This window comes from Rhodococcus sp. A14 (assembly GCF_011603105.1).
Lineage (GTDB): Bacteria > Actinomycetota > Actinomycetes > Mycobacteriales > Mycobacteriaceae > Rhodococcus_F > Rhodococcus_F opacus.
This window is the reverse complement of the sequence record NZ_JAAOQS010000065.1, coordinates 1-52,559: the sequence shown is the minus strand read 5'-3', so window position 1 is coordinate 52,559 and position 52,559 is coordinate 1. Positions and strand designations below refer to the sequence as shown.

At 67.2% G+C, this 52,559-nt stretch carries 59 protein-coding genes and 1 pseudogene; 36 read left to right on the top strand and 24 right to left on the bottom strand.

The genetic code is table 11. From position 1 onward, the window contains the following. Positions 1–1,135: wax ester/triacylglycerol synthase domain-containing protein (locus G9373_RS28475; protein ID WP_167117885.1), on the bottom strand; the 1,135-nt coding region annotated here is incomplete at its 3' end. Positions 1,136–1,381: 246 nt separating this feature from the next. Between G9373_RS28475 and G9373_RS28470 the strand changes: the two genes are divergently transcribed. The 5 genes from G9373_RS28470 (at position 1,382) to G9373_RS28450 (ending at position 6,847) form a co-directional block, all read left to right on the top strand. Beyond that, positions 1,382–2,377 carry a hypothetical protein gene (locus tag G9373_RS28470; RefSeq protein ID WP_054245553.1) on the top strand — a complete coding sequence of 332 codons (996 nt, stop codon included), beginning with the start codon at positions 1,382–1,384 and terminating at the stop codon, positions 2,375–2,377. A gap of 518 nt (positions 2,378–2,895) precedes the next feature. After that, the gene (locus G9373_RS28465) at positions 2,896–3,444 is read left to right on the top strand and encodes a PAS domain-containing protein (RefSeq protein ID WP_065491110.1); all 549 of its coding nucleotides are present in this window, start codon (positions 2,896–2,898) and stop codon (positions 3,442–3,444) included. Between the two features lie 300 nt (positions 3,445–3,744). Beyond that, a complete protein-coding gene (locus G9373_RS28460; protein WP_167117883.1) occupies positions 3,745–5,316 on the top strand; it encodes an MBL fold metallo-hydrolase in 1,572 nt (523 codons plus the stop codon). An 82-nt stretch (positions 5,317–5,398) separates the two neighbouring features. Further along, a complete protein-coding gene (locus G9373_RS28455; protein WP_005563440.1) occupies positions 5,399–6,298 on the top strand; it encodes a universal stress protein in 900 nt (299 codons plus the stop codon). A 129-nt stretch (positions 6,299–6,427) separates the two neighbouring features. Then, the gene (locus G9373_RS28450) at positions 6,428–6,847 is read left to right on the top strand and encodes a hypothetical protein (RefSeq protein ID WP_005261688.1); all 420 of its coding nucleotides are present in this window, start codon (positions 6,428–6,430) and stop codon (positions 6,845–6,847) included. 117 nt (positions 6,848–6,964) lie between these two features. Here G9373_RS28450 and G9373_RS46760 read toward each other — a convergent pair. From G9373_RS46760 to G9373_RS28420, 5 genes and pseudogenes are all read right to left on the bottom strand, one after another. Next, positions 6,965–7,144 (bottom strand): annotated as a pseudogene (locus G9373_RS46760) (Hsp20/alpha crystallin family protein); the annotation flags it as partial. Then, positions 7,111–8,508, bottom strand: a complete 1,398-nt coding sequence (locus tag G9373_RS28440; RefSeq protein ID WP_240960781.1) for an alpha/beta family hydrolase — start codon at positions 8,506–8,508, stop codon at positions 7,111–7,113. The pseudogene G9373_RS46760 and the gene G9373_RS28440, both read right to left, overlap by 34 nt. Positions 8,509–8,632: 124 nt before the next feature. Next, a complete protein-coding gene (locus G9373_RS28435) occupies positions 8,633–10,177 on the bottom strand; it encodes an FAD-dependent monooxygenase (RefSeq protein WP_167117881.1) in 1,545 nt (514 codons plus the stop codon). Further along, the gene (locus tag G9373_RS46755) at positions 10,174–11,301 is read right to left on the bottom strand and encodes a GyrI-like domain-containing protein (protein WP_240960777.1); all 1,128 of its coding nucleotides are present in this window, start codon (positions 11,299–11,301) and stop codon (positions 10,174–10,176) included. The genes G9373_RS28435 and G9373_RS46755 overlap by 4 nt, the downstream gene beginning before the upstream one ends. A 436-nt stretch (positions 11,302–11,737) precedes the next feature. Continuing rightward, a complete protein-coding gene (locus G9373_RS28420; protein WP_167117879.1) occupies positions 11,738–13,786 on the bottom strand; it encodes an erythromycin esterase family protein in 2,049 nt (682 codons plus the stop codon). 409 nt (positions 13,787–14,195) lie between these two features. Here G9373_RS28420 and G9373_RS28415 point away from each other — a divergent pair, with 409 nt between their 5' ends. Together G9373_RS28415 and G9373_RS28410 are read left to right on the top strand one after the other, a co-directional pair. After that, positions 14,196–15,095: a universal stress protein gene (locus G9373_RS28415; RefSeq protein WP_082359685.1), complete on the top strand. Its 900-nt coding sequence runs from the start codon at positions 14,196–14,198 to the stop codon at positions 15,093–15,095. A gap of 38 nt (positions 15,096–15,133) precedes the next feature. Further along, the gene (locus G9373_RS28410) at positions 15,134–16,141 is read left to right on the top strand and encodes a potassium channel protein (protein ID WP_167117877.1); all 1,008 of its coding nucleotides are present in this window, start codon (positions 15,134–15,136) and stop codon (positions 16,139–16,141) included. Between the two features lie 15 nt (positions 16,142–16,156). Here the strand turns inward: G9373_RS28410 and G9373_RS28405 are convergent, their stop codons facing one another. The 3 genes from G9373_RS28405 to G9373_RS28395 form a co-directional block, all read right to left on the bottom strand. Beyond that, a complete protein-coding gene (locus G9373_RS28405) occupies positions 16,157–16,399 on the bottom strand; it encodes a PLDc N-terminal domain-containing protein (RefSeq protein WP_054245559.1) in 243 nt (80 codons plus the stop codon). Positions 16,400–16,473: 74 nt separating this feature from the next. Beyond that, positions 16,474–17,016, bottom strand: a complete 543-nt coding sequence (locus tag G9373_RS28400; protein WP_005563455.1) for a flavodoxin domain-containing protein — start codon at positions 17,014–17,016, stop codon at positions 16,474–16,476. Then, on the bottom strand, positions 17,013–18,509 hold the full coding sequence (locus G9373_RS28395; protein WP_064080116.1) for a DUF4389 domain-containing protein: 1,497 nt from the start codon (positions 18,507–18,509) through the stop codon (positions 17,013–17,015). The genes G9373_RS28400 and G9373_RS28395 overlap by 4 nt, the downstream gene beginning before the upstream one ends. 188 nt (positions 18,510–18,697) lie before the next feature. Here G9373_RS28395 and G9373_RS28390 point away from each other — a divergent pair, with 188 nt between their 5' ends. Continuing rightward, complete coding sequence (locus G9373_RS28390; RefSeq protein WP_005563458.1) at positions 18,698–19,627, top strand: ABC transporter ATP-binding protein; 930 nt, start codon at positions 18,698–18,700, stop codon at positions 19,625–19,627. Further along, positions 19,624–21,267, top strand: a complete 1,644-nt coding sequence (locus G9373_RS28385; protein ID WP_064080117.1) for a hypothetical protein — start codon at positions 19,624–19,626, stop codon at positions 21,265–21,267. The genes G9373_RS28390 and G9373_RS28385 overlap by 4 nt, the downstream gene beginning before the upstream one ends. Before the next feature lie 39 nt (positions 21,268–21,306). Here G9373_RS28385 and G9373_RS28380 read toward each other — a convergent pair whose 3' ends face one another. Continuing rightward, complete coding sequence (locus G9373_RS28380) at positions 21,307–21,846, bottom strand: TetR family transcriptional regulator (RefSeq protein ID WP_005572908.1); 540 nt, start codon at positions 21,844–21,846, stop codon at positions 21,307–21,309. A 53-nt stretch (positions 21,847–21,899) separates the two neighbouring features. Between G9373_RS28380 and G9373_RS28375 the strand changes: the two genes are divergently transcribed. Next, positions 21,900–22,865, top strand: coding sequence for an alpha/beta hydrolase (locus tag G9373_RS28375; RefSeq protein ID WP_167117874.1), 966 nt, complete (start codon positions 21,900–21,902; stop codon positions 22,863–22,865). Here the strand turns inward: G9373_RS28375 and G9373_RS28370 are convergent. Then, positions 22,841–23,587: a response regulator transcription factor gene (locus tag G9373_RS28370; protein WP_005257175.1), complete on the bottom strand. Its 747-nt coding sequence runs from the start codon at positions 23,585–23,587 to the stop codon at positions 22,841–22,843. The two genes, G9373_RS28375 and G9373_RS28370, sit on opposite strands and share 25 nt — an antisense overlap. Before the next feature lie 159 nt (positions 23,588–23,746). Here G9373_RS28370 and G9373_RS28365 point away from each other — a divergent pair, with 159 nt between their 5' ends. After that, positions 23,747–24,595: an alpha/beta fold hydrolase gene (locus G9373_RS28365; RefSeq protein WP_167117872.1), complete on the top strand. Its 849-nt coding sequence runs from the start codon at positions 23,747–23,749 to the stop codon at positions 24,593–24,595. Here the strand turns inward: G9373_RS28365 and G9373_RS28360 are convergent. Continuing rightward, complete coding sequence (locus tag G9373_RS28360) at positions 24,555–25,262, bottom strand: hypothetical protein (RefSeq protein WP_054245565.1); 708 nt, start codon at positions 25,260–25,262, stop codon at positions 24,555–24,557. The two genes, G9373_RS28365 and G9373_RS28360, sit on opposite strands and share 41 nt — an antisense overlap. A 249-nt stretch (positions 25,263–25,511) precedes the next feature. Between G9373_RS28360 and G9373_RS28355 the strand changes: the two genes are divergently transcribed. Further along, positions 25,512–26,993 carry an MFS transporter gene (locus tag G9373_RS28355; RefSeq protein WP_065491151.1) on the top strand — a complete coding sequence of 494 codons (1,482 nt, stop codon included), beginning with the start codon at positions 25,512–25,514 and terminating at the stop codon, positions 26,991–26,993. A gap of 159 nt (positions 26,994–27,152) precedes the next feature. Beyond that, entirely contained in the window at positions 27,153–27,578 is a 426-nt protein-coding gene (locus G9373_RS28350; RefSeq protein WP_005561462.1) for a hypothetical protein, read from the top strand. A 41-nt stretch (positions 27,579–27,619) separates the two neighbouring features. Here G9373_RS28350 and G9373_RS28345 read toward each other — a convergent pair whose 3' ends face one another. Beyond that, complete coding sequence (locus G9373_RS28345; protein ID WP_005561461.1) at positions 27,620–28,156, bottom strand: carboxymuconolactone decarboxylase family protein; 537 nt, start codon at positions 28,154–28,156, stop codon at positions 27,620–27,622. Positions 28,157–28,287: 131 nt separating this feature from the next. On the opposite strand from G9373_RS28345, the gene G9373_RS28340 reads away from it, so the two are divergent. From G9373_RS28340 to G9373_RS28330, 3 genes are read left to right on the top strand one after another with little or no spacing between them, the layout of a single operon-like run. After that, positions 28,288–29,448: a zinc-binding dehydrogenase gene (locus G9373_RS28340; protein WP_005561459.1), complete on the top strand. Its 1,161-nt coding sequence runs from the start codon at positions 28,288–28,290 to the stop codon at positions 29,446–29,448. 13 nt (positions 29,449–29,461) lie between these two features. Then, the gene (locus G9373_RS28335; protein ID WP_167117870.1) at positions 29,462–30,364 is read left to right on the top strand and encodes a DUF4436 family protein; all 903 of its coding nucleotides are present in this window, start codon (positions 29,462–29,464) and stop codon (positions 30,362–30,364) included. A gap of 8 nt (positions 30,365–30,372) precedes the next feature. Continuing rightward, positions 30,373–30,825, top strand: coding sequence for a nitroreductase/quinone reductase family protein (locus G9373_RS28330; RefSeq protein WP_005561445.1), 453 nt, complete (start codon positions 30,373–30,375; stop codon positions 30,823–30,825). 5 nt (positions 30,826–30,830) lie between these two features. On the opposite strand, the gene G9373_RS28325 is transcribed toward G9373_RS28330, so the two are convergent. Together G9373_RS28325 and G9373_RS28320 are read right to left on the bottom strand one after the other, a co-directional pair. Beyond that, entirely contained in the window at positions 30,831–31,256 is a 426-nt protein-coding gene (locus G9373_RS28325) for a cupredoxin domain-containing protein (protein ID WP_167117868.1), read from the bottom strand. A 105-nt stretch (positions 31,257–31,361) separates the two neighbouring features. Further along, the gene (locus G9373_RS28320; protein ID WP_167117865.1) at positions 31,362–32,072 is read right to left on the bottom strand and encodes an enoyl-CoA hydratase/isomerase family protein; all 711 of its coding nucleotides are present in this window, start codon (positions 32,070–32,072) and stop codon (positions 31,362–31,364) included. A 121-nt stretch (positions 32,073–32,193) separates the two neighbouring features. Here G9373_RS28320 and G9373_RS48275 point away from each other — a divergent pair, with 121 nt between their 5' ends. The 3 genes from G9373_RS48275 to G9373_RS28305 all read left to right on the top strand — a co-directional run bounded on the left by G9373_RS48275 (position 32,194) and on the right by G9373_RS28305 (position 35,312). Beyond that, a complete protein-coding gene (locus tag G9373_RS48275) occupies positions 32,194–32,643 on the top strand; it encodes a DUF6292 family protein (RefSeq protein WP_167117862.1) in 450 nt (149 codons plus the stop codon). After that, complete coding sequence (locus tag G9373_RS28310) at positions 32,640–33,806, top strand: AI-2E family transporter (protein ID WP_167117859.1); 1,167 nt, start codon at positions 32,640–32,642, stop codon at positions 33,804–33,806. Before G9373_RS48275 ends, G9373_RS28310 begins: the two co-directional genes overlap by 4 nt. Positions 33,807–33,926: 120 nt before the next feature. Further along, complete coding sequence (locus tag G9373_RS28305) at positions 33,927–35,312, top strand: wax ester/triacylglycerol synthase family O-acyltransferase (RefSeq protein WP_005257202.1); 1,386 nt, start codon at positions 33,927–33,929, stop codon at positions 35,310–35,312. Positions 35,313–35,314: 2 nt separating this feature from the next. On the opposite strand, the gene G9373_RS28300 is transcribed toward G9373_RS28305, so the two are convergent. Further along, the gene (locus G9373_RS28300) at positions 35,315–36,385 is read right to left on the bottom strand and encodes an iron-containing redox enzyme family protein (protein ID WP_064080119.1); all 1,071 of its coding nucleotides are present in this window, start codon (positions 36,383–36,385) and stop codon (positions 35,315–35,317) included. On the opposite strand from G9373_RS28300, the gene G9373_RS28295 reads away from it, so the two are divergent. The 7 genes from G9373_RS28295 to G9373_RS28265 all read left to right on the top strand — a co-directional run bounded on the left by G9373_RS28295 (position 36,386) and on the right by G9373_RS28265 (position 42,930). Then, positions 36,386–36,619, top strand: a complete 234-nt coding sequence (locus G9373_RS28295) for a CDGSH iron-sulfur domain-containing protein (RefSeq protein WP_005570767.1) — start codon at positions 36,386–36,388, stop codon at positions 36,617–36,619. It begins immediately after the preceding gene. A gap of 368 nt (positions 36,620–36,987) precedes the next feature. Beyond that, complete coding sequence (locus G9373_RS28290; protein ID WP_005257205.1) at positions 36,988–37,443, top strand: STAS domain-containing protein; 456 nt, start codon at positions 36,988–36,990, stop codon at positions 37,441–37,443. Further along, entirely contained in the window at positions 37,440–38,882 is a 1,443-nt protein-coding gene (locus G9373_RS28285; RefSeq protein ID WP_167117856.1) for a trehalose-6-phosphate synthase, read from the top strand. Before G9373_RS28290 ends, G9373_RS28285 begins: the two co-directional genes overlap by 4 nt. Positions 38,883–38,931: 49 nt before the next feature. Continuing rightward, positions 38,932–39,999 carry a hypothetical protein gene (locus G9373_RS28280; RefSeq protein ID WP_054245574.1) on the top strand — a complete coding sequence of 356 codons (1,068 nt, stop codon included), beginning with the start codon at positions 38,932–38,934 and terminating at the stop codon, positions 39,997–39,999. Then, complete coding sequence (locus G9373_RS28275) at positions 39,981–41,108, top strand: glycosyltransferase (protein WP_167117854.1); 1,128 nt, start codon at positions 39,981–39,983, stop codon at positions 41,106–41,108. Before G9373_RS28280 ends, G9373_RS28275 begins: the two co-directional genes overlap by 19 nt. Beyond that, positions 41,105–42,109 carry a glycosyltransferase gene (locus tag G9373_RS28270; RefSeq protein WP_167117851.1) on the top strand — a complete coding sequence of 335 codons (1,005 nt, stop codon included), beginning with the start codon at positions 41,105–41,107 and terminating at the stop codon, positions 42,107–42,109. Before G9373_RS28275 ends, G9373_RS28270 begins: the two co-directional genes overlap by 4 nt. After that, a complete protein-coding gene (locus tag G9373_RS28265; protein ID WP_167117849.1) occupies positions 42,106–42,930 on the top strand; it encodes a galactosyltransferase-related protein in 825 nt (274 codons plus the stop codon). Before G9373_RS28270 ends, G9373_RS28265 begins: the two co-directional genes overlap by 4 nt. 2 nt (positions 42,931–42,932) lie before the next feature. Here G9373_RS28265 and G9373_RS28260 read toward each other — a convergent pair whose 3' ends face one another. The 3 genes from G9373_RS28260 to G9373_RS46740 form a co-directional block, all read right to left on the bottom strand. Beyond that, entirely contained in the window at positions 42,933–43,703 is a 771-nt protein-coding gene (locus G9373_RS28260) for a GAF and ANTAR domain-containing protein (RefSeq protein WP_005257216.1), read from the bottom strand. An 85-nt stretch (positions 43,704–43,788) separates the two neighbouring features. Next, the gene (locus G9373_RS46745) at positions 43,789–44,040 is read right to left on the bottom strand and encodes a hypothetical protein (protein ID WP_240960776.1); all 252 of its coding nucleotides are present in this window, start codon (positions 44,038–44,040) and stop codon (positions 43,789–43,791) included. Beyond that, positions 44,037–44,432: a hypothetical protein gene (locus G9373_RS46740; RefSeq protein WP_240960775.1), complete on the bottom strand. Its 396-nt coding sequence runs from the start codon at positions 44,430–44,432 to the stop codon at positions 44,037–44,039. Before G9373_RS46740 ends, G9373_RS46745 begins: the two co-directional genes overlap by 4 nt. A 1-nt stretch (position 44,433) precedes the next feature. Between G9373_RS46740 and G9373_RS28250 the strand changes: the two genes are divergently transcribed. Next, positions 44,434–44,688: a hypothetical protein gene (locus tag G9373_RS28250; RefSeq protein WP_007298937.1), complete on the top strand. Its 255-nt coding sequence runs from the start codon at positions 44,434–44,436 to the stop codon at positions 44,686–44,688. A 7-nt stretch (positions 44,689–44,695) separates the two neighbouring features. On the opposite strand, the gene G9373_RS28245 is transcribed toward G9373_RS28250, so the two are convergent. The 3 genes from G9373_RS28245 to G9373_RS28235 form a co-directional block, all read right to left on the bottom strand. Then, positions 44,696–45,493 carry a SigB/SigF/SigG family RNA polymerase sigma factor gene (locus tag G9373_RS28245; RefSeq protein ID WP_167117847.1) on the bottom strand — a complete coding sequence of 266 codons (798 nt, stop codon included), beginning with the start codon at positions 45,491–45,493 and terminating at the stop codon, positions 44,696–44,698. Then, on the bottom strand, positions 45,493–45,924 hold the full coding sequence (locus G9373_RS28240; protein ID WP_037203841.1) for an ATP-binding protein: 432 nt from the start codon (positions 45,922–45,924) through the stop codon (positions 45,493–45,495). The genes G9373_RS28245 and G9373_RS28240 overlap by 1 nt, the downstream gene beginning before the upstream one ends. A 146-nt stretch (positions 45,925–46,070) precedes the next feature. After that, entirely contained in the window at positions 46,071–46,274 is a 204-nt protein-coding gene (locus tag G9373_RS28235) for a cold shock domain-containing protein (RefSeq protein WP_037203863.1), read from the bottom strand. A 522-nt stretch (positions 46,275–46,796) separates the two neighbouring features. Between G9373_RS28235 and G9373_RS28230 the strand changes: the two genes are divergently transcribed. The 9 genes from G9373_RS28230 to G9373_RS28190 all read left to right on the top strand — a co-directional run bounded on the left by G9373_RS28230 (position 46,797) and on the right by G9373_RS28190 (position 50,251). Beyond that, positions 46,797–47,336, top strand: coding sequence for a DNA starvation/stationary phase protection protein (locus G9373_RS28230; protein WP_005257247.1), 540 nt, complete (start codon positions 46,797–46,799; stop codon positions 47,334–47,336). A gap of 41 nt (positions 47,337–47,377) precedes the next feature. Beyond that, complete coding sequence (locus G9373_RS28225; RefSeq protein ID WP_005570747.1) at positions 47,378–47,614, top strand: hypothetical protein; 237 nt, start codon at positions 47,378–47,380, stop codon at positions 47,612–47,614. Positions 47,615–47,714: 100 nt separating this feature from the next. Then, the gene (locus G9373_RS28220) at positions 47,715–47,993 is read left to right on the top strand and encodes a GlsB/YeaQ/YmgE family stress response membrane protein (RefSeq protein WP_007298941.1); all 279 of its coding nucleotides are present in this window, start codon (positions 47,715–47,717) and stop codon (positions 47,991–47,993) included. A gap of 123 nt (positions 47,994–48,116) precedes the next feature. Then, positions 48,117–48,644, top strand: coding sequence for a DUF6328 family protein (locus tag G9373_RS28215; RefSeq protein ID WP_005570744.1), 528 nt, complete (start codon positions 48,117–48,119; stop codon positions 48,642–48,644). A gap of 76 nt (positions 48,645–48,720) precedes the next feature. Then, positions 48,721–49,164, top strand: coding sequence for a phage holin family protein (locus G9373_RS28210; protein WP_167117844.1), 444 nt, complete (start codon positions 48,721–48,723; stop codon positions 49,162–49,164). Then, positions 49,161–49,397, top strand: a complete 237-nt coding sequence (locus G9373_RS28205) for a DUF3618 domain-containing protein (protein ID WP_005257253.1) — start codon at positions 49,161–49,163, stop codon at positions 49,395–49,397. The genes G9373_RS28210 and G9373_RS28205 overlap by 4 nt, the downstream gene beginning before the upstream one ends. A 14-nt stretch (positions 49,398–49,411) precedes the next feature. Then, complete coding sequence (locus G9373_RS28200; RefSeq protein WP_005257254.1) at positions 49,412–49,561, top strand: hypothetical protein; 150 nt, start codon at positions 49,412–49,414, stop codon at positions 49,559–49,561. Positions 49,562–49,599: 38 nt separating this feature from the next. Beyond that, the gene (locus tag G9373_RS28195) at positions 49,600–49,923 is read left to right on the top strand and encodes a hypothetical protein (RefSeq protein WP_005257258.1); all 324 of its coding nucleotides are present in this window, start codon (positions 49,600–49,602) and stop codon (positions 49,921–49,923) included. A gap of 88 nt (positions 49,924–50,011) precedes the next feature. Next, positions 50,012–50,251: a hypothetical protein gene (locus tag G9373_RS28190; protein ID WP_346842854.1), complete on the top strand. Its 240-nt coding sequence runs from the start codon at positions 50,012–50,014 to the stop codon at positions 50,249–50,251. A gap of 7 nt (positions 50,252–50,258) precedes the next feature. Here G9373_RS28190 and G9373_RS28185 read toward each other — a convergent pair whose 3' ends face one another. Together G9373_RS28185 and G9373_RS28180 are read right to left on the bottom strand one after the other, a co-directional pair. After that, positions 50,259–51,986, bottom strand: coding sequence for a cutinase family protein (locus G9373_RS28185; RefSeq protein WP_167117842.1), 1,728 nt, complete (start codon positions 51,984–51,986; stop codon positions 50,259–50,261). Positions 51,987–52,101: 115 nt separating this feature from the next. Then, a partial coding sequence (locus G9373_RS28180; protein ID WP_206032708.1) for an HNH endonuclease signature motif containing protein occupies positions 52,102–52,559 on the bottom strand: 458 nt, incomplete at its 5' end.

Here is a 52,559-nt window from a genome sequence, read left to right as displayed (position 1 = left end):
CGTCGGCGACGTACGTGTTCATCATTCGTTGCCGAGACAGCAGAGTCAGGGCAATCCACCGGACGGTCCGGCCGCCGACCACGGCCCCCCGGCGCGGACGGACACCCCGCTTACGGGTGGCGGTGTCGGCGGCTATCGACACCAGTCGGCGGACGGGATCGTCGATCCAGAGCGGGAGCGGCACGATCATCTGCCCAAGCAGATTCCCCCGCGCCGGCCCCGGCAGCTCCCGATGCAGCGACACGGGCACGACCGCACGCAACTCGAGGTTGTCGACAGGTTCCCCTCGACTGCGTAACAGTTCACGCAGGCCACCGGCGAAGACGGCAAGCAGCACATCGTTGACCTTCACACCGTACCGATCGGAGATCCTCCGCATCGTTGCGAGTTCGGTTCGTACGATAGCGAACTCACGAGCAGCACCGATCGGCCGATTCAGGCTGCATCGCGGCGCCCGTCCCCCGGAGACCATCTCCCGCACCGATGCCCAGGCACGCCGGGTACGACACACGATCGTCGCCGGCCGTGTACACGCCGCCAGCACACGAGCCGCCGCGGCCCGGCGACGCCGGAGGTTGTCGACGATCAGCTCGTTCGCCGCCGGCACCGGGGCCGGCATCCACGGCTCGACCCGAGGAGCCGGGCCGTCGGGCGCAGAGTCGAACAGTGCACCGAGCATCGCCACCCCGGCCGGGCCGTCGGCGATCACGTGGTGGACCCGGACATAGACCGCGGTCCGGCCGCCCGCCAGGCCGGGTACGAACCACATCTTCCACAGCGGCCGGGAGCGGTCGAGCGGACGCCGACGCAACTCCTCGACCACCTCGAGTAGCCGCGCCTCGTCAGCGTGATGCACCGGCGGGACGGCACACACGTGGTCTCGAACATCGAAGGCTGCCGCATCCACCCACAGTGGCCGTCCCAGACCCCACCGAGGCACGTAGACCACCTGCCGCAGACGCGGCGCCAGAGGCAACCGCGCCTCGATCGATGTCTGGACGTCCCCGAGCAGAATCCGCCCGTCCGTGTCGACGAGGTCACAGGCGTCGAGCAGGGCCACGAGACCGATGTCCTGCGACCACCCGGCCTCGTCCGGCCACAGAGTCATCACGTCCTGTGCGGTCAACCGCTCCACGAGCCTCACCCCATCAGTGCAGGAACGTCGATCCCGGACCGACCACGACTACCACGGCCTCGCGAGGTGTCGTCCTTCCACCAGTGTCGATCCGGGAGTGCGCGGGAAAATAGGGTCACAGGTCAACGCCCACAGTCGTCACTCGATGACCATCGGCCCTAATCGTGAACTCCCAACCGGCGAACACTGAAGACGGAATGCCCCGGGCCGTCAGAGCAACTCGGGCAGGCGGTCGAGGAGACGACAATGCAGCCTACTGTCCCCGATGACGATCTCATTCGGATCGCCGTCGGCCTTGCCTGCCGAGCGCCGTCGGTACACAACACCCAACCGTGGCGGTGGCGCTATGACGGTGGTGTGCTCGATTTGTCTGCCGATTCCCACCGCCGACTCGCCTCGGCGGACCCGTCGGAGCGGCAACTGGTGGTCAGCTGTGGAGCGGCCCTGCATCATCTGGGCACCGCATTGACCGCGCTGGGCTGGTTGGCCGACATACGCCGCGTACCCGACCAGGCGAGCCCGTCCCATGTCGCCCAGATCCGGTTCCACCATTACACCCGAAGCCCGCAGTCGCACGATCTCGATCTGCTTTCCGCGATTCGCCGCCGCTATTCGGATCGGGGCCCGTTCGATCCGGTCGATCCGAATACACTGTCACCGGCCTCGCTGAAGGACATGGTTCGCGGGCATGGCGTTCACCTGACGGTATTGCCGCACAGCGCCCGACCAGTGCTTGCGGCCGCCACCGAACTCACCGCCGCCTCCCGGCGGCTCGACCCCACCTACCAAACCGAACTCTACTGGTGGGCAGGACATTCCCTCCCCGAGGACGGAATCCCGACAGAGGCACTGGCCACCGCAGACAATCAGGCCCGCGTCGACATCGGGCGCCGATTCCCCATCGGCTCCGACAGCGGTTCCATCCTCCATCCCGACCAAGCGACGGTGCTCGTCCTCAGCACCGACGGCGACGACCGTGGAGCGTGGGTGCGCACCGGCGAAGCCCTATCGGCCGTACTGCTCGAAGCCACGGCCACCGGACACGCAACATGCCCGCTGACCCACATGACCGAGTTGCCGCAAAGTCGAAAAATGATTGGCAACCTGCTGCCGGACTCGGGTGTACCGCAAGTCCTGATTCGAATCGGTTCGACCGGCACGCAGGTTCCTCCACGACAGACACCCCGCCGCCCGATCGAGTCGGTTCTCACCATCGTCCCGCGACCCGGTCAACGTTGCTGACCGGCTTGGCGCAGAGATCGCAGGGGGACCGTTCTGGGACGCAGTTCGGGCCAGGAGGGCGGCTCCCACACCGCGCCCGGGTCGCGCAGCCGGGCCGTACCCCCGAACCCGGGCAGTGCCGGGGCGTGGACCCGCATCCAGAGGCGGGCCGAATCAGTGACTTATTGCCCTGTGCAGCGGGGACCCCTGCACGTAATCCTTGCAGAGGGTGGTGGAGCACCGTATCCCCGATAACCGTCGGTGGCCGGCGGCCCCACCCGTCCACGCGCCGATCTGAAAGATGCCGTCCTGGCCGATGAGCAGCATCCGATTACCGAACTTCCGGCGCCGCCCGAGGGCCGACGCGACCATCGGACGACCATCGGACGACCATCGGACGACCATCGGGCACCGGATCAACGTGTGTGGCGGCCAGCGCCGCCGTCCTCGTGTTGGGCTGTGTCGCGCTCGCCGCGGTGCTGATCTGACCCACCCGCGGTGGTGCCTCGCACACCGCCCCGACCCGGAGGCCTGAACATATGAGCAACCATCCGATACACCGGCTCGATCAACTCCTGCCACCCCTGCGATCGATCAGTAGCGCGGAGATCAAGACCCGCATCGACGCGATGCTCGCCGCCTCCGGCACCCCACGACGGTCGGAGCCGAAAGACGACAGACGACGCCGGAATCCGGCGACCGCGGAGGACTACCTCGAGCAACTTCCCGCCCTCGTATTGCTGCGACGGCTACCGGTGCCCGCTCTCGCGGTGGACAGGCATGGTGTGATCTCGCATGCGAATTGCGCGCTGGAGCGGATGCTGGGTTACCGCGAGGGCGGGCTCGGTGATGGTTCGGTCGCGGATTTCGTCGATCCGCAGTCGTCGCCGAACGATGCCGAGGCGGTGGCCATCCTGCACGACTTCGCCGGGAAGGTGATCGAACTCGCGCATCAGGACGGGTTCGTCGTTCGTGCACTGGTGAGCAGGTCGGTACTGCTCAGGCACGACGATCCGATCACGCTCGTGTGCTTCGAGGACGTCACCGAACGATTGTGGGACGGCGGTCGGGCTCGCGCATTCGATTGAACGCCGGTGCACCTGGGACACCTCGCGCGAGCTCGACGGCTGCTGGTACGCCACACCGCCGCCACTACGAGTAACTCACCCGCGGCCTGGAGGTGACGGGAGACCCTACCGGCCCGCCTGCCCTCCGATGTTCACTCGAATCGTGAGAGCCGTGCGATACAGGCAAGGGCACCGGACCCGGATGCTGGGAGCGAGTGCATCAGAGTCTGGATTTCGTCGCTGCCTCGGACGGGGCAGCGTCGCGTCGTTCGACACCCGCGCGCTTCGGCCGGAAGCCAGATCAAATACGAGGAGCCTCGCATGGCGAATCACGTGAACCTCACTTTTCACGGTGCTGCGAAGACAGTGACCGGCTCATGCATGGAGATCGAGTCGGAGGGCACGCGCATCCTGGTGGACTGCGGCCTGTTTCAGGGATCGCGCACCCTCGAGACCTTGAACTACGGTGCCTTCACCTTCGCGCCGGACACGATTGATGCAGTCGTTCTCACCCACGCGCATATCGATCATTGCGGCCTGTTACCCAAGTTGGTGGCGCAAGGCTTCGAAGGGCCGATCTTCTGCACCGACCAAACCTCCGACCTGCTGCAATACATGCTCGCCGACGCCGGGCGTATCCAGGAGTTCGAGGCGCAACACCGAAACCGACGACGCGATCGTGCCGGAGAGGCGACAATTACCCCGCTCTACACCGAACACGATGGGCTCACGGCGTGGCGGCAGACCCGTCCTGTGCCGTTGGAGGAATGGTTCGAGCCCGCTACAGGCTTTCGAGCGCGGCTGTGGAATGCCGGTCATATTCTGGGCGCAACATCGGCGGAGGTCGACGCCGGGGGCGTGCGCCTGCTCTGTTCCGGTGATCTCGGTCCTCAGTACAAGGCGTTTCACGCCGATCCGGAGGGTCCATCGGGGTTGGACTTCGTCATCTGCGAATCGACGTACGGCAGCCGAACCCGTATGCGACTGAGCATCGACCAGCGGCGTGACCTGCTGGAAGAGGAGATCAACAAGGCCATTTCGCGTGGTGGAAATCTCGTGATCCCTGCCTTCGCGTTGGAACGAACGCAGGAACTGCTGCTCGACATTGCGTATCTCGCCGACGCGAACCGCATCCCCAACGTTCCGGTCTTCGTCGACTCTCCGCTGGCCAACCGCGCGACCAGCGTATTCGCCAGGCATGCAGGCGAGCTCGAGGATCTCGGGGGCAAGGACATCTTCCACCATCCCTCGATCCACTATGTCGATGATGCTTCCGCCTCGATGCGGATCAACAGCATGTCGGGGGTCATCATCATCGCGGCTTCGGGGATGTGCGAGGCGGGACGCATCCGCCATCACCTCGCACACAATCTGCATCGCCGGGATTCGACGATCTTGTTCGTCGGATTCCAAGCCCAAGGCTCGCTGGGACGCGTCATCCTCGAAGGCGCACGGCAAGTGAAAATTTCGGGCACCGACGTCAATGTGCGAGCGCATATTCGGCGGCTCGACAGCTATTCCGCCCACGCAGATCAGGCCGAACTGCTGGACTGGATCAAGGAGCGGAAGCCTATCTCGGGCAGCCTGTTCCTGACCCACGGTGAACCGGGGGCAATCTCGGCGCTGACCGAACTGGCGTCGGAAGACGACCCTTCCCTTTCGATCGTCACCCCGAACATCGGGGAAAGCTACCAACTGCAGTGCGGCACCCCCGCGAAGCTGATCGGCACCGCCCGCACAGATGCTGCGCAACTGATCGGGCGCGACTGGCAGAACGACTACGCCGACTTCGCGGTGAGCCTCAAGCGTCAACTTGCCCAGATCCCGGATCCGGTGAACCGCCAGAAGGCCGTCGCGGATATGCGCAAAGTTCTGGAACGGTACGGAATGTGATGACCTTCTCCTCTACGGCGCCATCACGGCAGCGGCGACGATGGTGGGGACTCGATGATCCGCGTAATCCCGAGGAGACATCATGACCACCCGCCGCCCGATCGTCGCCGGAGTAGACGGATCGGAGTCGTCCCTCCAGGCCGTGTCGTGGGCGGCGCACGAAGCCGCATTGCGGAATGCTCCGCTGACCTTGGTGACCACCATGTTCGTCCCCGGCGCCTACGGTATGCCGGTCGGGGTGCCTGCCAGCTTTTTCGAGGAGGAGGAACTCGAGTGCAAGGCGCGGCTCGTCCGGGCCGAGGAGGTGGCCGCCCGGGCCGTACCGGGGCACACCCTCGAGATCGACACGGCGTTCTGCATGGGCGCTCCCTCCGGTGAGCTGGTCGAGCGGTCGAAGTCTGCACTGATGGTGGTTGTCGGCGCGAACCGACACGGAATCATCGACCGTACCGTGCTGGGATCGGTCAGTGCGGCGGTCGTGACTCATGCGCACGCGCCCGTCGCTGTCGTGCGAGACCTGCCGCACACCGAGATCAACGACGTCGCAGGGCCCGTCGTGGTCGGTGTCGACGGCTCGGCGAACAGCGAGCCGGCGATCTCGGCGGCGTTCGAAGAGGCCGCATTGCGTCAGGTCGAACTTGTTGCGGTACACGCCTGGTCGGATGTCGAGCTGCACGCCCCGTTCCCCAGTGACGTCGACTGGACGCAGGTCGAAAGCCGCGAGGGAGCGATACTGTCGGAGAGCCTGGCCGGTCGCGCCGAGGACTTCCCCGACGTGCAGGTCCGGCCGGTCGTGGTCATGGACCAACCTGTTCGGAATCTGCGCGAGCAGGCCGAGCGGGCGCAACTCCTGGTGGTCGGGAGCCGTGGGCGAGGTGGATTCGCGAGCATGCTGCTGGGCTCGACCAGCAGAGCCCTGCTACACACGGTGACGTGTCCCCTACTCATCGTCCGTTCAGTGCTCCCGAGTTCCGCGACGTAGGCCTGTCGGTGTCGGCGCGGGCCCGACGGCAGTGGTCGGACGACCTGGCAGGCGAAGCACGGGACCAGCGCGCCACGACCCGGGGCGAAACTGGAGGGATCACAAGGATTCTGGAAGAAGGTGGTGCCGATGACCGGACAGGCAGAGACGCACCGATACAGCTTGCTTCACTCCGCGATGGACGAATTGCTGGAGGGAACACGCGCCGTGACCCGCCTCATGGGAACAATGGGAGGCGAGGCGGTCAGCGCAATACCTGAGCCCGTCGCGGTGCCGGTGACCCGAATGCTGGAGTCGCTTCAGCAGTTGGTCGAGCTGGCCCCACCGTTGGTCGCGGAGTTCGACGTCCTGGTCGAGGAACTACACGCCCAGCGGTTGACAGTGCAGGCATTGCAGGCAGAACTGTCGGCTTTCGACCATCAGATGGAACTAATCGAGCAGGCACTGGCGCCCCTGCAGGGCTGGACCCATCAATGGTCCCGTCTGCGTCAATCGCTGATCCGGACACCACACGCGGATGCACCGCAACCCGGCCTGCCGGAGAGCTGAGCACGGCCGATGTTCGGAGCCTGCGGCCGGACGAGCAATTACGTTCAGAGACTGCCCTTTTCGGATGCCTCGGGCTGCGGTTCCTTCGTGCGGAATGCCGGGAAGGTCGGGGCGCACGCCTTCCCTGTGTTGTTCGGTGCGTTCGGCTTTGATCGTCATGTGTCCGTCGCGGACGCCGATGTCGACGTCTGTGGCGGGGTCGACTCCGGGGAGTTCGGCGCGCAGGGTGTAGCGGCCCTTGTCGAGGTGTTCCTCGACGCGGATCATGTGGCCTTCGAGGGAGGTCCAGGGGGGCATTCGGGTTCTATCGTTGCGTACTGCGGCGCCGGGGGTGACAGCGTGGACGGGAGGTGTGTGGTGAACCATTCGCGGGCCAGTACTGCAGCCCGTTCGAGGGTGCCGGGTTCTTCGAACAGGTGGGTGGCACCGGGCACGATCTCGATCCGGCACATGCCCGGGATCACGGCCTGCGCGCGGCGATTGAGGTCGAGGACGGTTTCATCGCGGGAGCCGACGATCAACAGCGTCGGGGTTCGGACCTCGGTCAGACGCTCACCGGCGAGGTCGGCTCGGCCACCGCGGGAGACGATCGCCTTGACATCGACGTGGGAGTCGGTGCCCGCGCGCAGTGCTGCTGCGGCGCCCGTGCTGGCCCCGAAGTAGCCGATCGGCAGACCGACGGTGTCCGATCGTGTCCCGAGCCACCGGGTGGCCGCGACGAGCCGCTCGGCGAGGAGGTCGATGTCGAATACCAGCGTGCGGTCGCCTTCTTCTGCGGCGGTGAGTAGGTCGAACAGGAGGGTGGCAAGTCCGGCCCGGTTCAGGATCTGGGCGACGTAGCGGTTGCGAGGGCTGTGGCGGCTGCTGCCGCTGCCGTGGGCGAACACGACTATCCCGATGGCGTTTTCCGGAACGACGAGGTGCCCGGCAAGCCGGACCCGGCCCACGTCGACCTCGATGTCGTCGTCGCGAATCGGCGGATCGTCACCGGTGTCCGGTGCCGTGGCGGCGGGTTCTCCGAAGCCGCTGCGTGCACGCTGCAATAGTTCGGTCACGTCTTCGTCGGTGGTCTGGGAAAACTCGTAGTATCCCTGTCCGACAGCGGAGAATCCTTTCGGGGTCTGCATGCACACGACCTCGTCGGCGTCCTCGGCGAGGTCGTCGATCCGGCGCGGCGACCCTATCGGGACTGCGATGACGACCCGCGCGGCGCCCTGTGCGCGCGCGACCTGGCACGCGGCCCGCGCGGTCGCACCGGTCGCCACGCCGTCGTCGACGATCAACGCAATCCGTCCCCCCAGCGGGATCCGGCCGAACTTCTCCCGCACTCGTTCAGCGCGGTGACGAAGTTCCGCCAACTGGGTGCGTTCGACGGCGGCGATATCGGTGACGGTCAGACCGACCCGACTGACGACTTCGGTGTTGATCACCCGTACGCCGCCCTCGCCGATCGCGCCGAAGGCCAGTTCGGGCTGGTACGGGACACCGAGCTTGCGGACCACGATCACGTCGAGAGGGGCGTGCAATGCCTTCGCGACCTCGAATGCGACCGGCACACCCCCTCGGGGTAACCCCAGCACCACGACGTCTCGTCCTCGAAACTCGCGCAGGCGTCTGGCCAGGCGTCGTCCCGCATCAGCGCGATCGGCGAATCCCATCAGAACCTCCTCGAGCCGGAACATTCTCAGCCCTGTTCCGAACCTACTTCCGTCCGACCCAGGCATTCCAGGGCCATTGGTCGCCAATCGCGGTCCTCAGCCGGCGCCGACCGGAGATGCCGCAACGTCACGTCGAGCGTGCCGGAGACGCTCCGATCAGTTCCAGCCACTCGGCGGCCCCCCGAGTGTCGGAGCCGCTCCGAAACCCGACGTATCCGTCTGGGCGAACGATCACGATGCCGGTACCCGACCAGCTGCGAATTCGGTGGACCTGTAGCCGTCCGTCAGGCGCCGGCGGCATTCCCCACTGCGTGTCCCGATGTAGGAGCACCTGTACTGCCGGCGTCGCGATCAGGTCGTGCAGACGTTGCCGGCCGCCGTCGACGGTCACCTCCTCGTCCGGGATCCGTTCACCGGCCGGGGCGGCGACGCCGGAATAGCCGGACCCCTCGACCGACAGTGGACCGCGCCGATAGTGCCGGCGAAGCTGGGCGAGCACTCGCACCGCGTGCGCGACGAGCCGACGCCGCCGCAACAGCACCGGGACCAGCGGTGCCCCTGCGGAGGAGAAGGCGCCGCGTAGAAGCGACGGCACCCGACCGCGGCCGGCCTCGGCCCAGAACAGCACGTGGGTCAGCAGCAGCACCTGGTGGGCGGCGGGCCGACGGTCCTCCGCATACGACCGCAACAGGGTGGCGTCGCCACCGGGCCGGAGGTGTGCCGCGAACGCGAGTTTCCACCCCAGGTCGGCAGAGTCCTGGATACCTGTGTTCATGCCCTGGCCGCCCGCCGGGGAGAAGGCATGAGCGGCGTCCCCTGCGAGAAAGACCGGCCCGCATCGATACCGGGACGCGACGCGGTGCTGGACCGGTACCCGCTCCGACCAGGCGATCCGGGTGATGCGGGCATGCACGTCAGCCCTGTCGAGGATCTTCTGCAGGTGGTGTCGGTCGGTCGGGGCCTCCGCGCAGTTCGGGGGTTGGGCGGTGAGCACCCGCCAGCGAGCGGTTTCGCCCAGCGGCAGCAGGAACAGCAGCCCCTCACGGTGGACCGCGACGTGTGCGACGCCGGTCTGGACCTCACCCTCGAGTTCGACGTCGGCGAGGAGAATCTCGTGCGGGTACACCGACCCGTCCCAGGAGATGCCGGCCGTCGCGCGCACCGTGCTGGTGCTGCCGTCACAGCCGACGAGGAACCGGGCCTCGACTTGTCGGCGGATGCCGTGATGCGTCACATCGCAGACGACTCCGCCGACTGCCCGGAAGGACTCGTACTGCGTCTCCCACTCCACCTCGACGCCACGGCCGCGGAGTGCTCGTCGCAGAACGGCTTCCACGTCGCCTTGCCGCACGAGCAGGAAATTCGGGAATGCGGTGTCCGGCAGCCGTATTTCACCCACGTGGACGGGCACACAGCGCCGACGCAGGTGGAGGTGCACCTGCGGGTTGGAGTCTCCGAGCGCGAGGAGTTCATCGGTCACACCGTGCGGCCGCAGTACTTCGAGGGTCCGGGACTGGACGAGGAAAGCCCGCGAGAATCGGGGTGCGTCGGGTCTGCGGTCGACGATGCGCACGTGTGCGCCGTGATCGTGAGCGATCAGCGCCGCGGCGAGTCCGGTCGGGCCTGCGCCGACGACGAGCACGTCGAGAGGCTGCCCGTCCGGCGCGGTCATCTCGGTTTCGTCTCCGTCCGGACGAGCCGCCACCACGCCGTGTCAGGCTGCGCGGTGTCCTCTCCTGACTCGGCGCGTTCGAGAACGTCGTCGCGAAGACGACCGGGCAAGATGCAGTATCGGATCGAAGACCGATGGCTCACCAGCGCGAGAGGCCACCACAACACCCGGACGTACTCCTCGGCGGAGCGTGCGCCGTCCCACTGGTAGAAACCGCGGTACCGGTCCTCTTCGTCCGCGGTGAGCCACAGCTTCGACACGAATCCGGGGAACCCCGCGAACAATGCTGTGTTGAGCAGGCTTTCGGCCCTGAACAGCGGGTGACCCCAGCCGTGGACACCGCGCAGTCGGAAGGAGACGACGAGGACCGCCGGATCGGGTGGAGACTCACCGCGCATGACGGTCTCGCGGTAGACGACTCCGGTGGTGCCGTCAGCGAAGGTCATTCTCCGGCCCCTGTGCCGTTTCGGTTGGTGAAGGCGGCGGAGGGCGAGGAGGTTCGCCGTACGCGCGGCACACCGGAACAATCGCGGCGCCGCAACCCGCAAGGGCACCGGTCGTGGTTCGGCGTCACGGATGGAGTGCTCTGCACCAGGATTGGAGACTGTCGTCGTCTCGTCCTCGCGCGCGACGGCCTCGCCGCCTCGCCCCTGATCCCGGTTCACGGCGGGGCGCCGAATGCAGGGCATGAACACCTCGGTGCGGGGCGCGGCGACTCCGGGCCCGTCCAGGTAGGACTCCCACGGGTCTCCGGACGGGACGTAGCCGTGCGCGGTGATCCAGTGTGTGGCGGCTGCGTACGCTGCGCCGACTCCCTTGTAGTCCCCGATATGGAGAGTGGTGGCGGCGCGACCCGCCGGTTGCGACGTCGGCTCGACTCGACCGCGGGCGGCGATGCCGCCGCTGAGGGGGAATCCGGCCTCGACGTCCCACTGCCCGTCCTCCGCCTGGCGGTACCGCGCGAACGGGGCACCGGTGACGTACCGGCCCTGCCGTTCTGCGACAGTGACCACCTCACCGAAAGCTGGCCCGAGAAAGTCCTCGATGTGGTCCAGACGGAGGCGGTCCCGCACCACGGCGGCCGGGTGCGCCTCGATCTCGACGAGTTCGACCTGGTATCCCATACGTCTACCCTCGCCGCTGCACGCGGGGCGGCGCGAGGGCCGAAGGTCCCCGACGGCGGACCCGGGTCGGATGGTGGGTCCGATCGTGCCAACCTTGAGCTACCGGGGCGGGTGCCACAAGTCGATGTCTAGTGGCCCCTCGGTAAAAGACCAAGTCCTCTCGGCCGGCCCGCGTACACCGGGTTCGATGGAACATAGACACGGGAAGACACCCCACGACCCACCCCGACCAGGAGATACGTGAGGCGCCCGGCTCGGCTGAGGGAGATGGGATCGATGCTGCTGTTGCACCTTCTCGGCGGCTTGACCGATGAGGAAGTCGACCTCGTTGTCGCAGAGGAACTCGAACTCCTCGGATGCCCTGCCTGACAGACCAGCTCACGGGCTCGCCCCGTTCGCACCGCACGGCCTACACATGGACGACCGGGACCGGTTGCTAGAACGCCGAGGGATAGGTCTCCGGTGTTTCGCCTTCAACCCAGAGACTTGTGCGTTCGAGGGGCTCGACCGCCCTGGTCGTGTCGATATGGATTACCGCATCGAACTGATCCGAGATCCGGGTGTGGAAGTAGTGACTCTGCCGCTCGGTCTCGGGTCGGTAGATCACCCCTATCGCCCGCTGCAGTCTCGCAGCCCGCAGTGTCCTCGCGGCAGCGTTCCCCTCGTCTGTGCGCACGAGGAAGGACGGCTCTCCGAGTTCGTGGAAGAGTTCCTCGACGCTACCGGGCAACGCCGGGCGCACTTCCTTGCGTTCGGCCGGTCCACCCCACTGACTCGCCGCGGTGACCGAGCCCTCGAACGTGGTGAACCCGATCAGCCGACAGGCGTCGGGATACGCTTCCCGCACCAGTTGCCCCACGGTCACTTCGCCGTGGGTTCCGGCCTCGGTTGCGCGCGCGTCGCCGGCGTGCGAGTTGTGTGCCCACACCACTATCCGAGATGCTCTGCCCGAGTGTCGGTCGAGGTGCGAGACGAGGGCTGCCAGTGTCTGAACCATATGACGATCCCGTAGGTTCCACGAGGACACGCGGCCACTGAACATCGTTCGGTAGTAGCCCTCGGCATCGCACACACTCACCGCGTTGCGTTCGGCGTAGAACTGCTCGTCCTCGGCGGTCATTCCGTCGCGCCGAACATACTCGAGGGAATGGCGTTGCAGCTCGACGAGTTGTTCGACAACCTGCTGCTCGCACGACTCCCCTGCACCGAATGCCGCTGCGTAGCCATATGATTGGCCGTCGTCGCCACTGAGGTGATCGAAGCAGGAGTAGCGGTCACGCGCACGCCGAGCGGCCGCGGGGTCCACCCGATCGAGGTATTCCACGACCTCACGCATCGATCTGTGCAGGCTGTACAGATCGAGACCGTAGAACCCCGTGAGGGTTCGTCCTTGCGCCCTCGAGCGGTCGTTGTGTTCCTTCAACCATCCGACGAAGTCCAGTACCGGGGCATTCCGCCACATCCAGGACGGGAACCGCTCGAACCCACGGAGAGCTTCTTCGGCGGTCGTGTCGTGACCACCACCGCGCACGTAGCGGTTGACGCGGTAGGCGTCCGGCCAGTCGGCCTCCGCAGCAATCGCCGAGAATCCCTTGTCCTCGACTAGCCGTTTGGTGATTTCCGCGCGCGCCGCATAGAACTCGTGAGTGCCGTGCGAGCTTTCGCCGATCACCACGATCCGGGCGTCACCCACCAGATCGAGAAGCACGTTGAGCGAGGGGACACCGTCCGGGGCATCGAGCGCCGCGATACGTACAGCTGTTGCTGCCGAACCGAATTCGAGCGCCTTCGCATCACGAGCTGTCCCAGCGGAAGTGGGCGTGCGCAGGAGCGTCAGGACCTCGCTGTCGGTGACCTGTGCGAAGTTCCAGAACGACTCGCCGACTGCGTGGAAGGGAAACGGCATCGTTGCGCACACCACGTCGTCGACCATGGCGCCGAGGTCGCGGCAGGTGGACTCCGGTGCGGCGGGCACCGCCACCACGATCTGGGCAGGTTCCTGTCGGCGCAGTGAGTCGACGGCAGCGAACATACTCGCGCCGGTGGCGAGGCCGTCGTCGACGAGGATGACGATCTTGTCGGCGACGTCGGGAGGCGGTCGGTTCTCTCGGTAGACGGCTTCCCGTCGCAGCAGTTCCCGGCCCTCGCGATCGAGCTCCCGGCGGATCTGTTCCGGCGAGATTCGCAGGTCTCGTATCAAGTCGTCGTTGACCACCACGGTTCCGCCGCTGGCCAGTGCGCCCATCGCGAACTCCGCGTGGCCCGGCACACCGAGCTTACGCACGACGAAGGCGTCGAGGGGGGCACCCAACGAGGCTGCCACCTCCCACGCCACGGGGATGCCTCCCCGCGCCAGCCCGAGCACGGTGACCTTCGGGTTGCCGCGAAAGCCTTCGAGGAGTCCTGCCAGGACCCGTCCGGCCTCCCGTCGGTCTTGAAAGACTTGCTCCGGCCGCTCCGCCGGCGTCGCTGTGGTCGCGCTCATGTCACCCTGCTTCCCAGTGTCCGGACGCGTGTGTATTCCGTGCCCCAGTTCGATCCTTGCGGCGTCGATCCGGGAGGGAACAGGGCCGAAGTGCCTCTCTCCGCGAACGACCACCACCCTTGACGAAATGCCCCAACTAGTGACCGTCGGCCCTACTGCCATGCCGCCCAGCCGCCTTCGATGTAGACGTACCCCTTCGTCGACGTCGGAGCCGTCATGCCTGCCGTGATCATTCTCGCCGTAGTCGTTTCACGCGGGCTTCTCCTTGCCCTTTCCATGCGTGTCGTGACTCAGTACGAGCGAGGTGTTCATTTCCGACTCGGCTGCGGATCGTGACGATGCCGATCCAGTCTCAGATTGCCCAGACCACGCTTTCGCCCCGAGCCGATCCAGAGAAACGGAAAATGGAATGAGTGACGCCGCCCATCATCCTCGTCACATCGTTGTCGGGATCGACGGTTCGCGCGGTGCGCTGAACGCCGCCGCGTGGGCGGCGGAAGTTGCTGCCCTTCATCGTGTTCCGTTGCGGCTGCTCTTCGTGCACGATCCCTCCGAAGGTGGGCGACGGGGCGAGGCACACCACGGGGAGCACGAGCGACAGCGAGCCCAGGACGCGCACATGCACCTCACCGAGGCCGCAGAAGTCGCCCGCCACGTCGCCGCCTCCGGACCCACGCGGCCCGGGACCACCGAAATCAGAATGGAGATGCGGGCGGGAACGTCCTTCACAGCACTCCTCGAGGCCGCGGACGCGGCCGAACTGCTGGTGCTCGGCGCCAGGAGCGACTCGTCCTCCGCACCCGCGTCGCTCGTGACGACCGCGGCGCTGATCGCACGCTCCGCCTGTCCAGTTGCGGTGGTCAGGCCTGGGTTTCGCCGCACCGGTGGGTCGATTGTGACAGGAGTACGGTCGGACGGCGAACCGGACGTCCTGCACTATGCATTTCGGCACGCACAACTGAGCGGGACCGTGCTGCGCGCTGTGCACTCCGTCGCGACCGGACCGAATTCGTCGATACCGGACCTCACCGCAGGTTCGGACGAGGCGCGAGATCGTCTCGATGCATGGTTGGCGCCGGAGAGGGGCCGCTTCCCCGAGGTCGTCGTGGACCCGATCACCACGGAGGCGCCGGCGGATGAAGTGTTGGTCCGCTACTCGTCGTCGGCCGAGTTGCTGATCGTCGGACGCGGTGTCCCCGCTGCACCGCGCGGAATGCTCGGCCGCACGGCCACGGGCGTCCTCATGCACGCGACGTGCCCGGTCATCTTTGCCGGTCCGCACCGCCGCCTTCGGTACGCAGGCAAGTGACCGTGGCACCCCACGACGGGCAGGCCGGGAGGACCGTGATGAGTCCCCTCCTGAGGATCGGCCGCGCACTGGGGGCCTTCGGGTTCGTCGTCGTTGCAGGCACGCTCGGGTATGTCGTCCTGGGCTTCGGCATTCTGGATGCGCTGTACCAAACCGTGACGACGATCAGCACGGTCGGGTTTCGTGAAGTCCACCCACTCGGTGCGGTGGGCCAGATCTTCACGATCCTGCTCATACTTGCGGGTGCCGGTACGGCTCTGTACACCTTCGGGGTAATCCTCGAAGCACTCATCGAGGGACATCTACGTCAGCACATGGAGCGTCGACGAATGGACAGACACATCAGCCGGATGACCGGGCACGCGATCATCTGTGGTTTCGGCCGGGTCGGACGGGCCGGAGCGCAGTACCTGGCCACGCTCGGGATGCCGGTCGTCGTCGTCGATCGAGATCCGGAGCGCCTCGGCGACCTCGACGTCCCGACAGTAGTCGGGGATGTCACTGACGACGAGGTTCTCGAAGCGGCGGGAATCGGCCGTGCCCACGCTCTGATCACGGCGCTCGACACCGACGCGGACAATGTCTACGTCACCCTCTCGAGCCGCGCGTTGCGGCCGGACCTGATCATCATCGCCCGCGCCCGCAACGACGGTTCGACATCCAAGCTGATTCGGGCGGGAGCAAACCGCGTCGTCAACCCTCAGCTCATCGGGGGGCGCCGGATGGGTGCCTTCGCGCTCCAGCCACACGTCGCCGAGTTCCTGGACGTCGTGATGCACGACGAGACACTGGACTACCGGATCGAGGAGGTCGAGGTCTCGGCTGGTTCGCCGCTGGCCGGGCGGACCCTGGCGGAAGCGGACCTCGCGGCGGCCACCGGCTCGCTGTTGATGGCGTTGCGGTCACCGACGGGGCAGTTCATTGCCAATCCCCCGCTGGAGCGACGTCTGGACCCGGGCACCATTGTCATTGCACTCGGAACGGCGCCGCAGCTCGATGCGCTCCGCCGCGAGGTCAAGCAGAGCGAGGGAATCGGCTCACCCTGAACGGTTTCCGGCCCTTCATCGTGCCTCCTCCGGGGTGCGGCGAGCCCACCGGAAATACGCAATGGGTCCGATGAAGTTCACCGCGATCACGGCAGCCCAAATGGTTCGGCTCCCCCTGATCTCGCGGGGATCACGCTTCGCCAGATCCGCCCAGGCCGCCACGGCCAGCCCCAATTGCACCGCCGCCGCCACGACCAGCGCGGCGCGCTGCGGCGTTGTCAGACTCGCCCACGTCACACGCCTCTTCACTGGACTCATCGATGCTCCTCCGATCTCACCTCCACCGGCCCGGCACCGCGAGAGCAATGCCTCCGCGGCGCCGACCACTGGATCTAGGTCCGTCTTTCCGTGTCCCGGGTCGATTCGGCGGCGATGGTGCCTGCCCACGCGCACACGTCCGACCAGTCCCGGGCGTCGCCGTAGTGCCCACCCATGAGCCTGAAGACGACTCGCCCGAATCCTGGCCAATCACCCGGGGCGATCGCCCCGGCGAAGAATCGGTGGTCGCGCACGTCGGCCGCATCCCGCAGCAACTGCACCGCTCGAGGCTCCGGTGTCATGCGACGAAGAAGACGCGCCAGCCGCTTGGACAGGGTCGTGCTGGTGACGCCCACCGACGACACCGAGAACGCCCATACTCGCTTCCCCTCGAATTGCGACCGCAGGCGCTCGACCGCGTCGGAGGCGTCGGCGAGCCACTGCCCGTCATGGATCGCGCTTCCGAGAACGATCACGTCGTAGGAGTGCACGTGTGACACGTCCGCGGCCACCCGCACATCGACTTCCTGCCCGAAACCTTCGATACACGACCCGAGTCTCTCGGCTATCCCGCGGGTCGAGCCCTTCGCTGTCGCGTACGCCACCAGTACTTTCATGGGCGCGGCCTTTCCGGAGAGGTGTCGGCACCGGAATCGTCTCCGCCCGAGTGAGGCCTGGGCTCATCCGGCTCGAACGGTCCCTGATCGAGGCGGAACGGTGGGTACTCGTCCCGCATCAGGGTCGCGTAGGCCGCGACGCGAAACGCCCAGCGGTTGATGCCCATCACGAAGTCGAAAAGACCGTGTGGGTACCGTCCGGTGAAGAGAAGCGCAATTGCCGAGAAGGTCACCACGAGACCGAGCAGAGAACCGAAGAGCCACGTCTGCCCGTAGTGCGCACCGTCGGCGGCGAACGCTCCGGCACGCCAGCTCCCGAACCACCCTCCCGCGAGTAGCGACAGGATCAGGTAGTGCGGGATCGCCAACAGCCACCACTTCACGAGCACCAGTCCGCGGGACAGCCGCACGGGATAATCGACGTCGAAGTCCGCCGGATAGTCGGTACGTTTCAGGGTGAAGGGTGGGTAGCGGTCCGTCGCCAGGGCCGAGTAGGTATAGAACTGCACGCGCCACCACCACCGGAGAACGCCGACGCCGAAGTCGAAGAGGGCCCGCGGATACCGCGCCGTGAACAGGATCACGAATCCGGACACCAGGGTGGTGACGACGAACGCGACCCCGAGGAAGAAGAGCACGAAGTAGTGCGGGATCGCCAGTAACCACTTCACCAGCCACAGCCATCGCGACAGTGGCTCGTCGAGTTCACCCACGAGACGAGTGGGATAGACGGTCCATGGAACCTGGGGGTGGGTGACGTCGCCGGCGAACGTGTCGCCGGCTGCGTCCCGTCCGACGGGATGCGGTTGCGGCGGACCGTGCCGACCCAGACCGATCGCTCCTGCCACGATCAACGGGATTCCGATGATCAGAAAGACGACTGCACCGATCAGGACACTCAGAGCGAGCGGTCCGAGGAAGGCGAGGCGTGCCCCGGCCTGAATGTCGGCGGACACCCCGGGGGCGGCGTCGGCATTCATCACGACAGCCGTCCAGGCACCCTGCTGCAGCTCCCAGCGCACTTCTTGTGTGCCGGGACCCGCTGAAGAGGTCGACCAGAACGACTGCGCCCCTGGTGCTTCCGCGGGCCGGGTTCCAGGAATCTGCCGATAGGTCGGTCGGAACGGATCGAAGTGCACGTCTGTCACCTCGGTGCGAGCAACGTCGGTGAAGTACTTGTCGACCTCGTCACGAGGGCCGATCCCGATGAAGATCTCCTGGCTGGGATCGGTGGCGGTGGCTCGCAGCAGTACCCGGCCGAGGTCCTCGGTGCTGAACCCTTCCGGCAAGTCGGCGCCCTCGAAGAGATCGACCTTCTCCGATACCAGGGCACTTTCACTCGTCTCGAAGTGCTCACGCGGCGAGGTGAAGTGCCCCCCGTCGCGTTGCATGAAGTAGGCCCACCCCAGAAACACCGCGGCAGTGAGCAGCGCGAACCCGGTCAGGGCGCTCAGACAGCCCAAGACGAGAACAGCCACTCTGCCGGTTCGCACAGGAAATTCCTCCCGGTCCGTGTCCCCGAAGTCTCAGTGTGGGTCCTGGCTCCATCGGCGCGTCAGGGTCATTGGTCACCACCTCGCCCGACCGGTCGCGCGTGGTTGCGGCAACGAAAGAACGCGGACGAAAGGCCCTAGTACACCGGCCGGTGGATCAGCGACAGTTGAGCAGGACAGGAGCCGACATGCACCACGTCATAGAAGTGCACAGTCTTCACAAATACTTCGGTCACGTTCACGCACTGGACGGGTTGGATCTCACCGTCGACACCGGCGAGATCCACGGCTTCCTCGGGCCGAACGGTTCCGGAAAATCCACCACCATCCGTGTACTGCTCGGGATCCTGCGTGCCACGTCGGGTCAGGCCCGGATGCTCGGTCGCGATCCGTGGTCCGATGCAGTCGCGCTGCACCGTGAAGTGGCCTACGTGCCCGGCGACGTCACACTGTGGCCGTCCTTGTCCGGTGGCGAAACGATCGACCTGCTGGCACGATTGCGCGGCGGACTCGACGAACAACGCCGCGGAGAACTCATCGATCGGTTCGATCTGGATCCGCGCAAGAAGGCGCGGAGCTACTCCAAAGGTAACCGGCAGAAGGTAGCCCTGGTGTCGGCCCTCTCGTCGCACGCCAGGGTTCTGCTCCTCGACGAACCCACCTCCGGTCTGGACCCATTGATGGAGCAAGTCTTCCGCGAGTGCGCCCGCGAAGCGGTCGACCGCGGCGCCACCATCCTGTTGTCGAGCCACATCCTCTCCGAGGTCGAGGCGCTCTGCCATCGGGTGACGATCATCCGTGAAGGCAAGACAGTCGACAGCGGCGCCGTCGACTCGATGCGTCACCTCAGCCGCACTTCGATCACCGCCGAACTGCTCGGCGACCCGGGCGACCTGCACCACATCCCCGGCGTCGCGGATATCGTGATCAACGGCAGCACGCTGCATTGTCAGGTCGACAGCGGAGGTCTCGGCCAGCTGATCCGGGTGCTCGGGGACACGGGCGTCCGAAGCCTGGTCAGCACGCCGCCCACGTTGGAGGAGTTGTTCCTGCGGCACTATCGGGTGGGTGGCGCCCCGGACGAGCCGACAGCCGGCAGGGTGAAGGAGCGGACATGACCACCGCGTCCGTGACCGGCCCCCGCGACGCTGCCGGGGTGCGCGCGGGTCTCACTGCGGACTTCGCCGGCACACTGCACCTTCTTCGACTCTGCCTGCGCCGCGACAGGGTCGTGCTTCCGTTGTGGACCGTGATCATCGGCGTACTGATGCCGATCACCTATGCCGGCAGCATCAAATCGGTCTACCCGACGCCTACCGATCTGGCGAAGTTTGCGGCGGCGACCGCCGCCAGTCCCGCCCAGATCGCCATGTACGGACCCATATTCAACCCCAGTCCCGGGGCGGTGGCGATCTGGAAAGCCGGGGCGCTGTACACCGTGATCGCCGTCGCGGTGATCCTGACCGTGATCCGGCACACCCGGGCCGAGGAGGAATCCGGTCGCGCCGAGCTGATCGATTCGACCGCGGTCGGCCGATACTCCGGACTGACCGCCGCGATCGTCGTTGCCGCGGGTGCGTCGATCGTGACGGGAACCGCATTCGCCGTCGTGTTGAGCATGTTCGACCTGCCGCCGGCCGGCTCGATCGGCTACGGAGCCGCCCTGGCCGCAAGCGGTCTCGTGTTCACCGGCGTAGCCGCCGTCGCCGCGCAGTTGACCACCTCCGCCCGCACGGCGCGCGGCGTCGCGCTGGGCGCACTCGGAGTGTTCTTTGCGCTCCGCGCCGTCGGTGATGCCGGTTCCGGGGCATTGTCGTGGTGGTCGCCGCAGGGCTGGTCGTTGCAGCTGCGCCCGTTCGCCGAGGAGCGGTGGTGGGTTCTCCTGCTGCATGTGGCAGCGACCGCGGCGTCGACCGCCGGCGCCTACGTGCTGCTTCGCCGCCGCGACGTCGGTGGCGGACTCATCGCGGAACGCCCCGGCGGCGAGACCGCCGGGCCGGCTCTCGCGGGGCCCATCGGTCTGGCGTGGCGGATGCACCGCGGGACACTGCTCGCGTGGACCGTCGCCCTGCTCCTGTACGGACTGTTGTTCGGCAGTGCCGCCCACGGACTCGGCAACCAACTCGGCGACAGCCGGACGATCAACGACTTCCTTGCCCGCCTCGGCGGAAATGCAACCGTGGAGGACGTCTTCGTCGCCTTCGCGCTCACCATGCTGGGCATCGCCGCGTCGGCATACGCGATTTCCGCCGCCCTCCGGCTCCATTACGAGGAAACCGCGCAACGCGGCGAGCCGGTGATCGCGGGCGCGGTCGGCCGCGTTCGGTGGGCACTGAGCCACCTGCTGTTCGCGGTGCTCGGCCCAGCCGTCGCCATCGTCGTCGCCGGGGTCGCCGTCGGAGTGACGTACGGCGCGTCCGTCGGGGACATCTCGGACAAGCTCCCCGCGACGGTCGCCGGCGCACTGGTTCAACTTCCCGCGATCTGGATAGCGGCCGGAGTAGCCGTGGCACTGTTCGGACTGCTGCCCCGCCTCGCGCCCGCCGCATGGGCCGTCTATGTAGCGTTCATCCTGATCTTCACGGTCGGCTCCCTCGCCGGCCTCCCGGCCTGGGTCCTCGACCTGGAACCATTCGGTCACCTTCCGAAACTTCCTGGTGGGGCGTTCGACCCGGCACCGATCGTGTGGGAATCGGTCATCGCGGCCGCACTCGTCACAGTCGGATTGATCGGCTTCCGCCGACGCGACCTGAGGTGACCGATCTCGGTAGCGACTCTCGGCGGCGAACGCGGGACGTCAGTTCAGCGCAGCCCGCACCACCAGTGTGAACGTCGGCCGCGGATCCGTGGTGTCCCATCGGGCGATGCGATGCAGAATCATCCCCTCTGCGCAGGCCATGACCGCGGTGGCGGCGGTCTGCGGATCCCGTGCTCCCAGCCGGTGGAATGCCGAGACGGCCGACGCCTCCATGGCTGTGCGTCCGCGCGCCAGCGCTTCCCGGAGAGCGGGGTCGTGGCTGGCCTCCAGGAACAGGACCAGCCGGGCGGCGGTGACGGTTCGGTTGGTGACGGTCGTGTAGTCGATCAGACGGCAGAGCGCGTCGACGAGGTCGTCTGCGGATGTCGGTGCCAGCACGCCGACTTCGGACATCTCGCGTTCCACGATCGCGTCGACGGTGCCGGTGAGCAGCGCCGCCCGGGTACGGAAGTAGTTGGAGGTGGTTCCCTTCGGGAGGTCGGCGCGTTCGTCGACCCGGGCGTGGGTGAGCGATCGCAGACCCTCGGTTCCGACCAGGTCGATCGCTGCGTCGAGCGCTCTCGTTCTCGTTGGCGTCACACCGCTACTATAAACATAGTGACTTGGCACTATGATCGTAGTAACGTGAGGTCATGAGACACGCGGCCCGCGAAAACGACAGACTTTCCGGCCCGAACGGCGAGCCGGACAACACCTTTCCTGCATTGGACGGTGTCCGGCACCGCTACCTCCGACTCCCCGGCCTGCGCATGCACGTGGCCGAGGCCGGTCACGGCGAACCGGTGGTGCTGCTCCACGGCTTCCCCCAGCACTGGTGGGAGTGGCGCGGGATACTCCCGGGGCTGGCCGCGCACTACCGGGTGATCTGCCCGGATCTTCGCGGCGCCGGCTGGACCGACGCCCCGCCCACCGGATACGACCGCGAGCAGTTGCTCGCCGACGTCATGGCGCTCCTGGACGCGCTCGAACTCGACCGGGTCTGCCTGATCGCGCACGACTGGGGCGCACTGCTCGGATACGAGCTGTGCCTGAGCGCGCCCCACCGTGTCCGGAAGTACGTGAGCCTCGGTGTCCCTCACCCGTTCGTGCGGTTCGACCCACGGCTGCTGCTGACGATCGCCCGGCACGGCTGGTTCCAACCCGTGATCGCCGCACCGTTCTTCGGTCCACGCCTGCTCGGCCGGGGACATCAACGGCTGACCTACCACCTGCTGCGGGGTTTCACCACGAACCCGAACGCCTGGTCGGAGCGGGACATCGAACTGTTCGCCGAACGGCTGCGCGGACCGGCCCGCGCCGACGCGGCGTCCGCTCTCTACCGCTGCTTCATCATGCGCGAGGCCGCGCGGATCATGACCGGCACGTACAGGCACTGCCGGCTCAGCACCCCCACCCGGGCGCTCATCGGCGCCGAAGACCCCATCGTGCGCCCGGAGTTCCTCGGCGGATTCGAGGAGCACACCGCCGACTTCGGTGTCGAGTTCGTCGACGGCGCCTCACACTTCCTCGTCGACGAGACGCCGGATGTCGTGCTCGAACGGGCGCTCGAATTCTTCGCGCAGCCGGGTCCGTGTCACGAGGCGGCGACAGGCACCTGACGGACGGAGTCGATGCTCCCCGGACGTTCGACCTCGCCGAGCGCGAATCCCACGCCGCGCACGGTGTGGACGACGTACGGCGATCCGACGGCCACCAGCTTCCGCCGCAGCGAGCAGACATAGGCATTGAGGACGTTCGTCTTCGATTCGACCGTCACACCCCACACCATGAGCATGAGGTCGCGGCGGGTGACGACTCGGCCGACATTCTGCGCGAGCACGGTGAAGAGGACGAATTCCGTCCTGGTCAGGGTGGTGCGCAGCCCGTCGTGGTCGGGTTCGTGAGGCTCCTCGCACAGGCAGACGTCCTGCGCGCCGGCAGGTGCCTGTGCGGACACGTCGGGCTTCACCCGGCGGAGGATCGCGCGGAGCCGTGCGACGAGTTCGTCCGCCCCGACCGGCATCTCCATCACGTCGTCGGCGCCGGCCTCGAGGAGGTCACTGCGGCGGTTGCCGGAACGGAAGGTGCCGATCACCACGATGGCGAGCGCGAATCGCATCGCTTTCAACGCCCGCACCGTTGTGTCGGCGTCGAGGTGCGGCGATCGCGCGTCGACGATGACCACGTCGGGAGGTTCGATCCGCGATCGCACCGGTTCCGCGTACGTCCTCGTGACGAAGAATCCCCCATCCCGGAGGCGGTCGACGAGAGATGTCTCGACGTCGGCGTCGATCAGCAGAACACGCGGACGAGCGATGGCCGGGCTCGACACAGAGTTCATGCGGGTTCCTCCTGTTTTTCGAGCCTTGCGTTGGGGTGCCAGCTAGATCAACCGGGGGCTGAGATCAAGTTCCCACGCCGCAGTTGATGACGATATCGAGCGAAACTCCCCTATCGTTACCGAAGAGGCCGCAGCATCACCCGATCGGGAGGTCGTTGTATGTCCCAACTCCAGCACCTCGCACTGCACGGGGACGCAGTTGCATACCGGATGGGCGGTGAGGGCGAGGCACTGCTGCTCGTCCACGGGATGGCGGGAAGTTCTGCGACGTGGCGTGCGATTCTTCCGCAGTTGGCGCAGCGGTACCGGGTCCTGGCGCCGGACCTGCCCGGCCACGGTGATTCCGCGAAGCCTCGCGGCGACTACTCGCTGGGCGCGTTCGCCGCCTGGCTGCGCGACCTCCTGCACGAATTGGACATCGAACGCGTGACCGTGATCGGTCAATCCCTCGGCGGCGGGGTGGCGATGCAGTTCAGCTACCAGCATCCCGAGCTGTGTGACCGACTGGTCCTCATCGGCAGCGGCGGACTGGGACCGGACGTGAACTGGACCCTGCGGTTGCTGGCGGCGCCGGGGTCCGAGTTTCTCCTGCCGTTGGTCTCGCCCCCGGTGGTTCGTGACGCCGGCAACAAGGTCCGTGGCTGGCTTTCGGCGGTCGGGATCCACTCGGTACGCGGCGACGAGATGTGGAACGCCTACTCGTCACTGTCCGATTCGGCCACCCGGCAGGCGTTTCTGCGGACGCTCCGCGCAGTCGTCGACCATCGGGGGCAGGCGGTGAGCGCGCTGAGCCGCCTGTACCTGAACGAGGGTCTCCCGACGCAACTGATCTGGGGCGATTCGGACGGCATCATCCCGGTCGCGCACGGATATGCGGCGCACGAGGCGATTCCCGGGAGCCGGCTCGCCGTCCTCGACGGGGTCGGGCACTATCCCCACCTCGAGGATCCCGCCGCGGTGGTCGAGATCATCGACGACTTCGTCTCCACGACGCCGGCGCGGACCTGAGCGATCGGTCGGCGACCGCGCTCGCGCGGCGTCCGGTGACCAGAATGTAGACGCTGACCAGCAGCACCCACGCAGGGAATGCCAATGTCGTCCACAGGCTGAAGTCGACGATCACCAGCAGAGCCAGAGCCAGCAAATACGTGGTCACGACGAGCCATCGCGGCACCAGGCCGGTCCGCAGCCAGATCGTCCCCAGCGAGATCATAAACACCGCGGCCATACGCAGCGCGTAGACGTGGTTGATCTGCAGCATGATCTCGCGGCCGAAGTAGACGATCTCGTTCGCGGAGCTGCCCGAGTGGCGGGCAATGGCGAGTACGCCGCCCGCCACCCCCATCGAGACGAAACCCATCGCGAGAAACAGCAATCCGCTGCCGAGGAACACCGTCGCGAAGAATCGGTCCTCGAGGTCACCGAGCCGGTCGCGGATGACGCCGATGAACCAGAGGAACGCGATCCCCGCGAACGGAGCAAGCAGCAGGGCCGCCTTGATCCGCGTCTCGCCGCTCCCCACCCAGGGGGTTTCGTCGAACGGGTCCGCCGGCAGCGCGGTCCGCAGCAGAACGAGGCTGGTTGCGAACAGCACGGCGAAGACGATCCCCGCGACGGCCGCCGAGCGTGGCGTTCTCAGCCGGTGGAACTCCTTCTCGCGCTGTGTTTCGGCCATGAGTCGATCCTCGCTCGAGTGGGGACCGGGAATCACCGATTCGCGTCAACCGGCGAACACGCACTCCGGTCGGTTTCCCGCTGGGCGGAACGCCGCATGGCGTGCCGCATCCCCGAGAACTGTGATGTCAATTACACATTCACGTGACTTCGACCACCGAATGTGACCACCCACCCCTACCGCCCGGCTCGGGCCGCCGCTGTGCCGCGGCACCGCCCCGAGTCCCGGGCAGGTATTCGAAAGGACCCGATGATGGTCACCCATGCGACCACCGAGCGATGGACGCCCCGCCTGATCTTCTCGCTCGCCTCGATCGTGTTGCTTCTGGAGATGCTCGCGGTCAGCTACATGATGATCTCGATCGCATTGCCGCAGATCGTCACCCACTACGGGACGACCCAGGGCGCGTGGTTGCTCACGTCGTTCCTGCTGGTGGGAGCGATCACCTGCCCGCTGATCGGCAAGCTCGCCGACACGCACGGCAAGCGCAAGCTCCTGCTGACGGCCGTGGGCCTGTCGGCGCTCGGGTCGCTGATCTCGGCGATAGCACCGACGTACGCAGTGCTGATCGCCGGCCGCGCACTCACCGGTCTGCTCGTGCCCTGCCTGTTCCTGAGCTACTCGCTCATCCGTGACGTCTTCCCCGCCCGGACGGTGGCGTTGGCGGTCAGCATCGCCACGAGCGGCATGGGACTCATCGCAATCCCCGCGCCGTTCTTCACCGGCTGGTTGATCGACAATTTCGGCTTCCGGAGCATCTTCTGGTTCTTCGTGGCCGGCCTGGTGATCCTCAGCGTCCTGATCCGGGCGACGACCGGGGAGTCGCCCGTGCGCCTTCGCTCCCGCATCGACCTGATCGGTGCGGCGCTCCTCGGCGCCGGACTCGCCGGCATCCTCGTCGGGGTGAGCTTCGGGCCCTCGTGGGGCTGGACGTCGGGGTCGACGATCGGATTCATCGCCGGCGGTGTGGCCCTGCTGGTGGCGTGGATCGTGTCCGCACGCCTGCTCGCGGACCCGCTGATCGACATCCGGTTCTTCGGTAAGCGGCCGGTGTTCCTGACGGCGCTCGGCGCGGGCTTCTGCTACGGCACGTCCTCGGTGTTCACGATCATGCTCCCGATGATGTGCATGACCCCGGCGATCCTGGGTCTCGGTTACGGATTCGGCATCAGCGCAGAGGGATTCGCGATCTTCCAGGCACCGTTGGGTGGCGCCGTGGTAATCGGCGGACTCATCGTCGGAACCCTGGTTCCCCGGAACGTCCGCCCCCGGGTCCTGATGGTCGTGGGCATGCTCGTGATGGCCGCCGCCTGCCTGCTCACGGCGATGATCCACGACGACAAGGCACTCCTGATCGGATTCGCCGCACTCCTCGGCGTGGGAATGGGCATGGGGTACGCCTCCATCCCGAACCTGCTCATCGCCGCGGTGCCGCCGCAATTGCAGGCGACGACGGCGAGCATGGTGGCGGTGTTCCAGAGCATCCTGCCCGCCATCCTTCCGGTGATCGCCTTCTCGGTGTTGAACTCGCACATCGCGACCGTCATGCAGGGGGCGGTCTTCTACACGGACACCGGCATCACGATCGCGTTCGTGATCGGCGCGATCTCCGCACTACTGGGCGCGATCGTGGCCTTCGCGTTGCCCCGCCGGATTTCGCAGCTGAGCGCACCCGGTTCGGGGTCAGCGGCCGCCGCCGACACGGACGGGGCCGTCGTCCTCGCCCACTGAGCCGCCGGTCACGCACCGTCGTCGCCGCGGCTCCGCGAGGGGCGCGGCGACGATCAGCAGGCGCCCCTGCTTCGTCGAAACCGCTCCCGGCCGTCGATCGAGTGGGAGGCTGAGGAGGGGAACAGTTCTCTGGTTCGACCCGGACGACAGGAGACCACCATGCGAGTGAACACACTCGGCGACCTTCCCGCGCGCATCGCGACGGGGGGTTTCATCCTCCATACGGGGATCCAGAAATGGTCGGCGGACGAGCAGACCGCCCAGGGGATTCACGGTATGGCGGCGGGAGCGTTCCCGTTCCTGAATGCGATTCCGCCGGAACGATTCATCAAGTTGCTCTCGGTCGCCGAGATCGGCACGGGCGCAGCACTACTCGCACCGTTTGTGCCCTCCGCTGTGGCCGGGGCGGCGCTCACCGGGTTCTCCGGGGGCCTCGTGGCGATGTACGCGAGGACGCCCGCGCTGCGTAACCCCGGCAGCATCTGGCCGAACGAGAACGGCATCGCCGTCGCGAAGGACGTGTGGATGCTCGGCATCGGGTTGGGTTTCGTGCTCGGCGGGTTGTCCCGTTCCCGCTGCCGCTGACTATCTGGCGTCGATCGGACCGAGTTCGGAGACTCCGTCGGCTACCGCTCGGGCACGACGCAGAAGTCGCTGTCGGAGAACCCCGAGGGCCGGACACCGAGCGCCTGATTGAGACGTCCGCGGTGGTTCTCCCAGGCGATGGCCGCGGCGAGTTCGGTCAGTTGCGCCTCGGAGAACTCGGCGAGCAGTGAGCGTCGCAGGTCCTCGCCGATGTGGGCGGGTGTGCGGGTGATGGCCTCGGCGAACTCCAGCACCAGCTTCTCGGTGTCGTCGAATTCGCTGCTCTCACGAAATGTCGGGAGGGCGCGCAACTGGGCGTCACTCACTCCGAGAGCGCGGCTGAATGCCGATCCGATGTCGAGGCAGTACTCGCAGTTGGTCAGCGCGGCCGCTTTGATCTCGCCGAGCGCCTTGAGGCGGGGGTCGACCCTGGCGCTGGTCGCGAGCGCGAACTCGTGGAACCCGACGGCGGCGAGTAGCTGCGGACGGCGCCGCAACCAGCGCAACAGGTCTGCGCGGTTGCGGCGGGCGGTGGGAAAGACACGGCGAAACGAGTCCATCTGACCGAGGACGCTCATGCTGTCGGTCTACACCCATCGCCGGGACGGGACAACCCTGCGGCGGCCATTCGGCAATCGTGGTGTCTCGGCGCCGGGAGTGTTCTACGTTCGGAGCGGAGGCCCACCGCGCCGCACCCGAGGAGCCCAGCATGAAGGCTGTCATCTGCACCGAGACTCGCCTGGAGGTGGGTGACATCCCGGCTCCGATCCCGGCCCGGGGTCAGGTGCTGATCGACGTGTCCCGGTGCGGGATCTGCGGCTCGGACCTGCACGCCCGCGTACACGCCGACGAGATGGCGGAACTGGCGGCCGAGACCGGCTACCGCGACTTCATGCGTTCCCACCAGCGAGTCGTGCTCGGGCACGAGTTCAGCGGCACCGTCGCCGACTACGGTCCCGGTTGCCGAAAGCGGTGGCCGGTGGGTACCGCGGTGGTTGCGTTGCCCATCGTCCGCACCGGGTCGGACATCCACCTGACCGGGCTGTCGGCCTCGGCGCCGGGCGGCTATGCGGAACAGGTGGTGGTGCAGGAGTCGATGACCCTGCCTGTGCCGAACGGGCTGTCGGCGGAGAAGGCCGCACTGACCGAGCCGATGGCGGTGGCGTGGCACGCGGTGCGGAAGGGTGACGTCGGCAAGGGCCGCACCGCGATCGTCATCGGATGTGGCCCGATCGGTCTCGCCGTGATCAGCATGCTGAAGGCGTCCGGTGTCCGCACCGTGGTCGCCGCCGACTTCTCCACCCGTCGGCGGGAACTCGCCCGGCATTGCGGGGGCGACGTCGTGGTCGACCCTGCCGCGGCGTCGCCCTGGACGTCCTATCCGCGGCGCAGGGAGACGACCTCCATCACGGAGGTGCTCGCCCTCGGACTGGACACCATGGAGAAGCTGCGCCGCATCCCGAAGCTGCCGTGGTGGCACGCCTTCGCCCTCGCCGACGCGGTGGGCGCGACACCGTCCGGGCCGGTCGTCTTCGAGTGTGTCGGCATGCCCGGAGTCATCGACGGCATCCTGGCCGGGGCGCCGCTGCGGTCACGTGTCGTCGTGGTCGGGGTCTGCATGGAGACCGACACCTTCCGGCCCGCACTGGCGGTCAACAAGGAGATCGACCTGCGCTTCGCCATCGCCTACGACCCCCGCGAATTCCGCGACACCCTCCACATGCTCGCCGACGGAAAGATCGATCCGGCGCCGCTGATCACCGGTACGGTCGGGTTGTCCGGTGTCCAATCCGCGTTCACCGCGCTCGGCAGCCCCGAGATGCACGCGAAGATCCTGATCGACCCCGAGAACGTCTCCGCCACGCTGTGATTCGCCGACGTCCATGAACTCGAAACATCACCGCCTTCAGTGGGCCGTCCCGGCGCTTCTCCTCGCGCTGATCTACGCCGCGTCGCTCACCGTGTACGGGTTGAGCAGCCGCACCGGCGACGAGGACGGACCGTTCGAGATCGGTAGCGACGAGTTCGTGGTCCTCGTGACGGCGAAGTCGCTGCAGCCGACGACCGACCGCGTGCAGGCCGAGGTGACGATCACCGTCGGTGAGGATTTCCTCCACGCCAACGGCGACACACTGAACCGGGACATCACGCTGCTGCTCATCCCGAGCACCAGCCACGAGGAAATCGTCTTCCGGGCGGGCGCCTCGGCCACGACCTTCGACACCGAGTTCATCGCCACCGGCAACGCGGCCTACTGGCCGTTCGACCGGTTCGAGGTGAATCCGATGGTGGTGGAGGCGTATCAGGGGCTCGGCGCCGACCGTGAACTGGTGCCCACGGCCCTGCTGCTGGACGGCCGGGTCGACGGGTGGAAGGCGCGCGCCGAGGCGGTGGCGGTCGACACGGACCTCTCCCGGAACGGCACCGGCGCCGCGCTGATGTTCGCGCGCACGGGCGGGAACCTGATCTACGCCGGAATCCTGCTGCTGATGATGACGATCCTGGCGGGCCTCGCCGCGTTCGTCGCGCTGCAGACGTTCCGCCGCAAGCGTGCCGTCAACACGGACATGCTGGGCTGGATGGCCGCGATGCTGTTCGCCGTCGTTCCGTTGCGCGGAATCCTGCCGGGAAGCCCGCCGATCGGGTCGTGGGTCGACATCGCCCTCACGGTGTGGGTGGTCTCCACACTCGTCGCGTCGCTGGCCCTGTTCGTGTTCTGCTGGTGGCGGGACAGCGAGCCCGGACGGCACGAGGTGGTTGCCACGAGAGCGCCGGGTTCGGAATAGTCGAGGACATGGTGCGCCGGACCGGAAGAGTGCTGCCGCCCTGGTATCTCGCCCACGTCAACAGGGTGATCGTGGGTCTGCATCGCTTGGGCGTTCCGATGCCGATGCCCGCGCTCACCGTCCCCGGCCGGAAGACGGGCGTGCTGCGGTCGACGCCCGTCTCACCGTACGAGGTGGACGGCCGGCGCTACGTCGTCGCGGGATACGCCGAATCGGACTGGGCGAAGAACGCCCGGGCCGCCGGGCGTGGTGAGCTGACCCGGGGGCGGCGACGCGAGCGTGTCCGACTGGTCGCGCTGCCGGTGCCGGAGCGGGGCCGGATTCTCCGCGAGTTCCCGACCCGGGTGCCGCATGGGGTCACCATGTTTCTCAAGGCCGGGACGGTCGCGAACTCCTCCCCGGAGGCGTTCGCGGCCGCCGCGGACCGGTGCGAGGTCTTCCGCATCGAGCCGCTCGACTGACGCGGTCACCGAACCTCGAGTGTGCCCACCATGTTCGGATGATAGGTGCAGTGGAACGCGAACATGCCCGGCTGACCGGGGACGGTGAACGTCGCGGTCGCACCCGGTTCAACCTCCACGTCGAACAGGTCGCCGGTGTCCGCCGTCACGGTGTGTTCGGCGGTGTCGTCGTTGCGGACGGTGACCTCTTCTCCCGGCGCGAACGTGCCGGGCAGGGTGTACGTGAAATCGGAGATCACGATCTCCCGCTGAGCCCCCGCAGGCATCGACATCGGCATCGACATGGACATCGACGGCATGCCGGACATGGGATGGTCCCCGCCGTACGCCGTTTCCGCCGAACCGGACGAGTCGTCACCGTCGCTTCCGCACGCGGCCAGCGCGAAGACGGCCAGCAGGATCGGCAGGACAAGTGTCAGAACGCGTTTCATGGTGTCGCCTCCGGATGACGGTGAGAACGGATGCCCGACGCCCCGCTCCTCGCGGGAGTAGTACCCGTTTTCACGGCCTGCACCCTTCGTGCGCCCCGTGACTCGTCAGCCGCCGTTCAGCGCCTCCTGCGTCTCGAGGTTCGCCACCGGGGTACGGAGCGAGGCGACGGCGTCCGCGTAGAGCGAGGACTTGATCTCACCCAGTGTGCGTCCGCGGGTCGCGACGAGGCCCTGCGCATGTTCGACGGCCCTGGTGAGCACGTGTTGCTCGGGGGCGACCTCGTCGACGAACCCGAGTTCGCTCGCCACGACGCCACCGTACCGACGGCCGGTCACCAGGGCGGTGTGCACGGCCCGCGCGGGCAGGCGGGCCGCGAGCAGCGCAATGCTGCCCGGCGCGTAACTCGCCCCGATGGTGATGCCCGGCAAGCAGAAGTAGCCGCGGTCCTCACGCATCACCCGGTGATCGTGGGCCGCCGCGAGGATTGCGCCGCCGCCGAAGGTGTGCCCGGTCAGCGCGGCCACGGTCGGCAGGGGGAAGGTGAGGATCCGCGCGAACAGGGCCTGCACACGGTCGATGTAGGAGTTCAGCTTGTCGGTGTTGGCGACGACCCAGGCGGTGTCGAGACCGGTGGAGTAGAACTTTCCGAGCCCTGTCGTCACCAGTGCGGCGGGACCGTCGTGTTGCTCTACCTGATCGAGGAGGCCCTCGACCTTGTCGATCCAATCCGGGTGGAAGGCGTTCTCGCTGTCCGGTTCCCCCTCCTCACCGAAGTACAGGACGAACACATCTCCCGAGCGCTCCACGTAAGGCATGCGGCGAGGCTACCCGGAGACGGGCGCGTCGCGCCCCTCGAGCACGCAGACCTCGGTGGGTGAAGTTTCAACTGTCGCGGGGCCGGGTATGTCGATCGTCAAACAGCTGAGGCGGTGGACGATGAAGAGCGGAACAGGCATTGCCGACACCCGCACCGTTCGGGACTACATCCACACGGTGGCCAGGAGCGTTCACGCCGACTCCATCGACTGGTGGGACAGCGACAGCATCGAAGTCGTCCTCGTTCTGCCGCTCCGGTTGCACTATCTGCCGGGACGCAACGCGGTGCTGGCGTGGAACCGGACCTTCGGCTGGTCGCTCGGCGTCGAAGGATTGGGCCGCCGCAGCGTCATCGTGATCGCCGGCCTCGGTATCGGGCGGATGCCGTCACCCGCCGTGTGCGCGGAACGCGCGGTGGAGTTGATCGACGACTACTGCCGCTCGACACCCGCATCACCGGTTGCGCCGACAACCGGTCCCGGCACATCGACCGCCGCGGATCGGTGTCCTCGCATCGGGCGGGACGCTACCGGCAGCGGACGGCGGGACAGAGTCGTCCGCCGGCCGTGACCACGGCCGCCGGGGGCCACGACGACAGCGTGGCCCAACCGCATTCCCCCGCGCAGGAGCAGCCGATCATCGCCGCGGAGGAGGGCGCGGCGCGCATCAGCACGGCGGCGCATCCGCTCGGGAAGCCCGGACCGCGGTTCGATCGCCGGTCCCCGTTCTTCATCGGGATGGCCGGAGCCGCCGGTGTCGCCGTCACGTACGCCCTGATCGAGGTCGTTCTCGCGGCCCGCGGGGTGCTGGTCCTGATCGCCGTCGCCGCATTCCTCGCGATCGGCCTCGAACCCGCCGTGTCCTGGTTGGTGCGGCACGGATTTCCCCGATGGGCCGCGGTCGCAACGGTTTTCGTCCTCTCTTTCGCCGTGCTGGCCGGGTTCCTGGCCGCGGCGATCCCGCCGATGGTGACGCAGGGCGGCGCCCTCGTGCACAACGCCCCGGACTACCTGGGGCACCTCGAGCAGAACTACCCGGCGCTGGGGGAACTCAGCACCCGCTTCCATCTGCAGGACGAACTGCGCCGGGCACTCGATGCGGGCAACGTACCGATCGTCGTCGGCGGGATCGTGGGTGCGGGCAAGTTCGTGTTCAGCGCCATCAGCGGCACCGTGATCGTGGTCGTGCTCACCGCCTATTTCCTGGCCGACTTCGCGCACATCCGGTCGTCGATCTACCGCCTGGCCCCGAACTCGCGGCGTCCACGCACGATTCTGATCGGCGACGAAATCTTCGCGAAGGTCGGCGGATACGTGCTCGGGAACCTCCTGATCTCGTTGATCACCGCCGTCCTCACATTCGTGTGGCTGGTCGCCTTCGACGTCCCCTACCCGTTGCTGCTGGCCGTCCTGGTCGCCGTGCTGGATCTGATTCCGGTGGTCGGATCCACCCTCGCCGGTGTCGTGGTGGCGCTGGTCGCCCTCACCGTGTCCCTGCCGGTGTCACTGGCCACCATCGTCTACTTCATCGCCCTCCGCCTGTTCGAGGACTACCTTCTCGTACCCCGCATCATCGGCCGAACCGTCAAGGTGCCCCCGATGGTCACCGTCGTCGCCGTCCTCATCGGCGGCGCACTGCTGGGGATCGTCGGGGCGCTGCTCGCGATACCCGTCGCCGCCGCCGTTCTGCTTCTCGCCCGCGAGACGGTGTTTCCGCAGCTCGACCGCGGCTGAGCAGGCGGGGCACGAAAACGGCCGTGCGGAAGAAGTTTCCATGTTCTGCTTACCCTGGAGACGTGGGATGCGCCGGGGCATGCTCGGGCCGTGTCCCGAGCATGGAGAAAGAGGCGCTGAATGTCGGTGATGAGTCCCACCGAGGCGATGTTCGTGCTGTTCGAGACGCCGTCGCATCCCATGCACGTGGGTGCGCTCGAACTGTTCGAACCACCGCGCGAGTCGGGGCCCGATCATGCCCGGGCCATGTTCGAGGCGTTGATCTCGCACGAGGACGCGTCGGACACGTTCCGCCGGCGCGCCGTACGCCCGCTCCGGGGCGCCAGTTATCCCTGGTGGTCGTTCGACGACCGCATCGATCTCGGCTATCACGTCCGGCACACGGCGGTCCCGGGCCGGGGCCGCATGGAGGATCTGCTGTCGCTGGTGTCCCAGATGCACGGCATGCCGCTCGACCCGCAGCACCCGATGTGGGAGATGCACGTCATCGAGGGGCTCGCCGACGGACGGACGGCCGTGTTCTCGAAGATTCACCTGTCGCTGATGGACGGACCGGCCGGGCTGCGACTTCTCCATCACGCCCTGTCGACCGACCCCGACGCCCGCGACTGCCCCGCACCGTGGACGCCCGGGGTCGCCGGCACGCCGCGGCGGGAATCCGTGCTGCCGGTGGCCATGGTCCGGGCCGGCGTGCGGGCCGCCACCAGCATCGTCGGGGTGTTGCCTGCGCTCGCGAAGGTCGCGTACGACGGCGTCCGCGAGCAACATCTGACCCTCCCCCTGCAGTCACCGCCCACGATGCTCAACGTTCCGGTCGGCCGGGCCCGGAAACTGGCGGCACGGTCGTGGCCGATCCGGCGCCTGGTGTCGGTGGCCACCGCGGCCCGCACCACGATCAACGCGGTGGTGCTCGCGATGTGTTCGGGGGCGCTGCGCCAGTATCTCCTCGAGCAGTACGCGCTGCCGGACGCGCCGCTGACGGCGATGCTGCCCGTGCCCCTCGACCTCGGCGGCACGATGATCGGTCCGCGCGGCCGCGATCACGGCGTCGGCGCGATGGTCGTCGGCCTCGCCACCGACGAAGCGGATCCGGCGGCACGCCTGGCTCGCATCAGCGAATCGGTCGAGCACACCAACCGTGTGTTCGGCGCGCTGAGCCACACCCAGTTCCAGCTGATGAGCGCGCTGGCGATCAGCCCGATCCTGCTCGAGCCGGTCCGCCGGTTCGTCGACGACACTCCCCCGCCGTTCAACGTGATGATCTCGTACATGCCGGGCCCGTCGAGGCCGCGGTACTGGAACGGCGCCCGCCTCGACGCGGTCTATCCGGCACCGACGGTCCTCGGGGGTCAGGCGCTCAGCATCACCCTCACCAGCCGGTCCGGTCAACTCGACGTCGGCGTCGTAGGCGATCGGCACGCCGTCCCCCATCTTCAGCGGATCATCACGCACCTGGAGACGTCGCTCAGCGACCTCGAGCACGCGGTCGCCGCGTCCGGCACCTGACCCTAACCGGGCGGCTGCCGCAGGGACGTGCGGTTCTCCGCCCAGCACCGGGTGACGTGATCGCCGACGAGGTCGTCGAAGGCCAGGCAGGCCGCGGCCCCCAGCAGGATGTCGTCGGCTACTGCGGGCCGGGCCGCGACCAGCCCGCCGGCGAGGTCGCGGCAGACGATCTGTTCGTGCACGGAGTCGGCCTCCACGTGCTCGTCGAAGAACAGGGTGGCCGCCTTCCCGAATCCGAGGCGGCGCAGTCCGGCGGCGTACTTCTTGCTCGGCAGTGCGGACGTGGTCTCCACCGCGCACAGGTGCCCCACCAGGGCCCCGAGACGACCGCGGTGCAGGCCGAACAGGGACAGCGCGTTGAGGGACGCCAGCGTCACGGCGGGCACCGCGTCGATGTAGTGCGCGTAGTCGCCGGACAGCCCGAGCTCGCGCATCGTGGTGGCGAACAGCGCCGAGTGCATCCTCTCGGGCCTGCCGCCGCCGTATTCGTCGGACTGCACCTCCACCAGCGCCGCTTTCGGTGCGCCCGCGAGCCGCGGAATGCCGAGCGTGTGCACGTCGGCCTCACGCAACTGGTTCAGCGAACGGTGGATCAGCAACTCCCGGAACTGGGTGAGATCCGCGTCGTGGGCCATGTGACCGGACAGCCCCGGCGCCGTGCTGGGGGCGGTCATCGCCCACAGCGCTGTCACCACGTCGTCGGCGCCGGTCGGCGCGTCGGCGACGTCACGGATCGCGGCGTCGAACGGGACCTCGAGCGCCGATCGGGCGGCGATCAGGTCGCTGTTCCACTCCCACTCGTCACCGACACCGGTGATCCCCTGCAGGTGCAGTTCGTAGAGCGCGGTCAGGCAGATCTGCGCGTCCTCGTCGACGAGGAAGGCCCGGGGACTGTCGCGCGCCGACGAGGCGAGGGAGCGTGCCGCCGCCACGAACGGTTCGGCATCGGCGCCGTCGGCGCGCAGAATGGAGAACAGGAGATCGCTGACGGGACCGCGCGGCTTCGGGAAGGGCATGGACGTTCCCGATTGCGCCACCGTGTCCGACGTCGACCGAGAGTGCAAAGTAGTCATATGAACTCCATTCCCATTCCCGGGGCCGACGAATCTGCCGTGGCCGACGAGTCCGACGTCACGATCACCGTCTGCCCTGATGGTCCACTCCTGGTGCGGGGTGCTGCGCGGATCCTCGACACCGACGGTAACCCGCTCGGCGGCGGCCGGGCCACCGTGGCGCTGTGCCGGTGTGGGCGGACGAGCATCGCTCCCTTCTGCGACAGTTCGCACAAGAAGCGGCGTCGCCCGTAGGACTGTTCCGCATCAGTTCTGCTTCCGACTCTGCGCACGGCGGCGCGCGATCACGAACGTCACGACGCCGACAAGGATCACGATGGCGATGATTTCCATCCGTACCGGTTACCCACTCCGCGGAAAAGCTACGCCGGGCTCCCGCTGTGCCTCCGGACGCGCCGTCGAGAAGTGCAGTGGGACTACCGAAAACGCGAACGGCGCGACATCGGCGGTGATGGTGGGGTGAGAAACGCGTCCCCGTAATTGACACCATGGGGTAACGTCAGAGTCCTGCACGGTTGAGCCCCCAGCCGCAATGGACGGGCACGGTTCACGCGCCTTATTTCGTGCCTGTCTCCTACGTCGCTCGATCGTGAGGAAACGACATGAAATCTGTTCTCAGTGCGCTGCCGACACGCTCCGACCCTGCCGACAATTCGACGCTGTTCAGCTGGGCCGTCGAGCCCGAGCACGGGAGGCTCTCCGTCGTCAGTGCGCCCGGTGCCGGCGGAATTCTCGTCGTCCGGATATCCGGTGACATCGACGTCACCACCCTCCACACCTTCGGGAACCACCTCGACGAGGCGATCAACGAACGACTTCCGTTCGTGCTCGACCTTACGGACGTGCAGTTCTTCTGCGCGTCTGCCCTACCGATACTCGACATCATGGCCGGTCGCGCCCGCAGGCTCGCCGTGCCGTGGGCGGTGACCGGCAACACCGCTCTCCGCAGGCCGTTGACGGCAATGCACATGGCTGCACAGATCCCCTTCGGCGCCGACCTCGAGGACGCCTTCCGGCTGGTCACCGAGGCAATTCACCAGGGTGGGCGCTCGGCGTGAAAGACACTGCTCCGTACGGCACGTCCGACTTCGTGGTGGTCGCCAACCGACTGCCCGTGGACATGGAGACACTCGACGACGGGACGACACGCTGGAAGCGGAGCCCGGGAGGCCTCGTCACAGCCCTGGAACCGATGCTTCACGACCGGGAACGCGGTTCCTGGGTGGGCTGGCCCGGTGTGCCCGACACGAAGGTCGAACCGATCGTCTCCGGCGGGATCGACCTGTACCCGGTGGAGCTGAGCTCGGCCGAGGTCTCGCTGTACTACGAAGGATTCTCGAACGCGACGCTGTGGCCGCTGTACCACGACGTGCTGGTGGCGCCGGTCTTCGACCGGGACTGGTGGCACTCGTACCTGGACGTGAATCGCCACTTCGCCGAGGAGACCGCGCGCACCGCGGCCGAGGGCGCAACCGTGTGGGTGCAGGACTACCAGCTGCAGCTGGTGCCCCGTCTGCTGCGGGAGATGCGCCCCGACCTGACCATCGGGTTCTTCCTCCACATCCCCTTCCCGCCCGTCGAACTGTTCATGCAGTTGCCGTGGCGCAAGGAGATCGTGGAGGGGCTGCTCGGCGCCGATCTCATCGGCTTCCACCTGCCCGGCGGCGCCAACAATTTCCTGTTCCTGGCGCGCAGGCTGCTGGGACTCGACACCACCACCGCAGGCGTCGGCGTGCGCAGCGCACTCGGCCGGGTGACACTCGACGACCGGGTCGTGCAGGTCGGAGCGTTCCCCATTTCCGTCGACTCGCGGCAACTGGTCGAACAGGCCACCGATCCCGCCATCGTCGAACGGGCCGCCGAGATCCGCCGCGAGCTCGGGAACCCCCGCAAGATCCTCCTCGGAGTCGACCGACTCGACTACACGAAGGGCATCGACCTGCGGCTCTCGGCGCTCGGTGAACTGCTCGACGAGGGCCGGCTCGATCCGTCCGACACCGTGATGGTGCAGCTCGCCACCCCGAGCCGTGAACGCGTCGAGCACTACATGAAGATGCGCAGTTCCATCGAGGAGCAGGTCAGCCACATCAACGGTGATCACGGTCAGATCGGCCGGCCGGTCGTGCACTACCTCTATCAGCCGGTCGATCGCAGCGAGCTGATCGCGCTGTTCCTGGCCGCCGACGTCATGCTGGTCACCCCGATGCGTGACGGGATGAACCTCGTCGCGAAGGAGTACGTCGCCTGTCGAGCGGATCTGGGTGGGGCGCTGGTGCTCAGCGAGTTCGCCGGTGCCGCCGCCGAACTCCGGGGCGCCTACCTGGTGAACCCGCACGACCTCGACGGAGTGAAGAACACGATCATGGCCGCCCTCGACCCGGACCGGGAGCAGGGACGGCGCCGCATGTCGCGGCTGCACCGCCAGGTGCTCGACCACGACGTGCACCGCTGGGCGCAGTCGTTCCTCGGCGCGCTGTCTCCGGTCGCCGGCGACTGATCAGTCGCACTACCCCCGTCGTATCTCGGCAGAGGCCGAAGGAGTACCCATGATTCGCGTTGCCTCCGTCCCGGAGTCACACGTCTACGTTCGTCATCTGGCCGACCCGGACGGAGGCGGCGACGTCGTGCGTCTCCCCGATCCGGTCCCGGCGGACGGTCGCAAGGTCCCCGGCGGATGGTGGCCGCCGCTCATGCTGGATCCGGGATGGATCAGCCGCCACCATCGCGACTTCGACGTGTTCCATATTCATTTCGGGTTCGACGCCATCGCTCCGGCCGAGATGAAAGACATCGTCCACGAACTGTCCGTCCGCGGAAAGCCGCTGGTGTACACGGTGCACGACCTCCGCAATCCGCACCACCCGGACCCCGAGCCGCACCTCGAGATCTTGGACGTACTGGTGCCTGCCGCCACCGAACTGGTCACCCTCACCGACGGCGCGGCCGCGGTTGTCGACGCGAACTGGGCCCGCATCGCGACCGTTCTCGACCACCCGCACGTCGTGGAGCGGCCTCTGATCGAGCGTCCCCGCCCGGACTCGGACGAGTTCGTGGTCGGCGTCCACGTCAAGAGCCTTCGCGCGAACATGGATCCGTTCCCGGTACTGGACACCCTGGCCCGGACCGTCTCCGGGCTACCTGGAGCGCGTCTGCAGATCGACGTCCATGACGAGATCTTCGAACCGGGCAATTACTGGTACGCGCCGGACGCGGCGGCGCGACTACTGCAGTACCGAGATGCCGACTGCGTCGAGGTGCGTGTCCACCCGTATTTCTCCGACGACCAGTTGTGGGACTATCTGTCGTCGCTGTCGATCTCGGTGCTGCCGTACCGCTTCGGCACCCACTCCGGATGGCTCGAGGCGTGCCACGACCTCGGCACCGCGGTGGCTGCGCCGACGTGCGGCTTCTACTCGCAGCAACAGGACTGCGCCACTTACGGATTCGACGAGGAATCCTTCGACGCGACCTCGCTCGATCGAGCCATCCGCACCCTGTACGGGTCCGAGACGGCCCGGGCGACGTGGGACGCGCGCGCAACACAGCGGCGCCTCCTCGCGCGTGCACACCACGACCTGTACGAAAGAGCGCTGTCGTGGCGTGCACTGCCGTGAACGGCGATGCGCTCCGCATCGCCCTGATCGCCTCGAGTCGGCACCCCATCCGGCAACCGTTCCCCGGCGGCCTCGAATCGCACGTCTGGCATCTGGCGCGACGCCTGTGCGCCGACGGGCATCGGGTCAGTCTCTTCGCCGGACCAGGATCCGATCCGGGCCTCGGTTGCGCGCACCTGACGGTGGAGACCTTGGCGACGAGTGTCGCCGCCCAGCGGGACGTGTCCATGCCACCGATGGACTTCCTGCGGGAGCACCATGCGTATCTGCGGTTGATGCTCGATCTCGCCGGGCCGCTGGCGGGGTCGTTCGACGTGGTGCACAACCACAGCCTGCATTACCTTCCCGTAGCCATGGCCCCCGCGGTTCCGATACCGGTGCTGTCGACCTTGCACACACCGCCCACTCCGTGGCTCGAATCAGCCCTCGCCGTCCGGGCCGGCACCGACGCACATTTCGTGGCCGTGAGCAGGCACACCGCGGCAGCGTGGAGTCACACCGTCGACCGCATCGACGTCGTGCCGAACGGTGTCGACGTCGATGGCTGGCCCGAAGGGGCCGGCGGCACGGACCTCATCTGGTTCGGCCGACTGGTACCCGAGAAGGGTGCGCACGTCGCGGTCGCGGCGGCGCGCCGCGCGGGCTTCGCGATCCATCTCGCGGGACCCATCAGCGATCCGGCCTATTTCGAGAGCACGATCGCACCCCTGCTGGGTGCCGACGTGACCTATCTGGGGCACCTCACCCAGCCCGAGTTGGCGACAGCGATCGGTCGTGCGGCGGCGGCCGTGATCACTCCACTGTGGGACGAACCCTACGGGCTGGTGGTGGCCGAGGCGCTCGCCTGCGGCACACCTGTCGCCGCGTTCGCGCGCGGCGGTATCCCCGAGGTGGTGTCCGCCGACTGTGGTCGCCTCGTCCCGCCCGACGACGTCGATGCCCTCGCCGACGCGATACCGCGGGTCGTCGCGCTGCCACGTGGGTCGGTGCGAGCGCACGCCCGGGCGCACTGCTCCGAACGCCGCATGGTGGATGCCTACGTGAGCATCTACCGTCGGCTCGCGGCGAACCGTGTCTGCGCCGACGGCGAGCGGCGGGAGGCGTCGTGATCGGCTACTACATCCATCACCACGGGTCTGGGCATCGGATGCGCGCGTCGAGTATCTGTGCGGCTCTGGACACGCCCGTCACCGCGCTGTCCTCGGCGCCGATCGCTCCCGGCGCCCCGTTCGCCGACAGCGTCTCCCTGGCGCGCGACGACCGTGGTTCCTCCCCCGAGAACCCCACCGCCGACGATGCTCTGCACTGGGCACCCGTGCACGACGTCGGGCTGCGGACTCGCATGTCCCGCATAGCGTCGTGGGTCGACGAGACCCACCCCAGCCTGCTCGTCGTCGACGTATCGGTGGAGGTGGCGGCGTTCGTTCGGTTGCTGGGCGTGCCCGTGGTGGTGATCGCGATGCCCGGCGAACGCACAGATCCAGCCCATCACCTCGGCTACCGGCTGGCCGACCACATCGTCGCCGCATGGCCGCAGGCAATGTACGACCCGGAGTGGTTGCGGGAATTCGCGCACAAAACCACCTTCGTCGGAGGAATCAGCCGGTTCGACGGCCGCGCACCCGCCGGCGGCCCCGACTCGGCCCGCCCGCGGATACTCGTTCTCAGCGGTGCCGGGGGCACCGCGGCGACGCTCGCCGACGTCCGTCGATGTGCACACCGTCACCGCGGATACCGATGGCAGGCGCTCGGGGTTCCCGGGGCACCGTGGGTGAACGACCCGTGGCCGGAGCTGTGCGGTGCCGATGTCGTCGTCTCCGATGCCGGCCAGAACTCCGTCGCCGAGATCGCCGCCGCGCGCCGCCCTGCGATCGTCATCGCCCAGCCGCGGCCGTTCGGCGAACAGGAGGCCACAGCGGACGCACTCGCCCGCGGAGGACTGGCCGTGACGGTACCGCACTGGCCGGAGCTGAACCGGTGGCCGGCCCTCCTCGACCAGGCACTCGCCCTCGGCGGCGAACGCTGGGTGCGCTGGCAGACCGCGGGCGCCGCCACCCGCGCAGCGGCAGTCATCGACAGTCTCGCGAAACGGGCGGAATCGGTGACATGAGGGTCGCGGTCGTGACGATCGCCGCGCACCGGGACCGTCACCTGCGGATGCAGCTGCGTTCCCTCGGACGGAGCCGGCGCGCCTGCGACGACCACGTCGTCGTCGCGATGGGTGACCCGCGGACGATGGACGCCGTCTCCGAACATGGACACGCGCGGGGAATCTGGTTGGACCATGACGAGGGACCACTGCCACTGGCGGCCGCACGCAACATCGGCGCGGCGGCCGCACTCGCCGGCGGCGCCGATCTGCTGGTCTTCCTGGACGTCGACTGCATGGCCTCCGAGGAGCTTCTGGACCGCTACGTGTCGGCGGCCGAGCAACCGGGCAATCGGTCGGCCCTGCTGTGCGGCCCCGTGACGTACCTTCCGCCGCCCGGTCCCGGAGGATACGACCTCGACGGGCTCGACCAGCTGCGATCCCCGCACCCCGCGCGCCCCGCGCCGCCGAACGGGTCCGTGACGGCGGGAACCGATTTCGATCTGTTCTGGTCGCTGTCCTTCGCGGTCGGCCGCGCGACCTGGCAGCATGTCGGCGGGTTCTGCACCGACTACTCCGGCTACGGCGGGGAGGACACCGACTTCGCGCAGACCGCCCGCGCCGCGGGCGTCGGTCTGAGATGGGTGGGCGGAGCCGACGCGTTCCACCAGCATCATCCGGTGTCCGATCCGCCCGTCGAGCGCCTGCGCGACATCCTCGCCAACGCCCGCACCTTCCACCGCCGCTGGGGGCGGTGGCCGATGCGGGGCTGGCTGAAAGCGTTCGAAGCCGGCGGTCTGATCGAGTACGACCGCGACCTCCATACGTGGGTGAGGACATGACCTCACTCGGGATTCGTCGTCACCGATTCGACGATGCGACGCGCCACCTCCGCCAACTTGATGTGTTCCTGCTGCGACTGCGCGACGAGGATCTCGAACGCCTGGTCCGCGGAAACGCCCCGCAGCGCCATCACGATGCCCTTGGCCTGCTCGATGACCGCGCGGGACTTCATGGCCCTCGTGAGGCCCGAGACTTCGTTCCGGGCCAGCTCCACGCTGCGGGCGCTTCTCAGCAAACCCTCGATCGCCGTCGTGTAGACGAGCAGCACCACCGCGTCGAGTTCGCTGAACCCGTGATCCCCCTGCCCGTAGATGTTGAGGGTGCCGGCGAGGGCCTCGTCGACGGCGAGCGGCGCGGACAGGAAGCTGCGCATACCGGCCTGGTCGAGATTGTCCGCGACCGACGGCCACCGGGCCGCGGCCTCCCCGAGCCGGGCCTTGACGACCTTCCGTGTTCCTGCGACACCGAAGTAGTCGCCGTCGATGGCCTGGAAGTTCTCGATGTCGATCTCACGGATCGCCTCGTCCGTGTACGCGACGGTCACTACCCGCCCGTCGCGCAGCAGCGATATCCCGGCCATGTCGGCGTCGGCGATCGCGTCCACCACCTGTTCGCAGACCCGCTGCAGTAGCAGGCTCATCTCCACCTGCGACCCGGAATTGCGATTGAACTCGTCCAACGCGGTTGCCAAGGAGCCCAATTGGGCAGCGATCGTCGCGCTGTCGAGATCGGGGGACATCGACTCAGGGTGCTCACCCACAGTCTCGGCCATTCTCGGATACACCTCAAATTCCGGGTGTAACCGACAGGACACCCACTGAACGAACGCAGCAGTTGTCTCTACCGTCGAGAAGACTTTACTCGACCCCGGGACCGTCCTCGTCCACCGATGCCGTCCCGGACGGCGAGCCGGGAGATTCCCCGGTCAGCAAGCTCAGCGCTGCAGCGGACGGCCGGAGGATGCTTCCGGCGCTCATCGACGAACCCCGGGTCAGACCGCTGTGGTAGGACACCGCATCCTCGAAGTTGCCGAGCCGTTCCTCCGCCGTCCGGCAGGCGGCGACGTGAGCGTCGCGGCTGTCGGCGAAGGCGACTTCGGATCGGATCACCTCTGCCAGAGCCTCCACGAAACGACCGCCTGTCCCCACCTCCTTCCGGCGGCGACCGGACCGGCGGCGCGTCGCACGTTGGCGCGCGCGCTCTCCGCCGTCCAGGCCACGGCGTCCAGGGCGTCGTCCAGTTGCACCCGCACCTGCGCCGACCGTTCGGCCCAACGATCGGGCCGTCCACCGGTTCCGGCGCCCACCGCGACCGCCAGGATGCGGTCGCCGAGCATCGCCGGCTGATCGGAATCGCCGTACGCCCACGAGCGCAGGCGCCGGAGCGCGGTGATGTGCAGCAGCCTTCTCTCCCTTCGTGCGACGACGACTGCCGGGTGCCCGACTCGCGGCAGCATCAACCGGCGGGGTTCGAACGCGGTATGTCCGGGTATGCCGGGCACTATGAACACCCACGTGACCGCGACCCACCTGCAGACACTTCTCGATTCGCCACTGCCGGATCCCGCCCTGATCCTGCAGAGCGGCGCCCCCACCATCGTCGATTCGGGTGAGCTGGGCGACGAGCATCAGTCCCTGGTCATCGTGACCCGGGACGAGTTGCGCGAGCAGCTCCCGAAAGACCGCGACTGCTCGCAGAGCGATCTGGAGTTCCACGCCGCGTCGCTCGAATCGACTGTCGCGGGTTTGGGTGGGTGACGCGTGGTCAGCCGCCGCCCAACTGCTCCCGCAGCCCGGACAGGGTGCGCGCCAGGATCCTCGAGACCTGCATCTGCGAGACGCCCACGCGCTGGGCGATTTCCGTCTGGGTCATCGATCCGAAGAACCGCAACATCAGCACACGGCGTTCGAGCGGCGGAAGTTTCTCCAACGCCGGCCGCACGGCGGCGTGACTTTCCACGTTCGCGAGCTCCGGGTCCTCCTCACCGAGAGTCTCGGCGAGGGGAAGGTCGTCGGGATCATCACCCATGGCCGCATCCATCGACAAGGTTTGGTAGGCATTCTTCGCGAGCAGGCCCTCGGACACTTCCCGGATGTCGAGTTCGAGTTCGGCGGCGATCTCACTGGCCGAGGGCGACCGTCCCAGTTCCTGCGACAGCTCGTCGACGGCCTTGGTGATCAATGCGTGGAGTTCCTGCATGCGCCGGGGCACTCGCATCGACCAGCCGGTGTCACGGAAGTACCGGCGAACCTCCCCCATGATCGTGGGCACCGCGTAGGACACGAAGTCGAAGCCGCGGTCCGGATCGAAGCGGTCGACGGCCTTGACCAGCCCGAGCCGGGCGACCTGCAGCAGATCCTCGTGCGCCTCGCCGCGCCCTCCGAATCGGCGGGCGATGTGATCGGCGAGGGGAAGGCAACGTGTGATGACCTCGTCGCGCAGGACGGATGCGTCCCCGGACGACGCGTCCAAAGCTCGCAGGCGCGCAACCGCGGGCGCCACGTCCTTGTAGTCGTCTCTGCCGGGACGGTGCCCTTCGCCGCGTTCCGAAACCGGAGACACTAGATGGTGCCCCGGTATTTGACCAGTTCCACCGCCACGGTCCGTTCGACGGACCCGTTGCCGACGGGTCCCGCCGATACCGAAACCGCATTCATCAACGTCTCGAGCACGTGCCAGCCGAAGCTCTCCCGGTTGGGCACTCCACCTCGGGTGAGGGGTGCACTGATCGTCACGTGCAACCCCGTCTCCGTGACGGCGAACGAACATGTCAGTTCGGCGCTTCCCGGCGCAGCCGCGATCAGTTCCGAACACACTTCGTCCACGGCAAGTTTGATATCGGCCACGTCGTCGAGCGTGAAGTCTCCCAGCACGGCGAGAGTTTCCGCGACGGCGCGCACCACAGGCAACTGTTCGAACTCCGCCGCCACACGAAGTTCCACGGGCACACCGGATCTCGTTTTCATTCGTCTAACCTCGTCGACCTCGGCCATCTGCACTCCACGTCTGTGTCGTCGGTTTCTGCGACTCTCGGCAGCGTACCCAGCTGCCGCGACCCTCAACCCGTCGGCGAACGAAAGTGCGAGCTGGGCCGAAATGCGTCCCGACTTGCCGGTTCGACGGACTCGATTCGGAGGGCTCAGGCGACCCGGACGTCGCGCGCCTGGTTGCCGGTCTCGGTGCGGCAGACGGTGAAGCTGACGCGCTGCCCTTCCTCGAGAATGCGGTGACCGTCTCCGGCGATTTCAGAGACGTGCACGAAGATGTCGTCGGATCCGTCGGCCGGAGCGAGGAAACCGAAGCCCTGTTCGGCGTTGAACCAGCGCACCGTGCCCGTGCGCAGTGCCTCCGACTGCCCGGCAGGCAGTGTGTGCCCGGCGCTCATCGTTCCGCCCTTCGATCGGCCAGGCCGTGGAGGGCAGCTCCGCCCCACAGACTCGCAACGAGCAGAACCACAAGCAGAGCCACGTTGAGCATTGCTCCTCCTCGGCGTATGCACGGTCGACCCCTGGTCGAATCAGACCGAAAATAATGCCTCTCTTGCGGGTACGGGGCGATTCGGGCGGAGCCTATGCACAATCGAGATCTGCCGGGCCCAGCGCATCCTCTCCGAACACCGCAGAAGATCTGATTTGCCCGACATAGATTTTGTAGTACGGTCGAGTGGTCGGAACTTCAGCAGTCGAATCAGAAACGTTGGTCGACGCGAGCGCGGGGTTGCGGCGAGGCAGGTGCTGGTGATTCGAGACTGCTCACCACGGGTACGCGGTGAGTTCAACTGGCGCCCCGCCTCCCGAGCAACCGACGGGGGCACCGAAGCCTCGAAGTTCCGCAGGCAGGTATGTAGCGAAAGAGAGGACCGAGAATGTCGAAGTTCACCGTGCCAGGTCTTTCCGACGATCAAGGCGCGCGAGTCGCCGACATACTTCAGAAGCGGCTCAGCGCTTACAACGATCTGCATCTGACGCTCAAGCACATTCACTGGAATGTGGTTGGTCCGAATTTCATCGGCGTGCACGAGATGATCGACCCGCAGGTCGAACTGGTGCGCGGCTACGCGGACGCCGTCGCCGAACGCATCGCCGCGCTGGGGAAGTCGCCCGACGGAACCCCGGCCGCCATCGCCCGCGACCGCACCTGGGACGACTACTCGGTGAAGCGCGATACGGCACAGGCGCACCTCGGAGCCCTCGACCTGGTCTACAGCGGTGTCGTCGAAGACAACCGCAAGGCGATCTCCGAGACGGGCGATCTCGACCCGATCACCGAAGATCTTCTCATCGGGCAGACCGGCGAACTCGAGAAGTTCCAGTGGTTCGTCCGCGCCCACCTCGAGAACTCCGGGGGCAGCCTGTCCAACAACGGCGCGCACTCCGAGAAGCAGGCAGCCGCGCAAGCGCGGTGAGCACTGCCGAATCTCCCGTCCACAACCGAAAGGTGACGAACATGGCTGAGAACAACAGCGGTCCGGCCGAGGCCGTCAAGGGCGTCGTCGAAGACGTCAAGGGTAAAGCGAAGGAAGCCGCGGGTGCGGTGTCCGGTCAGGACGATCTCACCCGCGAGGGCAAGGCGCAGCAGGACAAGGCGGCAGCCCAACGCGAGGCCGCCGCAAAGGAAGCCGAAGCGGAGAAGGCCCGAGGCAAGGCCGAAGCGCAGGAAGCACGCCAGCGCGCCGAACAGTGAGACGGTGCGGGCCGGATCACGACCGGCCCGCACCGAGCGTCTCTTCTCCGAGTGGAATCGGCAGTCGCCGGTCACCACTCTCCCCCGAAAGGACTGATACGTGCTAGGACTGGGCATTCTGGGCTGGATCATCATCGGCGGCCTCGCCGGGTGGATCGGCAGCAAGATCATGAAGACCGACGCTCAGATGGGAATCATCCTCAACATCGTCGTCGGAATCATCGGCGGCCTCCTCGGCGGCTTCATCCTCAGCCTCTTCGGCACCGACGTCGAAGGTGGCGGTCTCTGGTTCAGCTTCTTCACCTGCCTACTCGGCGCGGTGATACTCCTGTTCCTGGTCAAGCTCGTCACCGGACGAAGCACGGCCGGTCGACGCTAGTCGGCCCGTACTCCGGAACCGGGTCTGCCCATCGCACGATGGGCAGACCCGGTTCTGTGGCTCTCTCCCCGTATTCCCCGCGAAATAGTGCCCTCACCGCCGGTGATGGGGTACTCCAGAGGGATGGACAGTCGAGGACTGGATCGCGACGATGCGAACTGGAACTTCCGCGCCCGGCACGAGACCGAGACTCAACGGCTCGACCGGAACTGGAGTGGCCTTCTGCAGGAACTGCGTGTCGTGCAGACCGGCGTGCAACTGCTCACCGGCTTCCTGTTGACGTTGCCGTTCCAGCAGCGTTTCGAGGACCTCTCGAACAGCGAGGTCGCCATCTATCTGGCGACCGTCGCACTGTCGGTGACGTCGACCATGCTTCTGGTGGCCCCTGCCGGCCTGCACCGCATGCTCTTCCGCCGGCACGCGCTCCCGGATCTCGTCTTTGCCTCGCATCGCCTCGCGATCTGCGGCATCGCCACCCTCGCGCTGGCGCTGATCGGTGTGGTGGCGTTGATCTTCAGCTTCGTGATCTCGCCCCTCGTCGGAGCCCTCGCCGCCGCGGTGGCCTTCGCCATGTTCTGCGGACTGTGGGGATTCGCTGCGATCCTGCAGTCGCGGCATCGCTCGACCGACGGCGACTCCGCAGACCGGTGAGCACGGCGGAAGACCATTCTGTTTCGCCCGGAACGCTCCCGGGTAGGCGGAGCGGAGACGAGGAAGGAGCACGGACATGACCGATATCCATCGCGCCGATGCCCCGCGGGTCCAACCGCCCGGCGCTGCACACGATCTCGACGAGCTGTCGACGGTCCAACTCGTCGAACGACTCACCGATCAGGTAACGGGACTCGTACGGACCGAGATGACCCACGCCCTCACCGAAGTAAAAGACAAAGGAACGCGCTTCGGGATCGGAGCAGGTGTCTCCGGAGTAGGCGTGCTGCTGCTGCTGTACGGATTCGGGGCCCTCGTCGCCACCGCCATTCTGGCACTGACGACGACACTCGATCCGTGGCTGGCCGCGTTGATCGTGGCCGCCGTGCTGATCATCGTGGGCAGTGTCGTCGCGGCGGTCGGAGCCCGCCGCGCCAAGAACGCGCTGCCGCCCGTGCCCGAGCATACGGCCGACAGCGTTCGCGCCGACGTCGACACCGTGAAGGAAGGTCTTCGATGACCGACCCACAGCCGCAACCGGAACCTTCCGTCGCCGAACAGCGAGCCGCACTCGCATCCACTGTGGATGCGCTACACCGCAAGGTGGACGTGCCCGCACGCGCGAAAGCCGGCGCGCGTCACGAACTCGACAGGATCCGGCAGCAACCCCGCGGTGCCGTGGCGGCCGGACTCGTCAGCGCATTCGTCGTTGCCTACCTCGCCGTACGACAACGCCGTCGGCACAGCCACTGAAGGAGAGCGTGATCATGACCAAAGACACTCACGGCGAGACGGACGAGCCCAAGGGTGGCCGTCCCGGTCCCGCCGATCACGGCAAGGACGGCGGCATGGCGACAAGAGAGAACGCACCCGAGTTGGCGGACGACTCCGCCGACGCCGAAACCGAGACCGACTGATGAAACTCAGATCACCGCTCGAGCACAGGAGGACTGCAGTGACGTATCAGCCGGACAACGGACCCAGCCGTGAGTTGAACTCCGAGCACCACCCGCAGGACGATGCCCACACCATGCGCAATCACGCCGGTGAGGCGATCACCGACAGCCGGAACTGGCCGGGATACATCCTCATCGCCGCAGGAATCGCCGTGCTCGGATTGACGCTGGTCGCGGCCGGGTACGGATTCGAGGGCTGGGCGCTGATCGGTGGGATCGCCTGCGTCCTCTGCCTCGTGCTCGGCACGGGGCTCGTGCTCCTCGAACGGCGTCGCGTCAAGGCCCTCGAAGGCAAGGACCTAACCGATCAGGAAGGACATTGACAGATCCGAAGGTGGACCTTCACCGCTACCTCCAAGCTGGACGGGCTGTCCGAATACGTTCGGCCGATCCGTCCAATTCCCACCGTGGGTGACCGATGACGCCGAAGACATGGACATGTGGGCGACCCCCGACGAGTCACGCGAATACATCGTCGGGCAGTACCGCACAGCATGGGCGCACGCGGACGACACCATCCGGACTCTCCCGCTCGACGCGACGGTCGGACTTCGGCCCGGCAACACCAACGTGCCCGCAGAAGACCGGACGTGGTGGCAGAGCTACCGGACCCGCCTCCAACGTGCTGCACGCGAAGCCGAGCAGCACTGACGAGGGGTCACCCGGCCGCCGGCGGAACCGTTGTCGTGGTGACGACCGGCGTGGTGGTCGTCGGTGACTCCGATGCCGTGGTCGCAGTGGGTTCCGCCGCGGTAGTGGTCACCACGGATGTGTCCGCTATTTCCGCTGTTTCCGCGACGGCCTGAGGCGCCGAGGTCGCAGGTTCTGCGGCTACCTCGACGACTGTCGTGGGTTCCGGTGACGTAGTCGTCGCGACCGTCGTCGTCGGTGTCGGCGAACTGCTGGTCGTCGTGGTCGTGCCGACCGGGTTGCTCGCCAACTGAGCCTTTTTCGCGCTGTCGGTGGTGGGGGCGACCTGTGACGCTTCCGTTTCCTTCGTGGACGCAGCGGCGAGCTTCGCGGTCGACGGTTCCGCAGCGGCCGCTCGCGCTTCGCCCTTTTCCGCTTCCTGCGCCAGGTGCGTCAACCAGGCCGCAGCGTACTGGGCGGACGTCAGCGGTTTCCCGCCGGCGGCGTTCGCATCACGCCAGTAGTCGAAGTGATGGCCCGTCCCCTCCCCCAGCGTCTGCTGATACGGGTCGCTCATCGCCACCTGCATCGTGTTCTGGTTGTCCGCGATGAACCCGATGATCTCGTTCCGCACTTTCGCGGGCAGGTAGACCAGGTCGACCGCTTGATTCGACGAGATCGGACCAGCTGACGTGTCTGATTGCGCCGCAGCGGCATCGAGCTTGTACGCCGGATCCGACACCTTGACCAGGACGTCGAGGAACGTCTCATCGGATTGCATCCAATTGTTTTGCGACTGAATGTCCGCGAACGCGGCGAGGGCGAGGTGCCCGAGCACCACCGCAAGATCCTGTCCTGTCGCGGGGGTCAGCCCATCCTTCTGCAGAGAGTCGACGTTCAACTGCCGTCCCACGTTGATCGCGAGTTGCAGTAGCGCAATGTTCTCGGGTGCGGAGCAGGTCAGGTCGCCTTCCGAGCAGAACGATGCCACCTTCCCGTCCAGGGCACCGAAGCTGCCCGACGTGCCCGGCAATGCTCCCCGCCCGGACGTGCCCGCCTGCCCCGACTGGTACGCAAGGTCGAAGCCGTCGGGATTGCGGAATTCGTTCTCCGAGCCGGGAAATGGCCCTCCCCCGAGGTTGCGGCCGGCATCCGCCAGGATGACGACACCGACAACGGACGCGGGATCGAGAATGTCGTACGAGCCGTCCTGGCCGTCCTGGTTGCCGACCTCCATCGCAACCCGCCGTGCCACATCGGCGCCCTCGCTGTAGCCGACGATCGAGAACTTCGTGTCCGGACACGACGCGTGGATCGACCGCATCACGGTTTCGGTGTTGTCGACGCCGGCGTTCACGGCGTCCTCGTACGAATTCATGTTGGCCGGATATTCGATGTAGACCGCGGCGTAGGACCCTCCGCCGACGGATTGCTGCGGCGCATTCACCACCTCGTCGATCCAGGGGCTGCTGTAGTCGCTGGAGTACGACGCGGGAAGGCGTGTGCCGTCGGGCGCCACGAGCATCCGGTTCCCCTCGCGTGGGGTGTCACCGCGGCCGGCAACGGCGATACTGACCATGTCGTAACACGCATCCGAGGCCGCCGCCGTCAAGGCTGTCGCCGTCGTGGCCGGTGAACCCGGGTTCGACCACGGTGTCGCGAGCAGCGCCGCCAGCCCCAACGCGCCGGGCGCGATCAGACTGCCTGCGATCCTTTGTCGATGTGCGACCTTGCGTGCTGAAACGCGACGTTCCATGGTCTACCCCATCCGTTCGTAGCCCGTGTCGAACACCCGAGTAGGTGTCAACGCGTTAACAGACAAGTCGCACATTGCATCAGCGGCGTTACACCTCCGCCTCGGAAGGTGTGGTTCAGGAGGCGCGGAGGTGTGTGCTCACAACAGTTTCGACCTCCGACTGTCGTCCAGTGGCGGGGAGCGGTGGGGCCGCCGACCGGTAGTGGTGTCCGGTCGGGGTGCCGAGGTCGATGAGATGGGTGCGGCCGGGGTTGTGCACCGGTCGGGCCGTCCAGCCTGGTGCTTCCTTCGCGTAGTTGCAGGCCTCGCACAGCCCGGACCCGTTTCGCGCGGTGGTCGCCCCGTGCTGTCGGCGGGAGCGGATGTGGTCGTGGTGCCGGATCGGTGCATCGCACCACGGCGTACGACACGTGCGGTCGCGGAGGTCGATCAGCTGTCGCAGGCTCTTCGGGAACGTGCGGGACTGGGATTCCATCGCGGTCAGCGCCCCCGAGTGCGGGCAGGAGTACACCCGCTGTAGCGATGTCTCGGTGTCACTGTCGACGGCGTCGGCCACCAGCCGCCGGGCGATTC

Bases quoted from the DNA above. Each gene is read 5' to 3' on its own strand.
- G9373_RS28260 (WP_005257216.1), bottom strand. From the start codon at position 43,703: ATGGCCGAGACTGTGGGTGAGCACCCTGAGTCGATGTCCCCCGATCTC.
- G9373_RS28360 (WP_054245565.1), bottom strand. From the start codon at position 25,262: ATGGCCGAAACACAGCGCGAGAAGGAGTTCCACCGGCTGAGAACGCCA.
- G9373_RS28400 (WP_005563455.1), bottom strand. From the start codon at position 17,016: ATGAAAGTACTGGTGGCGTACGCGACAGCGAAGGGCTCGACCCGCGGG.
- G9373_RS28435 (WP_167117881.1), bottom strand. From the start codon at position 10,177: ATGACCGCGCCGGACGGGCAGCCTCTCGACGTGCTCGTCGTCGGCGCA.
- G9373_RS28340 (WP_005561459.1), top strand. From the start codon at position 28,288: ATGAAGGCTGTCATCTGCACCGAGACTCGCCTGGAGGTGGGTGACATC.
- G9373_RS28300 (WP_064080119.1), bottom strand. From the start codon at position 36,385: ATGACTACTTTGCACTCTCGGTCGACGTCGGACACGGTGGCGCAATCG.
- G9373_RS28460 (WP_167117883.1), top strand. From the start codon at position 3,745: ATGGCGAATCACGTGAACCTCACTTTTCACGGTGCTGCGAAGACAGTG.
- G9373_RS28205 (WP_005257253.1), top strand. From the start codon at position 49,161: ATGACCGACCCACAGCCGCAACCGGAACCTTCCGTCGCCGAACAGCGA.
- G9373_RS28470 (WP_054245553.1), top strand. From the start codon at position 1,382: ATGCAGCCTACTGTCCCCGATGACGATCTCATTCGGATCGCCGTCGGC.
- G9373_RS28200 (WP_005257254.1), top strand. From the start codon at position 49,412: ATGACCAAAGACACTCACGGCGAGACGGACGAGCCCAAGGGTGGCCGT.
- G9373_RS28375 (WP_167117874.1), top strand. From the start codon at position 21,900: ATGAGACACGCGGCCCGCGAAAACGACAGACTTTCCGGCCCGAACGGC.
- G9373_RS28325 (WP_167117868.1), bottom strand. From the start codon at position 31,256: ATGAAACGCGTTCTGACACTTGTCCTGCCGATCCTGCTGGCCGTCTTC.
- G9373_RS28455 (WP_005563440.1), top strand. From the start codon at position 5,399: ATGACCACCCGCCGCCCGATCGTCGCCGGAGTAGACGGATCGGAGTCG.
- G9373_RS28365 (WP_167117872.1), top strand. From the start codon at position 23,747: ATGTCCCAACTCCAGCACCTCGCACTGCACGGGGACGCAGTTGCATAC.
- G9373_RS28410 (WP_167117877.1), top strand. From the start codon at position 15,134: ATGAGTCCCCTCCTGAGGATCGGCCGCGCACTGGGGGCCTTCGGGTTC.
- G9373_RS28350 (WP_005561462.1), top strand. From the start codon at position 27,153: ATGCGAGTGAACACACTCGGCGACCTTCCCGCGCGCATCGCGACGGGG.
- G9373_RS28280 (WP_054245574.1), top strand. From the start codon at position 38,932: ATGATTCGCGTTGCCTCCGTCCCGGAGTCACACGTCTACGTTCGTCAT.
- G9373_RS28185 (WP_167117842.1), bottom strand. From the start codon at position 51,986: ATGGAACGTCGCGTTTCAGCACGCAAGGTCGCACATCGACAAAGGATC.
- G9373_RS28355 (WP_065491151.1), top strand. From the start codon at position 25,512: ATGATGGTCACCCATGCGACCACCGAGCGATGGACGCCCCGCCTGATC.
- G9373_RS28345 (WP_005561461.1), bottom strand. From the start codon at position 28,156: ATGAGCGTCCTCGGTCAGATGGACTCGTTTCGCCGTGTCTTTCCCACC.
- G9373_RS28250 (WP_007298937.1), top strand. From the start codon at position 44,434: ATGAACACCCACGTGACCGCGACCCACCTGCAGACACTTCTCGATTCG.
- G9373_RS48275 (WP_167117862.1), top strand. From the start codon at position 32,194: ATGAAGAGCGGAACAGGCATTGCCGACACCCGCACCGTTCGGGACTAC.
- G9373_RS28265 (WP_167117849.1), top strand. From the start codon at position 42,106: ATGAGGGTCGCGGTCGTGACGATCGCCGCGCACCGGGACCGTCACCTG.
- G9373_RS28390 (WP_005563458.1), top strand. From the start codon at position 18,698: ATGCACCACGTCATAGAAGTGCACAGTCTTCACAAATACTTCGGTCAC.
- G9373_RS28385 (WP_064080117.1), top strand. From the start codon at position 19,624: ATGACCACCGCGTCCGTGACCGGCCCCCGCGACGCTGCCGGGGTGCGC.
- G9373_RS28215 (WP_005570744.1), top strand. From the start codon at position 48,117: ATGGACAGTCGAGGACTGGATCGCGACGATGCGAACTGGAACTTCCGC.
- G9373_RS28230 (WP_005257247.1), top strand. From the start codon at position 46,797: ATGTCGAAGTTCACCGTGCCAGGTCTTTCCGACGATCAAGGCGCGCGA.
- G9373_RS28465 (WP_065491110.1), top strand. From the start codon at position 2,896: ATGAGCAACCATCCGATACACCGGCTCGATCAACTCCTGCCACCCCTG.
- G9373_RS28335 (WP_167117870.1), top strand. From the start codon at position 29,462: ATGAACTCGAAACATCACCGCCTTCAGTGGGCCGTCCCGGCGCTTCTC.
- G9373_RS28305 (WP_005257202.1), top strand. From the start codon at position 33,927: ATGTCGGTGATGAGTCCCACCGAGGCGATGTTCGTGCTGTTCGAGACG.
- G9373_RS46755 (WP_240960777.1), bottom strand. From the start codon at position 11,301: ATGGGATACCAGGTCGAACTCGTCGAGATCGAGGCGCACCCGGCCGCC.
- G9373_RS28370 (WP_005257175.1), bottom strand. From the start codon at position 23,587: ATGAACTCTGTGTCGAGCCCGGCCATCGCTCGTCCGCGTGTTCTGCTG.
- G9373_RS28405 (WP_054245559.1), bottom strand. From the start codon at position 16,399: ATGAGTCCAGTGAAGAGGCGTGTGACGTGGGCGAGTCTGACAACGCCG.
- G9373_RS28295 (WP_005570767.1), top strand. From the start codon at position 36,386: ATGAACTCCATTCCCATTCCCGGGGCCGACGAATCTGCCGTGGCCGAC.
- G9373_RS28225 (WP_005570747.1), top strand. From the start codon at position 47,378: ATGGCTGAGAACAACAGCGGTCCGGCCGAGGCCGTCAAGGGCGTCGTC.
- G9373_RS28210 (WP_167117844.1), top strand. From the start codon at position 48,721: ATGACCGATATCCATCGCGCCGATGCCCCGCGGGTCCAACCGCCCGGC.
- G9373_RS28415 (WP_082359685.1), top strand. From the start codon at position 14,196: ATGAGTGACGCCGCCCATCATCCTCGTCACATCGTTGTCGGGATCGAC.
- G9373_RS28240 (WP_037203841.1), bottom strand. From the start codon at position 45,924: ATGGCCGAGGTCGACGAGGTTAGACGAATGAAAACGAGATCCGGTGTG.
- G9373_RS28330 (WP_005561445.1), top strand. From the start codon at position 30,373: ATGGTGCGCCGGACCGGAAGAGTGCTGCCGCCCTGGTATCTCGCCCAC.
- G9373_RS28420 (WP_167117879.1), bottom strand. From the start codon at position 13,786: ATGAGCGCGACCACAGCGACGCCGGCGGAGCGGCCGGAGCAAGTCTTT.
- G9373_RS28320 (WP_167117865.1), bottom strand. From the start codon at position 32,072: ATGCCTTACGTGGAGCGCTCGGGAGATGTGTTCGTCCTGTACTTCGGT.
- G9373_RS28290 (WP_005257205.1), top strand. From the start codon at position 36,988: ATGAAATCTGTTCTCAGTGCGCTGCCGACACGCTCCGACCCTGCCGAC.
- G9373_RS28450 (WP_005261688.1), top strand. From the start codon at position 6,428: ATGACCGGACAGGCAGAGACGCACCGATACAGCTTGCTTCACTCCGCG.